Origin of the sequence: Paenibacillus algorifonticola (genome assembly GCF_000971975.1) — a bacterium.
GTDB lineage: Bacteria > Bacillota > Bacilli > Paenibacillales > Paenibacillaceae > Pristimantibacillus > Pristimantibacillus algorifonticola.
The window spans coordinates 1-57671 of sequence record NZ_LAQO01000006.1 but is presented as its reverse complement, the minus strand read 5'-3'; the positions used below and the strand labels follow the sequence as shown (position 1 = coordinate 57671).

The following is a 57671-nucleotide window of genomic DNA, read 5'->3' as shown; positions in this document are numbered from 1 at the left end:
ATTTTCATCAGGACTTTGAGCTGATGTACAGCCTCATTCGCTCCGCGCTCGCCGGAGCTGGCGTGCCGGTCGATAAAGGCGAAATCGCCGGGGCGTATTGTCCCGGCGATTTCGACCTCAGCATCGACGGCTTTAAGTTTTGCGGCATTGCGCAGCGCCGCCAGGCACACGCCTACATCGTGCAGGCGTTCGTCGTCGCCGAAGGCGCAGGCCAGGAGCGGGCGGCGCTGGTCCGCTCCTTCTATGAGCGGGCAGCGGGCGGTGCCGAGCCCGGCGCGCATCCGCTCGTAGAGAGCAGCAGCACGGCCAGCCTCGAAGAGTTGGTCGGCTTGGCGCAAGGCGGCGGCGCGGAACGATTCGCGGACGCCGTCAAGCAGATCATCCGCAGCGGACAGACGGCGGATGGTCTTGCCGAAGCAGCGGCGCGGCTCCAGATGCCGTCGCTTGCGCAGATTGAAGCCATGGCACAGTCGCTGCGCGGACGCTATGCGACTACGCAGGCGTAGGGCCTTTTGCTAGGCGTGGCCAAAGCGTGGACAAATACACAAAATGCCTCCTGCCCTGCTGCGAAGCAGCATAAGCAAGAGGCATTATTTTTGTCATGACGATCGCGGCGATCTGCGAAATATAATATAAATGACCTCGGAGAATACTAGCCCGATGGCGATGGAGCCAGAAATCATGAAAGCCTGCACGGCAAGCTCGACAGCTATGACGTATTCCTCCTGCACAATATGGCGCATCGCATCATAGGCGATTTTACCCGGCACAAGGGGAATAATGCCCGCCGCACTGAATACAATGATTGGCGTACGGTAATGCTTCGCCATCATTTGGCTGATGATCGTCACTACGCAGACGGCCAGCAGAGTCGCCGGAATCGTCCTCATTTCAAGCGCGCTGCATACGGTATAAGCAAGCCATCCCGCCCCGCCAACCAGGCCACACTGTACCAAGCGATGCTTCTGCACGCCGAAGATCAGGCTGAACGCAGCGCAGGCCACGAAGCTGACGGCAAGCTGTTCAAGCAGCTGTACAACCATCGTTTCTCCCTCCTTTTAAAGCTACGGATATACGGACAGCACGAAAGCAATTCCCGCGCCGATAGCAAAAGCGATCAAAAACGCCTCCGCGCCCTTGGACAACCCGGAAACCAAATGCCCCGCCATTAAGTCCCTAACCGCATTCGTAATATGCAGGCCAGGTACGAGCGGCATAATCGAGCCAATAATAATTTTGTCCAAATTATGCCCGATACCGAGCCATACCATCAGCACAGCCAGCGAGCCGCTAATGACAGCTGACAGAAAGCTTGCAAAAAACGTAATCGGCATAATGCGGTGCAGCGTCAGCAAGCACAAGAAGCCGATGCCGCTCGCAAGCGCCACCGGAAGGAAATCGTTCCAGCTGCCGCGGAACATAATCAGGAAGCAGCCGCTTGCGACTGCAGCGACCAGCACCTTGAGCCAGGCCGGATAATCATCCTTCGCCTGTTCAATATCCTGCAATTGCTTATAAGCTTCATGACGCTGCAAGCTTCCTTGGCATATGCGCCTGGAAATATCATTGACGAGCGTCACCTTTTTCAAATTCGTCGAGCGTTCCGAAATCCGGACGAGCCGCGTCGACTGCGCAGCGCCATCCAGCGCAAAAATAATGCCCGTCGGCGTCACATAGCTATAAGCATTAGCAACGCCGTAAGCCTCGGCGATCCGGACCATCGTATCCTCAACCCGGTACGTTTCCCCGCCATTTTGCAAAATAATTTTACCCGCCAGCAAGCAAATGCTCGCAATATCCTGACCATCATTGTTAGCGTAATCCATACGTAGCCAGCCTCCCTAGCTTCGCAGCCTCAACATTTCATCGCAGGATGAACGACAAGCTATTGTCCGCTTGTTGAGCTCACCCTTCTCTAATGAGAAGCCGAATGCTCTACAAAGTCCGGTTTCACCAGCGCATGCCGTTCCCACTTCCGGCTCTTCCACCGGAAATACATAATGACCGCGCGCAACCACTCATCCGTCGCAATAGCCAGCCATATGCCCGCCAGTCCCATGTCCAGATGAAAAACAAGATAATAACCGAGCGGCACGCTTATGCCGACCATCGTAAACATCCCGATCCATAGCGGAAACTTCGCATCACCTGAGGCACGCAGCGAATTGACCAATATAATATTGATCGTTCGCCCCGTCTCCAGCACAATGCTGTACAGCAGGACGTTCGCCCCCAGCCGAATAATATCGGCATCATCCGTAAACAGGCCCATTAGCCGCTCACGGAACAAAAGCACGAACACGAGCATCACCATCGTTGCTCCGCTGGCCCACAGCACGCTTGCCAATACCTGCTTGTACGCAGCATCGCTGCGCCCGCCGCCGACGTACCGGCCCACCATAATCGCCGTACCCATGCCGACCGCCATCGCGAATAAATAGATCAGCACCGATATATTCGAGGCGTACTGCCGGGCCGACAAGGACGCTTCACCGAGAAATGTTACATAATACAGAAAGACCATCTGGCAGCTCTGGTACATCACCTGTTCAAAAGCTGACGGAACGCCGATCTTTAATATTTTGCGAATAAACTCCTTCGACATCTTGAAAAAATACTGCAGCTTCACCTTAAATACCATAACCCGATTCATCAGCCAGAAAAACACCAGCATCGCCAGCAGGCGGCTGACAACTGTCGAAATGGCCGCTCCTTCAACACCAAGCTCGGGAAAGCCGAACTTGCCAAAGATCAGTACATAATTGCCGACCAAATGTATAATGTTCATTCCCAATGATACAAGCATGGCTTCCTTCGTGAAGCCGTATACCCGAATAATTGCAGAAAGTGAATTAATAATCGCCTGTAAAAAAATAAAGCCGCCTACAATTCGCAAATAGCTTTGCGCATAGGCCAAAACTTCCCCTTGCAGATGCAAGCCTTGCAGGATTACATTGCCGAACAACAAACAAGATAAGCTCATTAACAAGCCCGCCAAAAGATTAAGCGAAATCGCCAGCGCTGACAGCTGCGCAGCCTCGACCAGCTTCCGCGAGCCAATATATTGCGCGACAACAATCGATGCGCCGTTGCCAATGACCTCCATAATAAGCAGCATAATGTGCAAATATTGATTGGACGCACCAACGCCGGATACCGCATTGTCGGACAGCTTGCTGAGCATGAACGTATCTGCCGTTCCCATCATCATAAACAAAAATAATTCCAAAAATATCGGCCAAGTCAAGAAAAAGAGACTATTGTCCCGATCCCGCTTAACCCCAAGCCTAAATCCCAAGATGTCACCTTCTCCAGCTCATAATCCCAAGGTGAAACGGCTGTCGCCGTCTTTGGCGGCGCGGCGCGTTTCATTCCGAGAAATATAGAGAAAGGCTGAAAAAATCATTTACTTTCCTATATTTCTAAGAAACTCAAGGTATCTTAGCATACTTGACTGGCAAATGCACGAACTAAAGCGGGTTTTATTTGCCTTTTGCTGCCGAAGAAGGATGAAAGCGGTTTATGCTTAAGATTACCATTCAAATCGCGTATCCTTAAAGGCAAAAAATGTGATACCATTCTATGTAGATCGTTTAGCATCCTGAGAGCGCTTCATTGCTGAAATACCTAATTACTAACCAACTGGAGCCATACAACTGATGAATATGACTATCTCCAATTATATTGTTATTGTAACGATTTCCAGCGTACTCAGCGCCTTGCTTGCCATTTACGGATATGTAATAAAATCAAGCTTTGCCGGAATGAGAGCCTATATCTGGACCTCGATTTGCTCAACTATCTACACCTTCGGCTTTGCCTTTGAATTGGCAAGCGATTCACTAGCCGAAATTCGCTTCTGGATTGGCATTGAATATTTGGGACTGCCTTTCATCTCCCCCGCTACGCTAGTGCTCATTCTGTACTTTACTGGAATGGATCGCTTCGTTACCCGTAAAAACCTGATCTGGCTCTTTACGATTCCCTTTATTACTTTATTGCTGGTCGTAACGAATGAATGGCATCATCTGTTTTACCGTTCGATTTTCCTGCGTCCCAATGAATCGGTCATTGTAGCCGATATCGTCTTTGGGGAATGGTATATTATTAATGGCAGCTTCACGTTCGGCTGTCTGGTCGTAAGTGCTTACCTGCTGCTGCGCCAATGGAATCACGCCAAGATGATTTACCGCAAGCAGCTTTTAATGATGGCAGCCGGAATTTTCATTCCCATGACCGCCTCCTTTATGTATTTGCTGGACCTTTCGCCTTACGGCATGGACATCGTGCCACCGCTCATGTTTATTACTTCCATCTTGAACATTTGGGCGATATTGACGTCAAATATTTTGAAGGCCGCGCCAATTGCCAGAGAACGTATTTTCGAAAGCATGCGCGACGGCGTTATTGTGCTGGATATGAACGGGCGGATTGTCGATTATAACCGATCTGCGGCGCAGATGATAGCTTCGCTGAAGCCTACAGTAATTGGGACGCCTTTCGAGGATATATGGCTGTTCCATACGGGACAAGCTGCTGATTTTATTCCTTATGATGAGGAATTCAGACATCATGAGCGGGAGGTGCGGTGGATTCAGCCGCATACGAGCCTGCCGTCGTTCTATCTTGTGCGCTCATCCCCTGTCCACAGCCGCAAAGGCGAGCTGATTGGGAGAACGATTGTACTGATGGATATTACAGAGAAGGCGATTCTCCAGGAGAAGCTTAAGCATATGGCTACTATAGATGGACTGACCGGCATATACAATCGGACTTATTTTTTAGAGCAAGCACGATTGCTTCTTAACCAAGCGCTGCAAAATCAACAGCCGTTTGCACTCATCTTGTTTGATATTGACCATTTTAAAACGATAAATGACCGCTTCGGCCATGACATTGGCGATTTAGCCCTCTGTCATGTCGTAGCGGTCTGTCAAGAACAGCTTAGCGATAGCGATCTATTTGGACGCTACGGCGGTGAAGAATTTATTATTTGCCTTCCAGCTGCTACGCCCAACGAGGCAGGGGAGCTTGCTGAGAAGCTGCGCCGGGCAATTGCAGGCAGCCCGCTGCTAACACAAGCTGGCACGGTTCCTTTGTCAGCAAGCTTCGGCGCAACTGGCATAACAGCAGCGGAGCTTGCTGAACTGGACGAGATGATCCGCGAGGCCGATAAGGCGTTGTACCAATCCAAGCATATGGGACGCAATGCCGTTCATATTTTTAGCAAATGAGGGAAATCACATGCAAATAACGATATTAGGCGCCACTGGCCGCGTCGGGCGCGAAGTCGTGCTGCGCGCCCTTGCGGATGGACATCGCGTCCATGCCTTGGTGCGCTCGGCAGACAAGCTTGGGCTTTCACATCCGCAATTGACGGCAATCGTCGGCGATGCCCGCGAAGAAGCTGTGCTCGAGCGGGCTGTTTCAGGCAGCAGCGTAGTCATTAGCGCACTTGGCACGGACGGCGGGGATACGCTCTCCGCCTGCTTTCCGGGCCTTCTTGCCGTCATGGAGCAGCAAGGAATCCAGCGTCTGGTGACGGTCGGAACGGCTGGCATCTTGGAGAGCCGTACCGAGCCTGGGCTGCTTCGCTATCAATCCAGCGAAACAAAACGCCGGTCCACGCGGGCTGCAGAGGAGCATCATGCTGTACTGCGTCTGCTCCAAGCGTCTGTAGAGTCTTTAAATTGGACGCTCGTATGCCCAACTTACTTGCCGGATGGGCCATATACGGGCGTTTATCGTACCGAGCAAGACTATTTGCCTGAAGGCGGGCTGCAAATTACCGTAGGCGATACTGCCGACTTCACCTACCTTGAAGCGGTCAGAGGCACCTTCATCCGCTGCAGGGTTGGCTTAGCCGAGTAGCTTTCTAATATCTTCTACAAGATCCTCAGGCTTATCATTCGGCCCAAACCGTTTGACCACCTTGCCATCCCGATCCACCAAAAACTTCGTAAAATTCCACTTGATCGCCTTCGAGCCCAGCACCCCGCGAGCCTCATTCGTCAGGTGCTGGAACAACGGGTGCGCGCCGTTGCCGTTTACATCGATTTTTCCAAACAGCGGAAAAGATACCCCATGGTTAAGCTCGCAAGCCTGCGCAATTTCCGCATCGCCCTCCAGCTCCTGATTCATGAACTGTCCGCTTGGAAAGCCAAGAACCGCAAGCCCTTGCTCGCCATACGTATCCTGCAATTGCTGCAAGCCTTTGAATTGCGGTGCAAAACCGCATTTGGTAGCTGTATTTACGATCAGCATCACTTTGCCTTTATAAGGAGCCAGCGTCTCCTGCGCACCTGTAATCTTCTTCACTTCGATGTCATAAATGGACATAGTAATAACCTCCTTTAAATTTTAAAAAAATCAACGGTTAAGCTGAAAATGATTCGATTGGTTTTGATAAATTTAATTTTATACAATTTAATTTCGATTGTCAAATCGGATTGCTGAAATATGCTGCTATGCATACCGCATCTCCTTTTGACAGGTTCCGCATGCAATGCTACAATAACTTAATTAATTGCACACAACTGATTGCTTCGCATAACCTTGGTCCGAAGGGAGAGACGACTAGCATGAATGAAGATGAATGGATGAAGCTCGATAATCAAGTTTGCTTTTCCTTATATGCCTGCTCGCGGGAAATTACAAAGCTTTACCGTCCTGTACTTTCTGAGCTTGGCTTAACGTATACGCAATATGTCACCCTGCTGTCCTTATGGGAGCAGGACAAGGTAACGATGAAAGAGCTTGGCGCAAGGCTGCTGCTCGACTCTGGCACGCTCACCCCGCTGCTTAAGAAGCTGGAAGGCATGAACCTTATTACCCGCATTCGCGATAAAGCCGACGAGCGCAATCTCGTTATTCAGTTGACGGACGATGGCCGCGAGCTCAAAAAACGGGTGGCAGACGTTCCAAAACGCGTCTATGGCAGCCTTGACATTGCACCGGAGGAATTTCATGCCGTTCATAAGCAGGTACGAGACCTGCTCGGCAAAATAGAAGCCTCACAGCAGCCGACCTAACAAACTTTAGTCGGCCCGCTACACCCCCATTCAAAAGGATAGAAGAGCAGATTCAACGCTGCCTCTTCTATCCTTTTTTTATATTTTCATAACTGCCGCCTATTGACGCTTTGGTTGATCGCATGTATAGTTGGTTACACGAGTAACTAACCAGTTTGGTGGTGGACAATATGAGCATAAGCATCGATGATAGCAGACCGATTTTTATGCAAATTGCCGAGCGCATCAAGGACGATATCATTCAAGGGCTGCTGCCTGAAGAGTCGCAGGTGCCTTCGAAAAATCAATTTGCAGCCTTTTACCAGATCAACCCCGCCACAGCAGCGAAAGGCGTCAATCAATTAGTAGATCAAGGCATTCTTTATAAGAAACGAGGGATTGGCATGTTTGTCGCAACAGGTTCTAGAACCTTATTGATGGAGAAGCGGCGTGAGCAGTTTTTCGAGCAGTATGTCGTGACGATGATGCATGAGGCAGAGAAGCTGGGCATTACGGCGGAGCAGCTGTCAGATATGATCAGAAGAGGAGGAGCCAAGCCATGAACCCTATTGCGGAGCTAAAGCAGGTGACGAAAGCTTATGGAAATTTCAAAGCTGTAAACGAAGTCAGCTTCGTGCTGGAGCCTGATAAAATATACGGTTTGCTCGGACGCAACGGCGCCGGGAAAACGACGATTATGCACATGCTGACGGCCCAGTTGTTCGCGACCAGCGGCGAGCTGACCGTCTTTGGTGAAGCCCCTTATGAAAATAACCGTGTGCTGAGCCAAATTTGTTTTATTAAAGAGAGCCAGAAATACCCTGATAATTACAGCCTGCTTGATGTACTGGAGCTGTCCGCCTCTCTGTTTCCGAACTGGGACCGCACCTACGCTAATACGTTGGTTCAGGATTTTCAACTGCCATTGAAGCGTAAAATTAAAAAAATGTCGCGCGGCATGCATTCCTCCGTCGGCATTATTGTTGGGCTTGCGAGCCGCGCCCCGCTGACGATTTTCGATGAGCCTTATTTGGGGCTGGACGCTGTGGCCAGAAATTTATTTTATGGCCATTTGCTGGAGGATTATGCCGAGCACCCTCGTACGGTCGTACTGTCCTCCCATCTTATTGATGAGGTTAGCCAACTGCTGGAGCATGTGATCGTCATCGACAAGGGGACGATATTGATCAATGAGGATGCAGAGCTGCTGCGGGGTCGCGCCTTCACTGTAGCAGGCTCCGCTGCCGAGGTTGAGTCGTTTCTCATCGGCAAAACCGTTATTTCCCGCGACCCCTTTGGCGCCTTGCTGTCCGCCACAGTAGATGGCACGCTGCGTGCGGAGGATCGCAAGCAGGCAATGGCGAAAGGGCTGGAGTTTGGCTCCGTATCTCTACAGCAGTTGATTATTCATCTGACGAATGGCAAAACCGAACGAAAGGCGGCTGATTTGTAATGAACCGCACTTTAAGCGTAATCAAGCTCCATCAACGCGATCGATTTAGCTGGATTTTCATTCCCCTCATCATTCTCGGCTCCAGTTTTATTGTTAATTGGCTCACGAGTATGATGATTTCTGAGGACAGCATGTATACAGGCGGAATCGCTTCCCTATTGGTCTATATATTCGGGCTGGGCATTATCGTTGTCGCACAGACCTTTCCATTTGCGATTAGCTTCAGCATTAGCCGCATCAATTATTTTACAGGGACCATCGTGATGGCTCTTCTGGTCAGTTTCGGCTCGGCGCTGCTGCTGCTGCTTATGTCTATTATTGAAAATCAGCTTACGAACCACTGGTGGTCGGGCTTATATTTTTTCCACCTGCCCTATTTGAATGACGGAAATTTACTCGTACAGCTGCTTACCCTCTTCCTGTTCACTGTGCATTTGTTTTTGTGGGGATTTGTTTTCGGCAGCTTCTACCGCAAGTTCAAGAAAAGCGGCATGCTGATTCTGTTTCTCGCCTCCGGTCTTGGACTCACCCTTGGCTCCTATATCATCACTCAAAATCAGTGGTGGCTCGATATTTGGAAATGGATCACCCAGCATACCGCATTTGGCCTCTCCCTCTGGCTCATTCCGTTCATCCTCCTGAACGCTCTGCTATCCTTTCTTATGCTTAGAAGATCAACCATTTAGCAGTATGCTCGGCAAGGCCGCTTCTTCAGCTTGAACAACTGGCAGGAGCGGCTTTTTTACCTTTTCATGCTGCTGCTCCCCTCCAATTGATGCATAAGCAGTATCAAGCTTCGCCGCTGTTGAATACATCAATAGTAAGCGAGCGTAAACGGCTTTGCGCTACAGCATAAAGGGGGCTGCTATCTATGGACGGGCATAGCGTTAACGCAAGCTTCGAGGGGTTCGAACGGCTGGATGTTATGGAGGATGCGGCAAGCGGGCTCAAAGCTATTATTGCTATTGATCAAACCAAGCTCGGCCCTGCGCTTGGCGGCTGCCGAATGTGGATGTACGCATCAGAAGAGGCGGCCATTAGCGATGCGCTGCGACTTGCACGAGGCATGACGTATAAATCGGCGCTTGCCGATATTCCCTATGGCGGAGGCAAAGCCGTCATTATCGGCAATCCTGCAACAGACAAGAGCAGCAAGCTGTTCCGCTCACTCGGGCGTATTATTGAACGGCTGAACGGACGCTATATTACCGGCATGGATTTGGGTACAACCTCGGCGGACATGGATGAGATTTTGCGTGAAACGCGCCATGTGACCGATGTTACTGGCTCGCTGGGAGCAACGGGAAATTTCACGGCGGAGATGACCGCCTATGGCGTATATATCGCAATCCGTACGTCGCTTAAGCAAAAATATGGCTCCGAGCAGCTGCAGCAGCGAACCGTTGCCGTTCAAGGGCTCGGCAAGGTCGGCTTCGCCTTATGCCGTTATCTGCATCAATCAGGCGCACAGCTCATTGTTGCAGATTTGGATAATAGGCTGGTGCAGTTGGCGGCCTCGCAGTTCGGGGCTGCACCCGTTGCTGTTGATGCCGTCCATAAGCAGCGCTGCGATGTTTTTGCCCCTTGTGCACTTGGGGACATTTTGAACGATTTGACCATTCCCGAGCTCCAGTGCCAGATCATCGCGGGGGCAGCCAATAACCAGCTGGCGGACCCCCGTCATGATGTGCTGCTGGAGCAGGCCGATATTCTATATGCACCGGATTACGCTATTAATGCTGGAGGCATTATCGTAACCGCAGCCGAGCTGAATGGCAGCTCCGCCTCCTATGCCCGAAGCCAGGTGGAGCGCATCAGCCATACATTGGCCCAAATATATGCACGGTCCGCAGGCAGTACTCCTGGCACACTGCCACCGGCTGCGGCTGCAGATGCGATTACGCGAAAACGGCTCGGTATATAACCCCTTACGTTCACGAAATCATTGATTCCGGCCAGCAGCAGCGGGCTGCTGGCTAAAACATCGCGAACATTCCGATACATGCAGCTCCTTTTTTTGCACCATAATTAGGAAACCAATTGTACACCTATTTCGTAATAGACAAAGACGCGGTTACCGCATCACACTTACATATTTGGACACAGCTTCATCGCCTGCTGATTTTTCTATGACCTTATATTCCTTGCCCCGCAACAGAACAAGCCCAATCTGAAGGAGGACTGAATTTATTTTGAAAAAGCATTTGGCATCCACGATCGTATTTTCCTTGCTGCTCATGGCCGCTTTTCCCGCTATGACAGCCGCCGCAGAAAGCATGAAGCTGTTTATTAATGGCAGCGCCGTTTCCGCTTCCGACGCCCAGCCTTACAAAAACCAGAACACGGTCATGATACCGCTCCGCAGCACAGCCGAGCAGCTTGGCCTTAAAGTGACTTATCAGAAAGCGGGCTCCGAAATCGTGCTTAAAGGACAAGACCTTGCCGTCACTTTCCATACCGGCAGCAATACCGCCGTTGTGAATGGCGAAAAACGCTCATTCGATGCCGCATCTGTCCAAAAGCAGGGACGCACTTATGTACCGCTCGCTTTTTTCGATAAAGCACTGGGACATCAGGCCAGCTATGACAGCAGCACACAGCAAATATCCATTACGACTGCGCAGTTTGAGGCTGAAAGCTGGATCAAGCGCGTGACTGAGCTGCTAAGCAAAGCGGACTACCAGAAGCTGTCGGATGATTATTTTTCAAGTGATCTCAAGGCACAGGTTTCTGTAGACGCGCTCGGCCAAGGATGGGAAAGCACCACGGCACAAGCGGGCAGCTTCGTTCGCTCAGAAGACATTGCCATATCCGGCGTATCTGGTGAGATGACCATTATTACGGCTACCGCCGTGTTTGAGAAAACCAGCTTTAACCTGACGATTTACGTCAACACGCAGAGCAAGCTGCTCGAAGGCATGTTAATCACGCCAAAACCGGTTGAAAAGGAAGCGCCAGCTACGATTGTTGAAGAAGAAGTTACCGTAGGCGAAGGTACTCCTTATGCACTCGGCGGAACCTTGACTCTGCCGAAAAATGCCACTGGCCCGCTGACAGCGGTCGTATTGGTTCAAGGCTCGGGTGCATCCGATCGCGATGAAACGGTAAGCGGCTATACACCATTCCGCGATATCGCTTGGGGACTTGCTGAGCAAGGGATTGCCGTACTGCGCTACGATAAACGCACATTCGCTTACGGTAACAGCATGACAAAAGAAGCTTTTATGAAGATGACCGTGAAGGAAGAAACCATTGACGACGCCATTGTCGCAGCCAAGCTGCTCAAGGCGGATAAACGGATTGATGCCTCAAAGGTGTATGTAGTTGGGCATAGCCTTGGCGGCATGCTCGCACCACGCATTGATGCGGAAGGCGGCGACTTTGCCGGACTCGTGCTGCTTGCTGGCTCGCCACGCTCGCTATGGGAAATCGTCTACGATCAGAATCAAGCTTTTATCGCCGCCATGGATGATAAAGATCCAGCCAAGCAAACGAATGCCCAGTTCATAGAAGCCGAATACAAGAGGGCACAAGCACTGGATACGTTGACCGATGCGCAGGCGCAGGCGACGACGATTTTCTCTCTGCCCGCCTATTACTTTAAGGAAATGGATAATCACCCCACGAGCGAATACGCCGCCAAACTAACAAAACCGGTGCTTGTCCTGCAGGGCAAGGACGATTTCCAAGTGTATGCGGATAAAGATTATGTGCTGTGGGAGGAGCTGTTCAAAGGGAAAACGAATGCCTCCTTCAAGCTGTACCCAGACCTTAACCACTTTTTCGTAGATTACAGCGGCGAAGGAGAAGGCACGATAGCGGAATACAACCAACCAGGCAGCTTCGCTGAGGAAGTCATTGGCGATATCGCCAAATGGTTAAAACAGCAACCTTAGCCCTTATCATTCATCCCATACAACGAACCGCCAGTCTGGAGAGGGGAGCTTTACGTTCCCCTGCTGCCAGGCTGGCGGTTTCTTTTAGGCCATTCTATTTATTTACTTTTCACTTTCAGGCTTATTCGCCCTTTCTATTGAAATCATGCCCCGGGCGAGCTGCCCGGCCAGCATGTTGTAATCAATCACAATTGCCGCTCCTCCATGCTCGCAGCGAGGCTAAGCAGCTTGTTCATCGTCTGCCAGTTGCGCGAAGTGGCGGCCACGCCCAGCTTTTTTTCCAGTAAATTATTCGAAAACATCGACTTGCGCACGCTTTGGCGGCAATAAATATACACTTCGCTATCGTGCAGGCGATAGTCGTCCACGTCACTGCTGCACGCGAGCAGCCGCTGCTTTCCTTCTTCGGTAGGCGTGTCTGCGAGCAGCGCAACATAAATATTTTCACCCTCCTGGAGCTGATCTCCGGCAAAAGGGCTGCTTGCGACAATCGCCGCCAGCTCCGTATTGGTGCGTATGACGACCGGAACGTCGAATCCGAATACCGCCATAATTTCCTGCCGGATTTGCTGGCGCAGCTGATCTGCTGGCGCATCCGCTTCGAACAGCACATTGCCGCTTTGAATATACGTTTTGACACGCTGCACGCCAAGCTGCTCAAACATCCGCTGCAAATCCTGCATTTTGATGATTTTATGCCCGCCGACATTAATGCCACGAAGCAATGCGATATAAATGGTCATCCAACAGCACCTGCCCTCTACTCAATAATCCTAAGTATAGCATGTACAGCCACACGCGCGAACGCTGCTGTACTTGTGATAAAATAGAAATAAACCTAGAGATACATACTGATTAAATAGAGGAAAAAGGAGCATGGAAGCATGAAACAGGAACTGATGGAACGATTTATTTCTTATGTGAAAGTGAACACGCAATCCGATGACCGCAGCGAGACCTGTCCGACGACCCCAGGGCAGCTGACGCTTGCCGACCAGTTGGCCCAAGAGCTCATGAAGATCGGCATGGAGGAGGTAGGCGTGGATGAGAACGGCTATGTGATGGCTACCCTGCCTGCCAATACGGACAAAACCGTACCGACAATTGGCTTTCTAGCCCATATCGATACCGCGCTGGATTTCACAGGTGAAAATGTAAAGCCGCAAGTGGTCGATAATTACGACGGCGGCGACATTGTACTGAACGAAGCGCAGTCTATCGTATTGTCTCCATCTGCTTCGCCTGAGCTGAGCCGATATGTGGGGCATACACTGATTACGACCGATGGCACGACGCTGCTAGGCGCTGACAACAAAGCCGGCATTGCCGAAATCATGACAGCGATGGTGTATTTGATTCAGCATCCTGAAGTGAAGCATGGAAAAATCCGCGTCGCCTTTACACCGGATGAGGAAATCGGCCGCGGGCCGCATCGTTTCGACGTTGCCGCATTCGGTGCAGATTATGCCTATACGATGGATGGCGGGCCGCTTGGCGAGCTGCAATATGAGAGCTTTAATGCCGCCGCCGCTCACATTATTTGCAAAGGCACGAACGTGCATCCCGGCACGGCCAAAGGTAAAATGGTTCATTCGGCGAAAATCGCCATGGAATTGCACAGTCAGCTTCCTGCTGGAGAAGCGCCGGAATTCACTGAAGGCTACGAAGGCTTTTATCATTTGATTCAAATGAGCGGCGATGTGGAGAAGTCCGAGCTTCGTTATATTATTCGCGATTTTGATCAGGAAGGCTTTGCGGGCCGCAAGCAGAAGCTGGAGGACATCGTGAGCGGGCTTAAGCGCAAATATGGCGAATCCAGCGTAGAACTGAACATTCGGGATCAATATTTTAATATGCGGGATAAAATCGAGCCGGTTATCGGCATCGTAAATCAAGCGAAGCTGGCGATGGAAAACCTCGGCATTAAGCCGGATATTAAGCCGATTCGCGGCGGTACCGATGGCTCGCAGCTTTCCTACATGGGGCTTCCTACGCCTAATGTGTTCACTGGCGGTGAAAATTATCATGGCCGTTACGAATACGCTTCGGTCGACGATATGCTGAAAGCCGTTCAGGTCATCGTGGAAATTGCTAGGCTTGCAGAAGCTGAAGCTTAATACAGCGCACGCAACGTGCGTTTAGACTTATAAAAGCAAAAGAACCTTCGCTCTACGCCAATACGGCGGAGTCGAAGGTTCTTTTCGTTTCCAGCTTGCAGCTAACAGCCGCTGTCATTTTTGTTCAAACGGATACCTGCGTATCCTATTACGAGGTCGGACGATCAATGGAGAAACGTTCGCCGAGGCCCGCATAATCACTGCCCGCAAGCCTGGCGATAGGCGCAAGCTGGTCGGCATCGATATAACCGCGATCATCGTAAACCGTCTCGTCCAGATGGTAGAACACGACCTTGCCGATCAGCAAATCACAGGCGGGCGAATCGTCCGTTCCGCCGAGCGGGATTGCCTTCTCCAGCACGCATTCCATCCGAATTTTCGCTTCAGCTACACCAGGCACGGCAATCCGAACGCTCGGAACAGGCGTAAGCCCTGCTGCCTCGACCTCGCTTTCCTCCGGCGGAAGATTTGCCGCCGTTACGTTCAGCTGCTCAATATACGATTGGTCGGCAATATGCACGACGAATGCACCTGACTCGATCGCGTTGCGTGCGGTGTCCTTCTGCTGCCCGTCTGACTTCCGCTGTACCGAAACCGATAGCAGCGGCGGATTGGACGATACAATATTGAAGTAACTATATGGCGCAGCATTGAGTACGCCGCCTGACGACAGCGTCGTCACGAATGCAATCGGCCGTGGTATAATGCTGCCCGAAAGCAGCTTATAATTGTCGCGAGCCGAGCGCTCAGACGGATCAATGGTTACCATCATGGGCAAATGACCTCGGCATACCAAGCTGCGGCTGCGTCGACTTCACTGCCCGTCAGCTGATGGCCATAGTTTTCCCAATGTACGCTAACCGCTGCTCCCGCGCCAGACAGCATCGCTTGCAGCTCTTCCGTCTCCTGCGGCGGGCACATCTGGTCATTGCGGCCTGCTCCGATGAAGCAGGAAATCCCCGTCATATCGGGAAGCTCTACACTGCGAAGCGGAACCATCGGGTGATGCAAAATCGCTCCACGGAAAGCATCCTTGTAATGAAACATCAGGCTGCCCGCGATATTGGCTCCATTGGAGTAGCCAATGGCGACGAGATTTTCACGATCGAAGCCATAATCAACGGCCGCCTGATCCAGAAAATCATGCAGCTCCTTCGTACGAAACACCAAATCCTCCTCATCAAAAACACCCTCGGCTAGTCTGCGGAAATAGCGGGACAAACCGTTTTCAAGTACATTGCCTCTTATGCTTAGCACCGATGCTGTAGGATCAATCCGGCCAGCGAGCGGCAGCAAATCCCGCTCCGTTCCTCCGGTACCGTGCAGCAGCACCAGAACTGGCGCCGCTGCATTCGTACCTTGCTGATAAATATGTTTCATTGTCCATTCTCCTCTCATTGCGGTACTTGGATAGGCGGCAGCAGCCGCACAATATCCTCGCGATGCTGTTCAAACCATTCTGGCAGCATCAATTTTTCACCGAGATGTTCCGGCTCCTCGTCACGTGCAAAGCCTGGAGGATCTGTTGCAATCTCGAATAATATGCCGCCTTCTTCGCGGAAATAAATCGCATGGAAATATTGTCTGTCAATTATTGGTGTAGGGTGGTAGCCATTTGTCTCCACATGGCTTCTCCACAGTGCATGCTCCACATCATCTTTCGCACGCCATGCAATATGATGCACCGTACCGGAACCGCCATGGCCAGGCTCAACACGCTCAATCGGAAGATCAATGATATTGCCGATTTCTGCCGATGATCTGAATCGCGCATAACCAGCATCCTCACCGATTTTGCTCAGTCCCATTACCTCTTCCAGCAAACGGAAGGTTTGCTGCGGAGCAGAGCTGTACAAAATCGCGCCTCCAAAGCCTTTAATGGCTTTATCTGTCGGCACTCCCGCATACGACCAATCGCTCAGCGGGCCTTCCTCCCGGGCTACAAGCTCAAGCTGCAAGCCATCAGGGTCAACGAACTGAACATACGTCTCGCCGAACCGCTCCGTTTCGGTGAACGGAACCTCATATTTTGCCAAACGCTCTTTCCAAAAATCCAGCGCTCCCGCAGGAACAACATAAGTGGTTACCCCAACCTGTCCTCCGCCAATCACACCTTTACGACCGTGTGCAAAAGGGAAAAAGGTCATGATCGTGCCTGGGCTGCCGGCTTGGTCTCCGAAATACAGATGATACACTTCTGGAGCATCGAAGTTGATTGTTTTTTTCACGAGCCGCTGGGCAAGTACGCCTGCATAGAAAGTAACCGTTGCTTGTGCGTTGGATACGAAAGCTGTAATGTGGTGAATGCCTGCTGTTTGTTGTGTCATTATGAACACTCCTCTATTATATCATGGATTTGAGAATCTTTAAATTAAGATATTAGGGTTGAGCGATAATATTTAATGACGGTACAGGATACTAAGCTTCTTCTACTTAAAAGCATCCTGCGCGTGTCTGCCGAGCTTCTTGAGCAGCTTGCTTGCCTGCTTCTGTTCTTCTGTCGTCAAGCCGCTAACCGCTTCTTTAATAATATCTGTATGTGCCGGGAATACTTCCTCAATAAACTGCGTGCCCTGGCTCGTTATTTCTGCGAAGATGAGCCGGCGATCATCAGCTGAAGCTCTGCGCTGCACGAGCTGCTTCTTCTCAAGCTTATCTATTACATAGGTAATGTTGCCGCTGCTCATCAGCACCTTGCCGCCGATTTGCTGCAGAGGCTGTGCGCCCTTGTGATACAGCATTTCCAGTACGCCGAATTCGGTGCGATTCAAGCCATGCTTGCGAATGTCCCGGTCGCCATGGGCGTTAATCCATTGGCTGGCCCGGTTGAGCGCAATGTAGAGCTTCAAGGCGCTGTCTTCGGCTTCCTGCGGTGGCATTGGCGTCTTGCTATCCGCCTCTTTCATTGCCCTCACCTCCTTGCATTTATTATCTTAAATTTAAGATACTATAATTAAAGATAAATTGCAAGCATTTGCTTCAACTTTTTTTAATCCATTTTCACTCCAGCCTGTCCACTCTATCCTTGGCGTTCATTATGATATAATGGAGAGTATGACTTACAAGTCAATTTACTGTATAGGAGGTTATTGTTATTATGGCCCATTCACATACCGTTCCTCTTTCCATTCTTGATCTGGCTCCCGTTGTTGAAGGCGGCAATGCAACCGACGCTTTCAAAAATACACGCGATCTCGCCCAGCATGCTGAGCGTTGGGGCTATCAGCGCTATTGGCTCGCTGAGCATCACAACATGCAAGGCATTGCCAGCGCCGCTACCTCTGTTCTCATCGGCTATGTTGCCGAAGGCACCAATACGATCCGCGTCGGTTCTGGTGGTATTATGCTGCCCAACCACGCGCCGCTTATGATAGCCGAGCAATTCGGCACACTCGCCTCGATGTATCCGGGACGCATTGATCTCGGACTCGGGCGTGCCCCAGGCTCAGACCAGTCAACTGCCCGCGCGCTGCGCCGTGGACTTAACAGCAATAACGGCCAAGACTTTCCCGAACTGCTTGGCGAACTCCGCAGCTTTCTAAACCCTTCTATAGAAGAAGGAGTTCCTGCCGTTCGCGCTTTTCCCGGTGAAGGACTCGATATTCCGATCTGGCTGCTGGGCTCCAGCGGCTTTAGCGCTCAGTTGGCGGGACAGCTGGGACTGCCCTTTGCTTTCGCCAGCCATTTTGCGCCGGACTACTTAATGCAGGCTTTGCAATTGTATCGCAGCAGCTTCCGCCCTTCGGCAGCGCTGGAGCAGCCTCATGTCATGATTGGCGTAAACATTCTCGCCGCAGATACAGATGAAGAAGCGCGCTTCCTCGCTACATCGCAGGAGCAGCAGTTCCTTAACCTCATCCGCGGACAGACGAGCAAGCTGAAACCGCCCGTTGCCAATATGGATGAACTGTGGAATGAACAAGAGAAGGTTGTCGTCCGCAGCAAATTCAGCTTCGGCGCTGCCGGAAGCAAGGAAACGGTGCGCAGCAGAATTGCCGACATTATTGAAAAAACAGGCGCTGACGAGCTGATGATTACCGGCTCCGCTTATGATCATCAGGCACGTCTTCGCTCTTTTGAATTGATTGCTGAGATTATGAAAGAGGGCTAAGGCGGATTCATCTCTATAGCCTGCACTACGTCAAATCAAACAATCCCCCTGGACGCTTTCGCGTAATCAGGGGGATTTCTTCTATATATAGGCCAATTCGAAACCATGCATCAGCAAAAAAACGTTAGTGTGGGAAAATATCCTATTCCACCCATACGATTGACTGCTTATCATGAGATTGTATGCTGCTCAGCGGGCTGCTAAAATACGACCCGGAATGTCGTCCCCTCTTCGCTTGATTCAATCTCGATATCGGCGCCATGATGCTCCGCAATGCTGCGGCACACCGCAAGACCAAGCCCGGTTCCCGTTTCTTTCGTCGTATAAAAAGGTGTGAAAATCGCCTCAATATGCTCCTTCGGGATGCCATGGCCTTGATCGGCGACTTCCAGTATGACGTTGCCCTGATTCATTCTTGTCCGAATGGTGAGCTCGCCGCCGCTCTCCATCGCCTCGATTGCATTGCGCGTCAAATTCAGGAGCAGCTGGCGGATCTCCTTCTCCTCCACGGTAACGGGCTCCGTGGCATGCAAATCAAGCACAATTAAAATGTTGGAGTAGGCCGCATCCGCTTCCAGCAGCGGCAATATATTCGAGACGAGAACATCCAGCTGTTTCCGTTCTTTTTGCACAAAACGGGTATTCGCCAGCGATAAATATTCTGAAATAATGCCGTTAGCGCGATCGAGCTCGCTAATCATCAAATTTAACGTATCCCGGTAAGAGGCGAGCGTCGTATTTTTCTGCATCAGCTGCAAAAAGCCTTTGATCGTCGTCATCGGATTGCGTACCTCGTGGGCGATGCTTGCTGCCATGGAACTGAGCAAATTCAGCTTGTCCATAAGGAGGAGATGCTTTTTGGCTTTGCGCAGCTCCGTAATATCGATGGCAAAGGCGAGAAAATAACGCTTGTCCTTCATCTCCAGCACTTCGCCTGAGATTACACCATAGCCCGTATCGCCGGACTGCCGCAGAAAGGGCAGCTCAATATTCTCTAATAAACCCTGAGCTGGAATCGCTTGCATAATACTGTTTACAAAATGGGAATAATGTCCCCGCCGGATCGTCTGCGAAAACTTCTGATTCATCTCTATAATCGTCGCTGTTTCCAAATCTATTAAAAAGTTCATTGTCGCATTCGTATGAAAAGCGCTCGTAAATTTCAGATTAGAAAGCTCCAAATGCTCCTGAGCCCGGCGGTATTCGGTTACATTACGCCAGCTGCAAGCGAAGCCATCGCCCATTTTATAATAGAGCACATCATAGCTTTCCTCATCCGTCAGCCACTTATTGTATACCCGCTCCTGCCGCAAAACGGGTTTGCCGCTGCTCGTCACCTGTTTCAGAACCGCCCTGATCTCTTCTGTAAAATCAGGAAAAAGCTGCGACCACAGCCGGCCAACAGCTTCATCTTTCGAATAATTCATCATTCGGCAAAAGGTATCATTCATGTACTCCGATCGATAATCAATAATATCTCCGCCTTCGTCCCTGACTGTCTTGTAATAGCTGAAGCCATCCAGCAAATTGTCGAGGCAGGAACGATACCATAGCTCCTGTGCCGCCAGATGCTGCTCGAAGCTTTTCTGATGATTCACATCGCGCCCTATGACATAAAAGTACATATTGATTTGATCCAGCGAGACATTCCACTGCAGCCATTTATAAGAGCCGTCTACGCAACGGAATCGATTCAAGTATCCGCTCAGCTCCCTGCCCTGTATTAATTGTGGAACCAAAGCATCCATTGAAGCTATATCGTCGGGATGCATATACGTATAAAAATCTTTCATACTATTCAATAAGACAGGATAGCCCAGCATCTTCTGCAAGCCACTGTTATAGTGCACAACGCGGCCGTTGCAGTCCATGACCACAAGCATGTCAAAAGATAGCTCAAATAAATTTTTGAAGTGATCCACCGCCGCAATCTCCTTTTCGCAACAAACTGTTTTCCTGCCTGGCAGGCAACTAGCGCACACGCTTCAACCCGATATTTATCGATTATTGTTATATTATAGCTTATTTTCACACTCTATGAGTTCCTTTATTTAGGCGAACCAAACACCCCTGTTCTACTAATAGAACAGGGGTGTTTACGAGCTGTATCGTTACTCTACTTTAAATTCGCCAGCTGCTTGTGCCAGCTCATTGCTCAAGCTTTCGATCGTTTCAACCATCTCCGCAAGGTTCTGTACCATTGCCGATTGCTCCTGTACCGTTGCTGTTACTTCCTCCACGGAAGCGGATACCTGCTCGCCGGAAGCCGACAAGCTTTGCGCTGCTCCAAGCACGCCGTCTTTATCCTGCTCAATCGCTTTCAGCTGGACAGCAATCGTCTTGACCTGCTCAATAATTTCGTGAATATTATCGGTAATGTAGCTGAAGGTTTGCTGCGTCTGCTGCACACTGCTATTGTGCTGCTCCGAAATGGACTCTATCGCCTTCACGCTGTGATCGCTTTGCTCTACGTATTCAATCGTCTGGGCGACGATTTTATTAATATCTTGGGATTGCAGCGAGGTCTGCTCCGCCAGCTTGCGAATTTCCGAGGCGACGACCGCAAAGCCGCGGCCCTGCTCTCCTGCTCTTGCCGCTTCAATGGAAGCATTCAGTGCAAGCAGCTGCGTCTGACCCGCAATGTCGGAAATCGCTCCTGTAATTTGGCGAATGCCAGAAGAGCTTTCCGCCAGCTGCGCGGTTACCTCGGAAATTTTGCGCACCTCCGACTCGCTGCGATGGTTGATTTCCACCAAAGCCTCAATAACCTCATAGTTGGCTTTGAATATTTGCGCAACGGAGTCTGCCTTCGTTCTAATTTCCTGCGACTTGCCGCTTACGTCAGCAATTTTGTCGCCGACCTCCATAAACTTGTCGACGATCGATTCCGTATCATTGGCTTGCGATTCCATCGCCTTGGCAATTTCCTGCGTCGTTGTCGACGTCTCGGCGATCGAAAGATTGGTTCTTTTCGACGTCTCATCCAGCTCTGACATGCTCTTTTTCAGCACCGCAATCGAGCCGTTCATGCTCGTAACCAGCTGCTTGTTGCGCAGGGCCATCACGTCGAAGCTGTCTGCCAGCACCTTGAACTCTCCGCTGTATTTCCCAGTAGCCACTACCGTCAAATCGCCTGAAGCCATAGTCTTGAACAGCCTTGTCAGATGGCCGATTGGCCGCGTAACGAGCAGGGAAATCAGAATGCCTGCCGCTATTGAGGCCAGAATAGAAATAATCATCACTACAATCATCTGCTGCATCATGTTTTTCAGCGGCTTTTCTACATCGCTTAAACTATCTTCAATAATAACCGACCAATCGGAAATCGGCGTCTTCGAATAGAAGGCAACCCGGCTTGGCAAGTTCAGCTCATCTCGCACTATTTCACTGCTGGCTGGCAGCGCGAGCACCGCATGATAGTCTTCCGTTTCAAGCACAGTACCGATTAACGACGCATCTGCTGAATGATAGAGAACCGTGCCTGCACGGTCCAAGATCATGACCTTGCCTTCATCATTAATTCGCACATCCTTAAGCTTGTTTACGAAAAAGTCCGTAACAAGTGTAACGGCAACCACGCCTTGAATAGAACCTTGCTTATCAAAAACGGGCGAAGCCAGTACAGTGACCAGATTGCCTGATGATTTGGATACCAGCGCATCGCTGACAACTGATTTCCCCGCAATAGCCTGCTTGAAATAGTCCCGGTCTGAGCGGCTGTTATTCAATATGCTATCATTGTTGCTGGCGATAATGATTCCGCTTTTGTCCATGACGAGTATCGTTTCCGTGCCCTGCATCCCGTTGATGCTCGTTGCTAATTGCTCATTTACGCTATTCATCAACTCATTGTCAGCTGAAAAAAACTGTTCTTAACCCTTATAACTTGTTATATCGGTTAACGGCATCCGGTTAATAAGTAGCAGTTATATAACTTTCTCAATTTTTTTGTAGAATAGTTTTGGAAAATCCACCCTTTATTGTTAGCGTAGAACATAAAAAACAAGGCACAGGGACTTTTCTCGTCCCCATGCCTTGTTTATCAGCCGCTGCTTAGCGGCATCTTTACAGCCTTCTCTTCCTACATCGAGGAGCCGAATTGAATCCATGCTTGCTGGATTTCGTTAATCGCCTGCTCCTTCGTTTTCCCGCCGCTAATGTAACTCTGCATCAGCTCGCCAAATTTTTGATGGAATGTGTCGAGGGAATAGTTGACCGACAAATCGCCGGATTTTTCCGTCTTTAAAATCTCTTCCATCTGCTTCGGCATATCCAGATCCGGCAGCGCCGCATCTTTAATCGGCGGAATGACCTTCGCGACTTCCGAGAACCACTTTTTACCGTAATCCGAGGTGTACAGCCAGTTGAAAAATTCAATCGTTTCCGCCGCAACAGCGGAATCCTTGTTAATGCGCAGCGCCTGATCCGCCCCCGTAACAAGCAGCGCTTGCTCCGGCTTATCGCTTACTGGATAGCCTGCGATGCCGATTTCGATGTCAGGCGTAATTTTCTTGATCGCTTCCTCGTCCCATGCGCCCTTGCCCGTCATGAAGGCCGCTTTGCCTGATGCAAAGTCACTTACTTCGGCGTTGCTGTCACGCTCAAGCGGCTTGTCTGTCCCGTGCTTCACGGTCAGATCGATGAAATTAAAGAAATTGTCGCTGAGCACGGGATGGTCTTTAAATGTCGTTTCACCCGCGATGAACTGGTCGACCAGCTCTTTCGGCGTAGTACCCGCATCTGCCGCAGCAGCGTTGACGAAGTTTTGGAAAATATGCTTCCATACCCACCACTCTTTGTAGGCGTTGGCAAATGGTGTGATGCCCTTCGCTTCCAGCTTGGCAATTGCGTCCTCAAGCTCCGCTGTCGTCTTCGGAGCAGCAGCAATGCCAGCGTCCGCCAAAAGCTTTTTATTATAAATCATCATCATCAAATTGCCCTTGACCGGAAGTCCCAGCACCTTGCCGTCGCTCGACGTCATATTAATACGGACTGCATCCGTCATTGCTGCCGCAAGCGGCTCATTAGTCAAATCAGCACTGTATTCGGCGAAGGTGTCAATATCGCCACCTGCCGTCGTCTGGAATACATCCGGCGTGCTTCCGGCAGCGATTTTCGACTTCAGTACCGTATTGTAATCGGCTTGCATAATTTCCAGGTTGATCGTGACGTTCGGCTTCACTTTTTTGTATTCGGCAATGTAGGCATTGAACGCATCGGTATATTCGGGAGAAGCGGTGAACATGTTGATCGTAACCGGCTTCGCCTCATTCGCGGCGCCGCCAGCATCGGCTGTGCTGCTTGCTTCTGGCGTATTGCCATTAGTGCTGGTAGTGTTGCCATTGCCGCTGCCGCAAGCAGCCAGCATGACCGAAGCCAGGACGATACTGGTGGACATGGACATGATTTTTTTGAACATGGTAGGGCCCCCATTTCTTTTCGCTTGGAATACAAGTCTTCGCTGCTTATTCTAAAGAAAAGGATAGGAGATAAAAATGCAGATAAGTGGTGTATTAAGGGTAAAAAAGTGGTGTATGACTGTGAAGCTCCCCTAACTATTCCCCTTGCTGCTCCGGTATTCCGTTGGCGACAGGCTGTAATAATTGCGGAACGCCTTGCTGAAATAGTTTTTGTCCTTGTAGCCGAGCAGCTCGGAAATATCCTGAATTTTGAGCGCCGAATCGTCCAGCAGCTCCCTCGCTTTATCCATCCGCACCTTCTGTACATATTCATGAATGCCGCAGCCAAACTGCTGCTTGAACAGCTTCATCAAATACTCGCGGCTGAGAAAATATTTATCGGTATACAGCGAGATTTTGATATCCTCAAAATAATAACGGTCGATATGAGCTTTAATATCGGCAATATCGAACGGCTTCTGCACAGCCTGCGCCGCCCGCAGCTGCTCATGGTAAAAGCTTAGCAGCCGCTGGAGCAGCGCGGCGAACTGCTCGAAGGTGGCAAAATCGAGCGAAAGCCCCCGGCTGCGCAAGCTTTCCTCACTGCCTGCCGGCAGCCGCTCCTGCGGAACGCCAAGCGCAAGCGACAGGTCGCCAAACAGCACGATGCCCTCGCGAATGATGCGATCGGCTTCGCCCAGACTCAGCCTGTCCGCATCCTGCCAGCTGCGGGCCAGCTCACTGATGATGCTGCTCGCCTGCTGGAGGTTGTCGCCCGCTAGCGCCTGGCGAATGACCGCCATTCGCCCAGGCAGCGACAGCCCCTCCTTCGGCTGCCGCTTCTCAGCGCTGGCGGCAGCGCCTGGCGTACGGCCTTCGCCTTCGCCCGTATGACTTCGGGCGGCTGCTTTGCTGCTTGACCGCTCGCCGCTGACGCCGACTTCGCTGCGGCTGCTGCTGCCGCGATGATCAGCAGCTGCGGCTCTAACGGCTGCTGCTCCATTCATGCGCAGCAGATCCATCTCACCCAGCGCTGAGCGCGCTTCTTCGAAGGAGGCGGCCATGTCCAGCGCCTCCGCCACCGGGCCGCCGATGCCTGCGGCGACCCTAATGCCGAATAGCCGCTGAAGCGTAGCGGCTATTGCATTCACCTGATGCAGCGCCCGATAGGCTGCATCGGCAGCACCGCCGCCATTCATCGTCAGAATGGCGACCAGCTCGCGCTCCTGCTTCGGATTCGCGAAGCTGAACGCTTGAAAGTGCGCGCCCGCCACCTCGTTGACGACGTTGCTGACGGCGAAATGCAGCAGCTCAGTGTCGCCGTGGAAGCGGCTGCGCCTGATCTGGTCCAGATTCAAAATGCGCAGCAGCACAACGACGAAGCGATTGGCCTTGTCGTCCGCGCCAATAAGCGGCAGAAACGCTTCATTCGCCTGCTGCTTAAAGCTGCGTTCGAGGATCGACAAATACATTTTCTCCTTGAGCCCTGGCAGCGAAAGGTTGAGGGTAATATTTTGCGCAATAAAATCGCTCTCCTGCCTGCGCTTCGCCTCCAGCACATCCATCGCCTTGCGCAGCGCTTGATTCAGCTCAGTCCGGTTTACAGGCTTAAGCAAATAATCGACGACCTTGGAGCGAATCGCCTGCCGCGTATATTCAAAGTCATTATAGCCGCTGACGACAATGGTCAGCAGCCCAGGATACTGCTGCTGGGCGGTTTGCAGCAGCTCTGCCCCGTTCAGGCCAGGCATCTTCATATCGACGATAGCGAGGTCTACCCTCTGCTCCGCAAGCATGCGCAGTCCGCTTAATCCATCTGCTGCCTCCAGCAGCTGCCCTACGCCAAGTCCCTCCCAGTCGCCAAGCAGCCGAATGGCCTCGCGCAGCGGCTCTTCATCGTCAATGATCAGCACCGTATACTTCATAAACCGTTCCCTCCTCGCCGGGGCAGCCGCATCGCCAGCTCCGTCCCCGCTTGATCGCTCTTAATGAGCAGCTCTGCCTCTTCCCCGTACAAAAGCTTCAGCCTCGTGTACAGGTTGACGAGCCCAATGTTGTCGCTCTCCCGCTGGCCCCATTCGCGCCGCAGCGAAGCCTCCACCTGCCCCAGCCTGTCTGCTGTAAAGCCTGGCCCATCATCCTGCACCGCGATCAGCGCTGTTCCGTCCTCCTGAAGGCTTGCCCTAATGCCAATGGTGACGGTGCTCGTCACCTTCTCCAGCCCATGCTTGATCGCATTCTCGACCAGCGTCTGCACCGAAAGCTTCGGAATCTCAAGCTCCATCAGCGCTTCCTCCCACTCATAGACGACCTGCAGTCTGGCGCCGAACCGCGCCGTTTGCAGCGCCATATAACGCTCGATATGCTTCAGCTCCTCGCGCGCAAACACAATATCCTTCCCGCTGATGCAATAGCGGAACGTCAGCGCCAGCGCATCGATCATATCCGCGACGTCATAGGTTTGATGCTTGAGCGCTTTCGTGGAAATGGCTTGCAGCGCGTTGTACAGAAAATGCGGATTGATTTCCGCCTCCAGCGCCTTTAAAATCGCATGATTTTCCGCCAGCTTCATTTTGTAGCGCTCATTAATCAGCTCATTCGTCCGCCTGACCATCAGATTGAAATGGCGTGACAAATATGCAATTTCGTCGCGTCCCTTCACCTCGGCCTCCGCGTCAAAGCTGCCTGCGCTGAACCGGCTCATTTGGCGGGACAGCTTCTTGAGCGGCTTCGTGATGGCACTCGACATCAAGCTGACGAGAATGACTGCGAGCAGCAAAAACAGCACGCCAATAGCATAGTTCAGGTTGCGCGTCTTCGTCGCGGCCTCGTAAATTTGCGAATAAGGAATCGGCTTAATCAGCTTCCAGCCGCTCTTCTGCGCCACATTGTAAATAATTAAATATTTCTGCTCCCCCTGCACCCAAGTAAACGGCCCGCTGGAGGCCCCCGCCTGCTCGATCTGTTCGGTCTGTTCGTTCTGCTTGTTCTGTCCAGCCTGTCCAGCCATCCCCTCTCCTCCACCTAGCTTTTGCAGCACACCTGCATCCCGCAGCTCCGTGTAGAACGCTTCATCATCCAGCTCGAAAGGCTCATTATCCGGGCTAAGATACAGCAAATGCTGGCCTTCGCTAAACGGAATATCCTTCATAATTTCGTCCTTGACTGAAGCGTTGTAATAAAAAGAGAGCACCGCCTGCGGCTTTCGCGTCTTAATCGAACGCAGCACCCGGTGGTACGCCATAAAGCTCGCTCGCTGAATTTCAGCGGCATAACCGGAATCAGCCTCCGCCTCCGGTCCAGATAGCGATTGATACGCTTGATTGCTCGGGTCTGCCATCGCCTTGGCATACCATGGCTGCTCTGCAATGACGGTGTTCGTTCCCGTCCGCACCGTAATATTGTAATTTTCTCTCGTTATCGCATAATACTTCTGCTTCTCTACGACATACAAGTAGATTGCCTCCAAGTCGCTGCGGGAATAAAACATATTGCGCAAATAGTTTTCAACATACATCTTGGAAGAATAGTCCTCGGACTCGTGCATAATGGCATAGGTGATTTCATCGTAGCCGATTTGCGGCAAGGACATCTGCTCAATGCCCTTCAAATAATCCTCCAAATTACGGCCAACGAGCAGCAGGTTGTTCGTCGTACTATCGATGCTGTTGCCAACCGACTCCTTCTCAAGCATCTGGTAGGAAATGAAGTTCAGCGAAGCCACAACGAGCACAATAACGCCTGTAAACAGCAAAATCAGCTTATTGACCAGCCTCCGGGCGACCAGCTCCCGCCAAAAAGAAAACAGCTCCCGCGCCTTGCCCGCAATCGCTTTCATAAACGTTTCACGCTCCGCATACAGTTCACCTTTTTACCCCTAACTGTTTTCTATAATCCATTTTGACGGGAATCCGTCTGCTCTATAATACACATTAAAGCTAGATTGGAAAATGCTTTTTCCAGCGTATGCGACTGGCGCCATCCTCTGGCTGCGAAGGTCGCTGGCGTGGATGAAATAGACGAATTGGGGTGCATCATATGTTCAAAGCATTAGGTAAAAAATGGGGCGGAAAGCTGGAATTCACCTTGTTCAGCCTGCCTGTTCTGATTTGTATCGCCGTTGCCTTTTATATTCCTTTTGCCATGACAATCCGTTATTCCTTGACCAAATGGAACGGCATTTCCAAGCATCCGAAATTTATCGGGCTTGATAATTTCAAGCAAATTTTTATGAATGATGCGAACTTCACCAGCTCGGCGTGGTTTACGATCAAATACGCGGTGCTCTACATCGTGCTTGTCAATGTGCTGGCGATTGGGCTTGCGGTTCTGCTCGATATGAAGCTGCGCACGACGAATTGGCTGCGGGCCGCTTTCTTTATTCCATACATTTTGAGCCTCGTCATCGTCGGCTTTATCTGGAAGTTTATTTTCATGCAGGGCTTTGAATCGCTGGGGGAAAGTACGGGATGGGGGATTTTTGACTTAAGCTGGCTCGGCACGCCGGGACTTGCCTTTGTTTCTATTTTGCTCGTGTCAATCTGGCAATCAATTGGCTTCTACCTCGTTATCTATATCGCGGGGCTGCAATCGGTACCGGGCGACTTGAAGGAGGCGGCAACGGTAGACGGCGCAGGGCCGTTTCGCACCTTTTTCAACATTACGCTGCCACTGCTCGCACCTTCGATTACGATTGCCGTCTTTATGGCGCTGACGAATTCGATTAAAGTGTTTGATGTGATTTTGTCGCTGACGGGCGGCGGGCCGGGCGGCTCAACCTACAGCATCGCCTATGATATTTACCGCGATACGTTCCAGAACAATTTGTACGGCTACGGTACAGCGAAAGCGCTCATTCTCTTCGTTGCCGTGCTGTTCATTACGATGATTCAATTAACGCTGTTCAAGCGCCGGGAGGTGGAGGCCTAATGAGAAAAAAACGTCCGGCAGGGCGCTATGCGCTGGAAGCCGTAATGGTTCTGCTCTCGCTGCTGTTTCTATACCCGCTGTTTCTGGCCATTAACAACTCGTTCAAAAGCTTTGGAGAAGTGATGAGCGATGTCATCGCGCTGCCTGAGAAGATTATTTTTGAAAACTATGCTTATGTGTGGCAGTTTATCAATTATCCGAAGCTGTTCATGAACAATCTGGTCATTACGATCGTTGGCCTCGCGGGCATTATTCTCGTCTCGTCTATCGCTGCCTATAAGCTGGCGCGTACAAAAACGCGGATGAGCGGCCTGATCTATCTGCTCTGCATTATGCCGATGCTTATTCCGTTCCAATCGATTATGCTGACGGTGCTCCAGTTCGCCAAGCAGCTGCATTTGTCGGAGAGCACCTGGGGACTTGGCGTGCTGTATTGGGGCTTTGGCGCTCCGCTTGCCGTCTTTATTTATCACGGCTTCGTGAAAGGCATCCCGCAGGAAATCGACGAAAGCGCGACAATGGATGGAGCATCCGGCTTTCGGCTGTTTTTCCTCGTCATTTTCCCGCTGCTGCAATCGGTCACGACAACCATCATTATTATCGATGTGATGTGGATCTGGAATGACTTCCTGCTGCCGCTGCTCATGGTGAACGGCTCGCCGGATACGAAGACGCTGACGTTAGCAGCCTACACCTTCGTCGGCCAATATACATCGGACTGGCAATATGCAATGACCGCGATGGTCATGGCCGTCCTGCCTTCGATTATCGTCTTTATTTTTCTGCAAAAATACATCGTCAAAGGCGTCGTTGCCGGAGCGGTGAAAGGCTAACAACAGAGAACCCCAAACAAGGAAAAGGTCTATCCCTTCAAAAGGATAGGCTTTTTCCTTATTTTTCTGTTTAGTGATTTAGTTTTGTCTTCTGAAAGCAATCATGTTAAAATGCTTGAACACTGCACGGAATGAAAGCGCTATAATTCACGACTACTCCCTAACATTCATGAAAGGGTGGGCAAATTGGGACGCTGGAGAAACGCACGTTATCAGACAAAGCTGCTCATTTTATTTTTTCTCCTTAGCAGTATTCCTGCTTTCATTATAGGAGCTATCGGCTCAACGAAGTCATCCAATACATTGGAAGCGCAGACGACGCAGGACTTGAAGGTCATTTTGGCACAGCTCAACGCTTCAATTGAACGGCAAATTAGCGACTTTGACCGTTTCAGCATGCTGCCTTATTTTATGCCGGAAGTGTTTTCCTTTCTGAACCAGCCTGCGATCTCGCCTGAACAGTGGGGAACAGAAGAAATTAATGCCCAAAAAACGATGGCCCGGCTCATGAGCGCTTATCCGTCCATTAATTCATCCATTAACGGGTTGATGGTTTATGGCATGAACGGGTCGATTAATGGCTATCGGATAGATGGAGACAGCGCCATTAATATGGCTTATGACGCCAAAGTCGAGGCTTGGTATCAAGAGGTGATGACGGGGAAGGGCCATTTCACCGTGACAGGCATTCAGAACATTCAGCAGTTCAAAAGCAATTCTTTCGACGCCATTATTGGAGCTCGGCTGTTAATGGACGAGGACTATAAGCCGCTGGCCGTCACGGCGATGTTCATCTCCCCGCGCTTTATTTCGAATCTTGTGCGTTCGCTGGAGCTGCCCAATGCGCAAGTAACGGTCATAGACCGAGAAGGCAATTTGATTTATGCCTCGAATCGGGCGCTTGCAGCTGAGCTCCAGAAACATGCAAGCCGGAATAAGCAACATGACGAGTGGGAAGTTTCCATTGAAGAACAAGCTGGGAGCAAAACCTTTAGCGGTGTTTCCTTGAAGAGCGATTATCTGGAATGGCAAATTTACATGGGTGTGGATAAGGACGCCATGCTGCAAAGCAGCCGTTCCATTCAGAGCTTTACGATCCTGATTATTATTTGCGTTGCTGTACTGGCGGCCGTTGCCTCCCTCCTGATCGCGCGAGGGTTTTCCCAGCCCATCTCCAGACTTATACGCTCCATGCGCAAAGTAGAAAAAGGGCAGTTTTTCACTCCCGAAGCGCATGGTCGCGCCGATGAAATCGGCCAGCTGGAGAGCAGCTATGGTCGAATGGTCATTCGACTGGAAGAGCTCATTCAATCGATCGAAGAGAAGGAACGGCAAAAGCGGCATGCCGAGCTTTACGCGCTGCGAGCCCGTATTCAGCCCCATTTTTTATACAATACGCTCAATTCTATCCGCATGCTGGCTGTTCTCCAGCAATCTGGACAAATCGCCAAGCTGATTCAATCGTTGAATAAGCTGCTTCATGCAAATATGAAGCTCGACAGCGAGCTCGTTACGTTTGAGGAAGAAATTCGGCTCTTGCGCGACTATGCGACGTTAATGGACTTACGCTATACGAATGTATTTGATATGGAGTGGCGTATTCCGCCAGAGCTGAATCAGGCTTCTATACCACCCATGCTGCTGCAGCCCCTGCTGGAAAATGCGATTTTTCACGGGGCCAAGGGGCTGGAGAGGAAGCTGCATATTACGCTGGAAGCCCGGCTCGAACGGAATGACAGCCGTCTGCTGGTCATTGAGCTGCAGGATGATGGAAGCGGCTTCGACCATCAAGCCTTGGAGCTGCTGAAGCGGCCGCAAAGCGATTCCGGCACACAAAATATTGGGCTGCGCAATGTGCAGGACCGTATTCGGCTGCGGTTTGGCGAGGAATATGGCTTATCATTTGAACGTACAAAGGCGCATACGATCGTGACGGTCAGAATGCCCTATCGGATATTGGAGAAGGAGGAGAATGCGGATGTGGAACCTGCTCGTCGTTGAAGATGAATCCATTGCAAGACTGGGACTTCGCTATATGGTGGATTGGGAAAAATACGGCGTTCATTGGAAAGCCGAAGCCTCGAATGGTGAAGAAGCACTGCTGGCTATGGAGGCACAACAGCCTATCCATATTATCCTTACGGACATCCGAATGCCCGGTATGGACGGTCTCGCTTTTGCCAAGCTGGCGCTGGAGCGCTATCCGGGCGTGCAAATTATTTTTATTAGCAGCTATGATAATTTCACCTATGCCAAAGAGGCCATTCGCCTCGGCGCTGTTAACTATTTGCACAAGCCAACGATGGATGAGGAGGAAATTGGCGCTTCCCTGCTTAAAGCTTCGGCGAAGCTGGAGCATATCCCAGTACCCCAGCCGGCTTATACGGAGGAGGAGAAAAATCAATATTTGCTTTCCTTGCTCGATGAGTACACGTTCCCTGAGCGGCCGCTGCTGGCAGAGCTTGAATCAGCAGCCTATGAGACAGGCTTTCGGCTAACCGTCTTCCGTAAACGCGATGATGCCGCGACCATGCAGGACACCGGGCATTTTCGCTTTCGCTCCATCCAGCATCTCATTGCCGAATTTGTCATGAAAGAATGGGGTGGGCTCGTCTTTCATCGCAATTACCGCGAAGTGATATGGCTTTGTCCGCAAAATGCACGCTCAACCGATGCTATCCCGGCACAGTTGCAAGGCGAGCAAAGCAGTACCGACAGAACGGACACCAATAGCCCTGCCGAATTAAGCAAGCTGCTCGATATGGTGCGGCAGAAGACGCTGGAGCTGCTGAACATGGCGATGATTTCCTCGGTCAGCTCGTGCTACTGTTCTCTTGAACAGCTGCCCAAGGCTTATATGGAGGCCTTGCTTCAGCTTCCGCTAAACGAACAAAGCGATAACTTCATCGTCCGTAAATCGAAGGCTTTTATTGATAAGCATTTGCTGGAGGATTTGACGCTGACCAAGGTTGCGGAATCCATCCATGTCAGCCAAAGCTATTTAAGCCGTATTTTCCAGAAGGAAATTGGCGAGAGCTTCAGCGAGTATGTCATTCGTCATAAAATTGAGCATGCCCAGCAGCTTCTGCGTACAACAAACCGTAAAGTATATGACATATCAGCCGCTATCGGCTATATGAACCCGCATTATTTCAGCAAGCTTTTCAAAGAGCGCACCGGCGTTTCTCCGCTGGAATACCGCAATCAATAAGCTTTTCCCGGAGCCCCCTGTTCCTTCTCTCCATGAGAAGAATACAGGGGGCTCTTTCAAGCAGCACTCGGCTCGTTTTTCATCCGTACAAAAGCACATGAGCATAAAAGCATAGGAAATAGCATCATCCGTATACATACAGAGGCTTGATACCGCGCTTGCCGCAAACAAAAAGTCATATTAATGCACAAAAGGATCGATTGGACCGCTACGAATGGACAACCGCATCCTATAGAATGAAGCCATTCACCAAAAGTAATGTATTTTTATGATCAGAGAAGGAGGAACAGCATGACTCGCATATGGTCAGAACCTTTCGAGGCTGAGCAGTGGAATCGTTTTGAGCTTCGCATAGAAGGCCCACAGGACGGAAATCCCTATAAGGAAGTTGTGCTTAGTGCTGAATTTCAATTCGGGCATCGGATCATTAAAGTGGACGGCTTCTATGACGGCGAAGGGCAATATGTCATTCGCTTCATGCCGGATTACATTGGCTCATGGTCCTTCATTACGAGCAGCAGTACGGCGCAGTTGGATGGCCTGCAAGGAACACTCATCTGCACCGCTCCCACGTCGGCCGATAATCACGGGCCTGTGAAGGTTGATCAAATTTATCATTTCAGCTATGCCGACGGAACGCCCTTCTATCCGGTTGGAACAACCGCTTATGCATGGAACCATCAAGGGGAAAAGCTTGAACAGCAAACGCTGCGCTCACTGAGCAAAGCACCGTTTAACAAAATTAGAATGTGCGTATTCCCCAAGCATTATGATTATAACGCCGCCGAGCCGGAACAATTCGCTTTCGCGGGCTCCTTGCAGCAGGGCTTTAATTGGGAGGCGTTCAATCCTGATTTCTGGCGCCGCCTGGAAACGCAGCTCGATCAATTGCAGCTTCTCGGCATTGAAGCGGATTTGATTTTATTCCATCCCTATGACCGCTGGGGCTTCTCGCGCATGGCTGCTGAATCCGACGATTATTATTTACGCTATGCGCTCGCAAGGCTTGCCTCTTTCCGCAACATATGGTGGTCGCTTGCCAATGAATATGACCTGTTGTTCGAGAAGAAGATGACGGACTGGGATCGGTTTTTCCGCATCATTCAGGAGCATGATCCTTATCAGCATCTTCGCTCCATTCATAACTGGCATAATCCCGAAATCCATTATAGAAGCAATTTGCATTGGTATGATCACGGGAAGCCTTGGGTCACACATGCCAGCATCCAGCATGCCGACTTGAATTTTGTAACGGAATGGCGCGAGCTTTACCGTAAGCCGATCGTCATCGATGAATGCCGCTATGAAGGCAATCTGAATCACGGCTGGGGAAATCTTACCGCAGAGCGAATGGCCCAATGCTTCTGGGAAGGGATGGCCCAAGGCGGATATGTCACCCATGGTGAAACTTACTTACACCCTGAAGGTATCATTTGGTGGTCGCATGGAGGCGAGCTCCATGGAAGCAGCGCAGAGCCGATTGCCTTCCTGCGCAGCATTATGGAGCAAGGACCAAGACTCGATACGAGCCGCATTAACTTCAAATGGGATGCTTCTGCCGGAGGCGTGGAAGGCGAATATTATTTGATTTATTTTGGCGCCAGCCGCCCCGCGTTCCGTGACTTGACACTTCCGGAAGGTGCAAAATTCCGCATCGATTTAATCGATACTTGGGCGATGTCGATATCGCCGCTCGATGGGGAATTTGCGGGGGCATGCAAGGTACCACTTCCCGGCATTCCTTATCAAGCACTGCGCATCAGTAAAATTTAAATGAAACGACCATTTTGATTGACCACTAGAGGGGGATTCTCATGACAAAAAGATGGCAAGCATTTGTAGGCTTATTAATGATCGCACTTATTGCAGCTGGCTGCTCGTCCAGCGGCGGAACAAATTCAGAGGCTGGCAGCACAAGCGGTACAAGCGGTACAAGCAGCGCAAAGAAAATAACCGTTTCCGTTTGGGCCTTGCAGGAGCATACATGGATTGATGGAGCGGCTGCTGACTTTAATGCGGCTAACCCCGATATTCAAATCGAGGTTAGCAAATATGCCGTTGATCCGATGAAAGAAGCGTTAAAGGTAGCTGCTAATTCGGGAACGCTGCCTAATATGTGGTCTACATGGGGCGGTTCACTGGGTTCCTTTTATGCCGAAAATGGGCTTACAGCTGATCTGACCCAAATTGCCAAGGATCACAATTGGCCTTCGCTTTACAATCAAGCGGCTATTGATATGGGAACCTACAACGGTAAAGTGTCTGGCATACCCTATCACTTAAACGCCGTCGATATGTGGTACTCCAAAACAGTCTATGACAAGCTTAAGCTTACCGCTCCTTCCACCTTTGAGGAACTTGAAGCACAACTGCAAGCGATGAAGGATGGCGGCATTACACCGCTATCGCTTGGCGGCAAAAACGGCTGGCACGTCATGCGTCTGACGGAGCAGCTGCTGGAGCATTTCGCAGGACCTGAGCTGCATGATAAGCTAAACAACCTGACTGCTTCGTGGAACGATCCAGCCGTTGTTCAAACGTTCGCAAAGCTCAAGGAATATAACGATAAAGGCTATTTCCCTAAAGGATATGTCGCTCTTGATCCAACAGAGGCTGTGAATCTCTTCTATCCGGGCACTACGGGACTAGACATTGATGGAACATGGTTGGATGGCAATATTGCGGCAGCTGGATTTAATGTCAATGATTTTGGCGTGTTCAAGTTCCCGACCGGCCGTTCATCCGTATTTGCCGAAATGTTCCAAGTAAGCGCCGACCTTGATCAAGCAACGCTTGAGGCTACCATTAAAGTAGGCGAATATTTGACTAGTGCTGAAGTCGTCAATAAATATATTGATTCTTACGGCACCCCCGCTGCTCTTAATGTCACTTATTCGGAAAACACGCCCCACCTGAAGCCACTGCTTGATATGGCGACAAAGGGCAGCTTCCTCATTACCGACCAAGCACTTCCGCAAGAAGTGGTACAGAAGCTGTTTGAGGCGCAGGATAAGGTCGCTTTAAAAGAATGGACGCCTGAGCAGGCTGCTGAAGGTATGGAGAAGGCCGCTGCTGACTATAAGGCTAAAAATAAAACAAGCTAGGCCGCATCAATGAAGCGCTGCAAAAGAGAAAAAAGATGGAGCACGGCTGCTTTGCCGGCTCCATCTTGATTCGCAAGGAGGAATGAAGCTTGAAAATCGGCGTATTAAAGCCCTGGCTGTTCGTGTTTCCCGCCCTTTTCATTTATATAGCCGTTATATTTATCCCGACGCTCTACACGCTGTATCTCAGCTTCTTTAACTGGAACGGCGTAGCGCCGACAAAAACATTTGTCGGCTTAAGCAATTACACCGATTTGCTGCTGCACGATTCCGTCTTTCCAAGAGCGGTCGCCAACAATCTGTTATGGACGCTCGGCTCTTTGACGATCATTATGGGAATCGGCCTTATGCTGGCGATTTTATTGAATCAGAAGCTGAAGGGCCGCATCGTGTTTCGTGGCATTTTTTATTTCCCTTACGTATTATCCGGGGTCATCGTCGCGACGATCTGGACATGGATGTACAATCCCATGCAGGGATTATTCAATAAAGCGCTGGAGCTGATTGGGCTCGGCAGTTGGGCACAGGCTTGGCTGGCGGAACCTAAATTCGCCCTATATGCGGTGTTCGTGGCTGCCATCTGGAATGGCGTTGGGCAGCCGATGGTGCTGTTTCTCGCTGGACTACAGACGATTCCACAGGACCCTTATGAAGCGGCAACCATTGATGGTGCCAAGCCTCGGCAAATGTTCTGGTTTATTACCGTCCCGCTGCTGCGAGAAACGTTTGTTATTGTCGTCGCCATCACAATGGTATCGTCCATGAAGGTATACGATTTGATTTATGCGATGACGGGCGGAGGCCCAGCGGAAAGCACCCATGTGCTGGCTTCGTGGATGTATATTCAGACGTTCAAATTTGCCAATATTGGCACAGGCTCAGCCATTTCCATGTTTTTAGTTCTCATTACGCTGGTCATTATTATCCCTTATGTTTATTACACCACTAAAAAATCGCATTTGTAATATGGAGGAAGGATGGTGTCCATCCGATGGAACAGCGCGTTCATCCCATCAGTAAGGCACTTAAATATGTTTTAATCGTAGTATTAGCAGCCATCTTTCTGCTGCCCGTTTTATTTATAGCCTTTACAGCTTTGAAGTCGAGCAGCGACTTGCTGACACGTCCTTTTTATATGTTCCCCGAAAAGCTGCAGTGGCACAATTTTGTGCAGGCTTGGGAGCAAGGGCGCATGAGCATGTATATGAAAAATACAGCGCTTATCGCCTTAGTAAAGGTTCCCCTTGGCATTTTAATTGAAGCGCTCGCCGCCTTTGCTCTGACGCGGCTGGCTTTCAAGGGAAGCGAGTGGCTCTTCGCCTTGTTTCTCATCGGCATGATGGTTCCGATGCAGGCTACTCTCGTTCCGCTCAATATGATTCTCAACAAGCTTGGGCTTGTCGATACGTATCCCGGCATTATTCTCATTTATTTGGGCTTCGGCATCCCGTTCGGCATTTTGATCCTGCGTGGATTTTTCCGCACGATCCCCAAGGAAATTGACGAAGCTGCACTGATTGACGGCTGCGGGGTCATGGGGAAATTTTTCAAAATCATTATTCCATTATCGATGCCCGCCATTGCAACGCTGTTTATTTTTGATTTTATGGCGACCTGGAATGAATTTCTGCTGGCCCAAATTTTTATTACAAAAGATTCGATGCGCACCATTACGACAGGGCTGCTGGCGTTCCGCGGCCAATATTCGGCCAATTATCCGCTGATGAACGCGGGAGTGCTCATTTCAGTCGTACCGGTACTCATCGTCTATGTCGCGTTTCAGAAATACTTCGTATCAGGCCTCGCTGGTTCTGTGAAAGGCTAGGCTGCCTATTCACGATTGAACACGTAAACCGTAAAGAAACCGTCTCCTCGGCATATGGCAGCTTCACGCTCCCATTTTGCCGAGAAACGGTTTCTTTACGTTTGTTTCTGTATACTAAGGAAGAGATTAAGCTGGTAAAGAAAAGGAAGCGGGGAAATTCGATGAATGTACATGAAGAAATAGAACGGTTGAAATATCAAATGAAGCTCATGAGGACGATTATTGCGAAAGATGAGTTTCCATTCTACCTTTTTTTATTGGATCATCATTTTACGGAGCAGCAAACAAGAGCCCTGCATGATGTGCTTTATCTGTTAAATCATCGCATGAAGGGAGCTTCTGCCGTTAGAGATGAGCATAGCATCAGCTTTTATAATGCAAAGGTTGCCGACATTCAGCAGCGCTATACGCTATTTTCCAGTCCAAACCATCCTTTGTATGCCGATGCTCCCCCATCCTATCGTGATTTTGTTGCCTATGCTTCGGCTGTTGTGCCGAAAGATGTAAATCCTGATTATTTGCTTATGGCCCTCAGCAATCAGGAAGTGTATCCTGATCTATGCCAGCTGCTATTAAGTCAAAAATAAAGCCTTCTTCAACGGCTTATCACTGCTGTCTGAATCGGCGACAGCAGGCCGATGCTATTTTCAGCCATGCGCTCTACGGTTAGCCGAAAAAACGCACCTTGCCTTTAAAAGCGATGGCGCAGGCGGCTCTATCATCAGCGAGCGCACTGGCATTTTGCAAAGTAGCTGTGGAATTGTGCCACTGGTACGGGTCCAGCCTTTTTAGCTGCTCCAGTGTACTCAGCCTGCGGATTTCCAAGACCGGACCGGCAAGCACCCATAGCTCATCGCCTTGTTCGTGAATGGCCAGCTCGAAAGCAACGGAACGTTCAATTGTGGCCGTGTACAACTGCTGCGCTCGCTCCACATCCCAAACACTAAGCGATCCATGTTTCCAGCGGCTGTGATCCTCCGCCGAAATAAGCGTTCCTCCATCTTCGCTAAACGTTATGGCGCTTACCGTAATGCCTTCCTCCAGCACAATCGCCCGCCGCTGAATCGTATAGACGCCACCCCATTCACTCATGCTGATCAATTTAATCGTATGATCGCTTGCCGGATAAGCAAGCATCGAGCTGCCATGGGCAAAAGCAATCGTACTCGTCGACACCATGCGTCCATGATCTGACATCGTTACAAAATCATGATCAAAATATACGATGCTGCCGGTATTCAGCTCCCATACAGCAACCTCCTGGCCAATAACGCCGACAGCCAGCATCCGCTCATCCTCGCTGAAGGCAACGGCACCGATTCGCCCTTCGCGAAACGCATGCTGCAGCACACACTGTCCGCCGCTAGTCTCTATTACAAATACGGTGTGGAAACACGACATATCCACCCCATCTGCATACGGAAGCACATCGCCCTCTACTACTGGAATAACGGCGACATAACGCCCATTGCTGCTAAAGCTGATATGCGTATACAAACCCTGAGAATGTCCACCGCCAAGCCACTCTGCCTGAATGTCAGGACAGACCTCCCAGTGCTGCCCCAGCTTCCCGCCATGGACATGAAATAGCTCTACTACGCCAATCCCCGTGCCAACCGCCAGCAGGCTGGAGTCCGGACTGAAGCACAATGCCGCTCTATGTGCTGTATCTTTGCTTTCTAGGCGTTTGCCCACAGCTTCGCCATTTCCCCTCGCGATTACAGCTTGAAGCTGGCCATCCGCTGTACGCCACACGCGAACGATGCCGTCTTCATAGAGGACGGCTGCCAAGCTGCCATCGGCATTCAGCGCGAGCTCATGGATGCTGCTTGCTTGCTCTCCTGCAAGCTCCCCAATTTGCCGAAAGGTTGATGTGCTGCGGTCAAGCTGCTCCCACTCCATCCGGGCTTCGCGAATGGCAATCCACTGCTCCAACTCGTCGAACCGCTCCACAACGAAGGGCGTGGGACCTTTCTCCCGCCTTGCTAAACCCAGCTTTTCCCGCGCATCCACCACATTGTAATCCTCATAGTCCGCCAGTGAAAAATAATAATAAACCGCCGCCCGCAGCTGCGCATCAAGCTGTGCGCCATACTCCATCAGCCTGGCGAAGCCACGCACTGCTGCCAGCTTGCTCCCCAGCGCGTAGTCCAGCGCTGACCGGATGAAATTCAGCTGATAATTGGCCGTATAGCTGTGAGTATAAATCCCGTTCCACGTATACAGCAGCGATTGAAGCGCTGGGTAATGCGCCTCTGCTTCCTCCACATGCCCGCTGTAAAGCTGCGCTTCTATATATAAGTACAGCGTATCAAAGCCTTCCTGGCAGCCCGCTTCACTTCGAATATCAGCTGGAATGACGACAGCCTCCTGTAACGCTTGAATGGACCGATGAAATTCACCGGTCCGGTTCCACTTTTTTATTTGTTTCATCTTGCTTGTGTTGACCATTCGCCTTCCCCTTCCAATCTATCCGTTATCCTCTCATCCAACGCAGGAGCGCAGCAAAGCTCGCCCGAGCAAAAGGGAAAGGCCATTCATCTAACGGCGGGGCATAGGGCATCATGTGACGCATTCACGGCTAATGCTTAATGCTTAATAGAATTCAGCTTTTGATCGCGATATAAATGCGAACGACTGCTTCCCCATCCTGAAAAGCATTTTTATCATACCGCTCAAAATCACCCGAATACGCCCGCTGCTCGGCAGCCGTCTCATAATAAGCCCAAATATCCTGCCAGGCCTCGATGACAACCTGCGGCACCCGCCCTCTCCTCGTCTCGAAAACCCGGTACATGGAGCCCGGCACAACAATTTGCTGCATGTCTGCTGGGGCAGCTGTCCCTGTTGTTATGGAAAGGTCTAAATCATAGGTACGTCCAATGAAAGCCGTGTAAGCGCCGCTTGCATCCGTTTCATAATCGGTATATACCCCATAAATAAAATCGTCTTGAGCTTGAGCCTTACTGGCCTCCACACCTTCCAGCTGAAAATACCGTGTCCACAGCGCCGGAATGCGCCCACTTTGCCCCGCTTCCTCCTGATTCGTTGTCCGAACGCCAATGCCCATCAGCCTCAAGGCCGCTTGCTGCTCCAATGTCGATTTCATAACGTCATTTCCTCTTTTCCATAAGCATGGCGACCTATGCGCAACCCGCTTCGCCATGCTTACTTAGATTTACCCAAAGCTTATCGCACTATATCAGACAGCTGTCTGTCCGGATTCAATATTGGGCAAGGTGAAACGGCCGAAAGCCGTCCTCTGGCGGCGCGGCGCGTTTCATTCCGAGAAATATAGAGAAAGGATAGCGTTAGGATATCCTTTCCTATATTTCAAGCGTAAACGGCTGTCGCCGTCCTCTGGCGGCAAAGCTACCGTTTCGAGGGTGAAATATAAGCCGATTATAAGGGTGACACTTATAAATTAATATATTTCAAAAATAAGCTGTGCCCTGCGCTTCACTTCTTCAGCGGCATAAGCGGGAGCCAGCACCCTCACATGCTGGCAGAAGCTCAGCAGCAAGCCATAAAACCACTCATCCAGCGAAAAAGAACCCGCCACCTGCAAGCTGCCATCCGCAAGCTCGGTAATAAATACGCTTGGAAAAGCATCATATACGCGATGCTTGACCTGCGGCTGAAAGAGCAGAAGCATTGGCGTCTCCTGATCTACCGCCCAGTCGCTGCGCCAGATCAGCCCTTCGAGCTGCGGCGACTGCCGCGGCTCGAAGCGCTCCAGCATTAGCGACAGGCCGAGTATACGCGTCAAACGAAACATGCGAAAACCCTGCTTCCCGCGGCAATACGCCTGCACATACCAAACGGAGCCTTTCATGATGAGTGCTGCCGGCTCAACCGCCCGCTCGCTTTCATTACCCGCCGAGCTGGCGTAACGCAGGTGAATCACCCTGCTCTCTGTAATCGCTTGTTGGAGCAAGGCCAGCTTGGGCTTCAAATCCAGTCCCGATCCCCACGATTGTAAATCCAATACCAGCTCCTCGCCCTGTCTGCCATGCTCCTCATGCGCAGCTTGCGGCAGCAGTGCATTCACCTTGGTGAGCAGCTCATGATAGGCTTGATCATTTAGCGCTGAGGCAATTCCCTTCACCGCAGCAAGCAGCGCCTTCCATTCCTTCGCGCTTGCAAGCTGCCGATTCAACGTGTACTGCTCCATAATTTCGTAGCCGCCAGCTGCGCCGTGATGGGAGGCAACAGGAATTCCGGCTAAACCCAGCGTCTCCATATCGCGGTAAATCGTTTTAATCGATACTTCAAAGCGCTCGGCAAGCTCGGTCGCATTCCATCGTTTCCTGCCAAGCAGCAGGACGACGATGCCGAGCAATCGATCTATTTTCATACGGACCCACCTGACTTGTAGCATTCGCCCACTTATTGGGGCTTATTTGTATTCCGGTTATTGACAGCTTTATAATAGAGAGGAGAAACGAGAAGCAATTTCCCTAATGAATGGAGCGATTGAAGATGACACTAAGCGGAAAAACAGCGATTATTACTGGCGCGGGCAAAGGCATCGGGCTGGCTATTGCCCATGCACTTGCGAAGGAGGGCGTCAGCCTTGGACTTATTTCCCGAACGGTCTCCGATTTGGAGACGCTCGCCGAGACGCTGAAAGCCAATTATTCTATACAGGTCAGCCTAGCGGCTGCCGATGTATCGGTTAATCAAGAGGTACAGGCAGCGGTTGCCTCGATTACCGAGCAGCTTGGCCCTATTGATATTCTAATCAATAATGCAGGCATTGCCAAATTCGGCACCGTGCTGGATATGGACCCGGAAGAGTGGAAGAGCATGATGGATGTCAATTTATTCGGCACCTACAATGTGACTCGCGCCGTACTGCCAGACATGGTTGCCAGAAATAGCGGCGAAATTATTAATGTAGCTTCCACAGCCGGAGAACGCGGCTTTGCGACCGGCTCCGCTTACTGCGCATCCAAGTTCGCAGTGCTGGGCTTCACCGAATCGTTGCTGCAAGAGGTGCGCAAGCACAATATTCGCGTTACAGCGCTTACACCAAGCACGGTCAATACTGACCTGGCTACGAAAGCCGGGCTAAAAATCGGTGATGAGGACCGCATGATGCAGCCCGAGGATGTTGCAGCTCTTGCGCTTGCCGCCATTTCGCTGCCACCACGCGTCTTCATTAAGACAGCGGGTATTTGGACAACGAATCCGCAGTAGAGTTATTGCGGCGGGATTGGTTAGCGTGTATTCGCGCCTACATCCGCATCCGCAGCATGACCACAATCGCACCACCGCGTGCTACAGTCATTGTAACGCCAAAAAGACAAGGAATGAGGGATTTCCCTCCTCCTTGTCTTTTTCATAGCCATCTTAAGCTTATGCTCCCTCTAAACTTCAGGTTTCCTTGAGGCTTAAACCGCTCTTGAGCTTGAGGCTACGCCAGCCATTCAAACTCAGCTGTCAGCGTCTCTCTAGAGCTTCCGCCTACGTAAACCTTAAACTGCCCAGCTTCCACCTCGTGACGCATAGACGCTGTCGTAAATTTCAAATGTTCTTCCGAAAGGGTGAAGACCGCTTTACGGCTTTCCCCCGCTTCCAGCAGCAGCTTCTGGAACCCCTTCAGCTCCTTCACCGGACGAACGACACTGCCGTGAACGTCCTGAATGTACAGCTGCACGATTTCTTCTCCTGCTCTGCTGCCTGTATTCGTCACCGTGATGGCGACCTCCAGCGTATCGCCTGTGCGCAGCTCAGCGCGGCTAAGCGCAAGCTCTGAATAAGCAAATGTCGTATAGCTGAGGCCGTAGCCAAATGGATACAAGGGCTCATTCGGGCCATCGATGTATTTGGAAATAAACTTCTGGCTGCTGTTGCTCTCCGTAAGCGGACGGCCTGTCCGATAATGATTGTAATACACTGGAACCTGACCAACCTTGTATGGAAAGCTCATCGTCAGCTTGCCCGATGGATTGTAATCGCCCAGAAGAACATCCGCTAGAGCATGTCCAGCCTGCGAGCCAAGGAACCAGCTCTCCACAATGGCAGACATGTGGTTTTCAAACCACTCCAGCACCAATGGACGGCCATTCGTCAAAATGAGTACGACAGGCTTGCCTGTCTGCGCAATCGCTTTAGCCAGCTCCAATTGTGCTTCCGGCAGCGTCACATCCATACGCGATGCCGCCTCGCCGGACATATCGCTGCTCTCGCCCAGCGCCAGCAGCACCATATCTGCTTGGAGCGCCTGCTCCACTGCGCGTTCGATGCCTCCGGCCAGCGGCTCATGCACGCCGCAGCCTTCCGCATACAGCAACTGCTTAGGCGTGAAGCCCTTCGCTGCCAAACCTTGCAGCAGCGTTGCCGTCTCGCTCGCGTAATTGGAAAACTGCCACGGGCCGAGCAAATCACGGCTTGCGGCAAACGGCCCAATAACCGCCAGCTTACGGCTTGGCGCAAGCGGCAGCACGCCGTTATTTTTCAGCAGCACAATGGATTTGCGGGCTACGACACGGCTTGCCTCCAGATGCTCGGGCGACAAATAATGCTCGTAAGCTTCTTCCGGCCTCACGTAACGGTAAGGGGCATCCATAATGCCGATTTTAAATTTATAGGTCAAAATTCGGCGCACTGCCGCATTCAGCTGCTCTTCGGCCACTTTTCCTTCTGCGAGAAGCGCCGGAAGATGCCCCTCATACAGCCTAGTCACCATTTCAATATCCATCGTCGCATGCAGCGCTTGCGCGGCAGCCTCCTTGCCGCCCTCGGCAGCGCCATGAATGACCAGCTCATCAATGGCAGCATAATCGGAAATCAGCATGCCCTCAAACCCAAGCTCCTCGCGCAGCAGATCACGCAAAATGCGGGTATTCCCAGCAATCGGAATGCCATCGTACAAATTAAAAGCATTCATAACCGAACCGGCTCCCGCCTCGATCCCCGCCCGGAATGGCGGCAGAAATACATCACGCAGCGTGCGCTCGGATATGTCGACCGTGTTGTAATCCCTGCCGGCTTCCGCCGCGCCATAAGCGATAAAATGCTTCAAGCAGGCGATCAGCGTATCCGGGTCGAGCAAGCTTTCGCCCTGAAAACCCTCTACCTGCGCCTTGGCAATGGCTGCGCCAAGATACGGGTCTTCTCCCGCCCCTTCGACTACCCTTCCCCACCTTGCATCGCGTGTAACGTCTACCATTGGCGCATGATTATACGTAATGCCGGAAGCAGCAGCTTCCTTGGCTGCGATTGCGCAAGCTTTGCGAATCGCCTCCATATCCCAACTGCATGACCAGGCCAACGGAACTGGAAAAATCGTCTGAAAGCCATGAATAACATCGGCGTTGAACAGCAGCGGAATGCGGAGCGGCGACTGCTCGACCGCAATCCTTTGCAGCTCCAGCACCTGATTCATATCGAAGGCGCCTAATATCGAGCCAATCTTCCCTTTTGCAATCAGCACCTCAACTGGCTCGCTCTCCACATCGCCGCCGAACGAGAAGTTTGACGCGCCGACCTGACTCATCTGTCCGATTTTCTCCTCCACGCTCATCCGCCCCAGCAGCTGCTCTACCTGCTCGCGAATTTCCGCATCCGTTCGCTCTACGACTGCCGCACCCTGTACCTCAGCGGCTTTCGATACAAGGGACTCATTGCGGAAGGATGGCTGTCCTTTCTTGCCTTCAAGCGGAAATGGACCGCCAAACGGCAAAGTCACTGTGCCGGTGAGAAACGTTTCTCCAAATATAAGCTGAGCCGTCATATCCGCGCCAAACATCGCCAGATACCCGGTCGCCTTAAGCTCATTGCCCTTGCTTCCCTCGGCTTTCAGGCCGCCTGCCTCAAAGCTGTATATACCCGGTACCGAATGCACCGCAAGACGGTAATCGCCATCCCATTCCTCTACGGTAAAAATAAACAGCGTGGAGGCTGCCCCCATTTTCACATGCCCATGCCATACGCCCTTCATTGCTATCATCCTCTCTTCATTAAAAGTGCTGCATCAGATTAGTTTGACTATAACCCGTATGCCTGCACCCTCACTACCGATAAGACGACTATTTGTTAGCACAATTGCGACCAGTATGGCGGCTTAGGAAGCTTCGGTAAAGGACTAATATTTATCTTAAAATGGAATTTTGTTGCTTTAGAATGAAAAAAAAGCTTCCGAGGTCGCCCAAATGGCGCTCCGAAAGCTTCTTCCCTTATTTTACCTTAATCGATATAACCGGCTACGCCTTGATCCATCAAATATTCCATTTCCAGATCAAGAATCGTCTCAACCGTCAGCTCGTCCAGCTTCACATCACGCTGCTTGAGGATGTAATCGACCAGCTCATCGCTGTCAACTTCGACTTCGCCAGCAGCATTCTCCTGCGCATTGTTAATGAAGGTCATCTCATGTTTAAGGACAAGCTTTACATCCGCTTCAGATGCCTTCGTTTTACTCGTTATGTAGGCGATCAGCTGCTGCTCGTCGATTTGGTCATTTCCTTGCTCGCTCATCTGTCATCATCTCCTCATGGGCTGTCTACTGCCATTGTATCACAATGGCCCCTTCGTATCTAAGCCTGCTCTTTCTCAAAAGTAAACTTCTGAATCTCGCCCCGCAGCGCATTCGCCATTTACCTATTAAACCAACCTAATTATGACTAAATACCTTATTCAAATAAATTTCGACTTTTGGACACGAATTATACCCTTTCTTCTTGTTTCGAATTCAGTTAGAATATTTCAATGTGCGTTAGAAGTCGGCGAATACGCATGAAACAAAGGAAATCGCAGGATTATTGGAGGCTTATATGCAAAAGGAATCATCATCGAACGTCAAAATTATTAATGCTGATCCGAGCGCCCTCGGCCTATTCGGACTAGCCATCGTCACCCTGGTCGCATCATCGCAAAAGCTTGGAATAACGACGGGCTACAGCTTCGTCATCCCATGGGCCATCTTCCTGGGCGCTTTCGCCCAGTTATTCGCTTGCATTCAAGATTCCAAGCGGAACAATACATTCGGTACGACAGCTTTCGGCGCATATGCGTTTTTCTGGTTTGCAGTCGCAACAAGCTGGATGTTTAAAATGGGTGTCTTCGGCACCGCACTCGCAAGCGATGTTGATGGCAAGCAGCTCGGCTTCGCCTTCGCTGGCTATCTCGTATTTACATTGTTTATGACGATTGGCGCGGTTGAAACGAACCGCGTACTGCTGATCATTTTCTGCTTGATTGATCTATTGTTCCTAGGACTTACGCTTGATGCTTTCAGCGTTGCCCCTGAAATTTTCCATACGCTGGCTGCCTACTCCGAGCTCGCCATCGGCATCGTCTCGCTTTACGGCTGCGGCGCTTCCGTGCTGAATGCTCATTTCGGCCGGAGCTTCCTGCCTATTGGCAAACCGTTCGGCATCTTCAAACCGCGCGCATAGCTGCGCTTCACTAACCGCCTCTCGCGCCGATTCGCGGGGGCGGTTTTTTGGTTTATTTTCAAAACGAATCAAACTTGGGTATAACTACGTATAAGCATTACAACCTGCATTTGTAGGTTTGAGGTTTGAAGGACTAGAGTTTGAAGGATTAAAGTCAGGATGGTTGAGGCTATGAAGCTGTTAGGCAATAGATGGATTATATGAATGAAAGGGGCAAATGATAATGGATAACTTGATTACTGGCCAACCGTACCGCTTTAAGGATGAACAGGAGCAGCAGACGGCACCCGAGGATACGCCGAATGTGAATGAGTGGACGACCAAAATTGGCGATTCCGCCAAACAGGAAAAGTATGTGAAGCAAGGCTTTCTGCGGAAAATCAAAAAACACGCTAAAAAAATTCCTTTTGCGAAGCACGCCGTCGCCATGTACTACTGCGCGATTGACGCCAATACGCCGACTTCGGCTAAAGTTATTGCCATTGGCGCGCTCGCTTATATTTTGCTGCCGATTGATTTGATCCCGGACTTCGTGCTTGGCATTGGCTATACCGATGATGCAGCCGCATTCTGGGCGGCGTATCGCAGCATCAGCATCCATGTGACGGACGCGCATACGGAGATGGCGGAGCAATGGTTTGCGAAATAATCGTTTGCCAGGCAACAGCGGCTTAACCCGAACGCTTGCCCTCGCTGCTGCGGTTGGTTCGGGGGCTGGCGTGCTGCTCGGACTGTATATGAAGTCGGTTCAGCAGTTGACCGGACAACCCGTCTACACGCTGCTGCTAAATGTCGATTATATTCCGCTGCTGAGCGAGCTCGTGCTATCCGAGCTAGGCGAGTTCGTCCTGCACTTGGTCGTATCCGCCCTCGTCAGCATCGGACTAGCCCTCGCCTTCAGGCGCCTTCGCTGGTCTGCGGTGAAGCAAACCTATTCCGCTATTGCGGTCAGCCTGCTGATTGGATTGGTGCTGTTTCCGACTACGCTTCTGTCTGATCGTACGCCCTCCATTGGAAGCGGCGCCGCGTGGACCTGGTGGCTCGTTGGCCATGCCGTATATGGCTGGGTGCTGGGGGATCTGCTGGCGATAGGCAGACGAAGGTAATATAGCGCAAGCAGTCGTCGCGCTATTTCCCCATACACACCAAAAATGCGGCCGCATGGGCCGCATTTCGTTATTTTATAGCGATCCTAACTAGAAAGCCGCTACATTTACAGCAACCTGCTACATTTATTGCAGCGTCTGCTCTTCCTTCAGAAAGATTGAGCGATCAAAATCCACATCCTCAATGAACTCGATAACCTCGCCATTCGGGCTATAGACGAGCGCATTTCTTACGAGCAGCGGCGGTTCCCCAAGGGAAAGCTCGCTAGGCTCTATATACGCCTTGGCTCCATGGGCAAGCGACTTCTGATAGATCACATCCACTTGATTGACATAAAAGGCCAGATGCAGCAGCGCCCCATGAGCTATTTCCTCGTCAGAAGCAGCTTTTTTCCCTTGTGCCGGAATGACGGCCTCATTATCGAAAATTTCCAGACAAGTTCGTCCATCAGGCGAAATCAGCATCGAAGCTTCCTCAATCTGAAAGGACGGCAAACTCCAATGATGCCCTACCTTGAATCCTAAAGCCCGCGTGTAAAAAGCAATCGTTTCTTGATAATTTTTAGCTTGAATCGCTACATGGGCAAGCCCTTTTATACTCATCTACCATCGCTCCCGTTTCGAATATGCCGTTTATTTTACGGGGAATATAGCGATAAATACATAGGATAGATGAGGATATTCGGGTAAAATAGTTAATGTTTGAACCTCTCATGACTAAAGTCACGAGATTCTTGGGTCGTCCCTTCTAATGAAGAGAAATGTACCAAGCTAACCCTGTCGTTCCGACAGTTCGTGTAAGGGTTACACAGCAAGAAGTCTTTTGCCTTCGGCAAGAATGTTCAGGCTTGCGTTAAAGTCTCGATCGTGGTGCGCTCCACATGCGGGGCAGTCCCATTCTCGCAACTTTAAGTCTTTTACCTCTTTGTGCTTATAGCCGCAGCAGGAGCATAGCTGCGAAGATGCGAATGTTTTACCCACAGCCACTACGATGCGACCATACCACTTCGCTTTGTACGCTAGCATGGAGCGAAACATCGACCAGGAAACCTCGCTAATGGCCTTGGCTAACTTATGATTCTTGACCATATGGGCTACCTGTAAATCTTCAATCGCAATGATGTCGTGGTTTTTGACAACATGCGTTGAAATCTTGTGCAAGTAGTCTGTACGGGCATTCGTGATTTTCTCGTGAATACGCGCTACTTTGATGCGATGCTTGTTCCAATTGCTGCTGCCTTTCCGCATACGCGAAAGTTTTCGCTGTGCCCTTGCCAGCTTTTCTTCCAGTCTGCGAAAGAATTTAGGGTTGCCAACGACTACGCCATTGGATAGAATGGCAAAATCTTTCAAGCCAACATCGATCCCCACTTCTTTGCCTGTTTTGGGCCACTCATGGATGCCCACTTCCGCAAGCACAGATACAAAGTATTTGCCGCTTGGATTGCGTCTAATCGTAGCGTTCAGGATGCGTCCTTCAACTTCACGACTTTTAGCCAATTTCACAAGTCCAAGTTTAGGTAACTTGATCTGATTATCGACCATTTCTATATTTCCATTCGTGTAGTTGGTTTGGTAAGACTGTACAGGATTCTTTTTACTCTTATACTTAGGCGCATCGTTTTGTTTTTTGAAAAAGCGATGGTAGGCGTCATTCAAATTCCTCAGTGCATTTTGTAAAGAAAATTTGTCCGGTTCTTTCAACCAGTCTATTTCTTGTTTTAGTTTGGTGAGTGCAGCAGAACATGCACCATAGGATAAACCTTTTCCTGTCTCTTTGTAGGTGTCGCTCCATAGGGCTAGAAAACGATTAAACACAAATCGAGCGCATCCAATCGTCTTGTTAATGAGGGTTGCTTGTTCTGGCGTGGGGTAAAGGCGGAATTTGTAAGCTTTATTTACGATCATTGCTTTTCACCTCACTTTCTGATTTTGAATATACGTTCTGATCTGTGCTTCTGTATGTTCGCTTACGGTTGCAACAAAATAAGAAGGATTCCAAAGATTCCCTCCCCACAATTTCGGTTTAATCGTTGGAAACTCTTTACACAAAAGTCTCGCGGAAACACCTATTAATGCTTTCATCATACTAGGTATCGAATGCTGTGGTGTACAGTCCACTAAAAGATGAATGTGGTCGGAGTCACTTTCCATTTCAGATATCGTGAAGTGGTTACCCTATGCAATCTGAACAAGAATTTCTTTTAGTCTTACGTCTATTTCTTCGACAAGAATCTTGTGTCGGTACTTTACACACCATACGATGTGGTACTGAATGGCGTAGACGTAACCACGACCATGCTTTATTTCTGACATCTAGTCACCTCTGACTACAGAATAACAGATGTCAGTGTTATTTTCCTATAGAAACCTTGATACTAAAGGGATTTTTGCAATAGTCACTTAAACATGTGTCGGATAGTTAACGTGGCATTTACCACACCCTATCCGAAGTTTTCTAACTCACGACTGAAGTCACGAGTTTGCGAAAACTATTCATCAAAGTTAATTCAGCTAAACGAACTTATTTTTTAAAGTAAAGCCTAGGAGGTGCTTATAATGGATCATCTCATTGATGACATTGATAAAAAAATTATGCAGCTGCTTCAGCAAAATGCAAGAATGCCCATCTCACAGATCAGCAAACAAAACGCCATGTCCCCTCCTTCGGTTAAAGAAAGAATAATGAAACTGGAAGAGAAAAACATTATAGCTTCGTATACAACCGTATTCCGCTTGCAGGAGCTAAATCGAGGAATGACCACCTTTATTCTCGTGAAAACAGAGCAATGCCAAGAGCTGGTCGATTTCTGCCACAACGCTGACGAAGTAACGGACTTATTTCGAATTAGCGGGGAATATAATTATTTAATTAAAATACAAACCGGCTCTGTCGGAGAGGCCGCCGCATTTCAAGATACTTTGGTCACGCTTGGAGCATCCAAATCGCATATTAGTATGAAAAATATAATCGAGAACAGGGTTTTACTCTAATGTTTTCGGTTGGCTGAGCATCCTGCATGCCCGCTTACGAAAAAAAGCCATCCCGCCAAGGATGGCTTTATCTGCGATTAAACGATGTTCAGTTCCACTTTAATGTTGCCTCTTGTTGCTCTTGAGTAAGGGCAAACCTGATGCGCCGCTTCAACAAGCTCCTTCGCTACATCCGCATCCACGCCGACTACGGAGATGTCCAGCTTCGCTTCCAGACCGTAGCCGCCATCGTCTTCCTTGCCGATCGTGACATGCGCCGTAACCTGCGTTTTCTCAACCTTGATCTTTTTCATTCTTGCGACAACGTTCAGGGCACTTTCAAAGCAGGCCGCATAACCGCCAGCAAAAAGCTGCTCCGGATTTGTTGCGCCGCCTGGGCCGCCAAGCTCCTTAGGTGCGCGAATCGCTAATTCCAAAATGCCGTCCTCGGATTTAAGCTGACCGTCTCTTCCGCCTACTGCTGTTACTGTTGCTGTGTATAAATTTTGCATATCAATCGCCTCCGTTATGGTTTTGGTGTAGAAAGTTTAAGTTCTGGCGGTGCGGCCAATACGCCGCGGGCATATCCAGCAAATGCCGTATAGTGCTCCGATCCGTTATGCTCGTCAATCGCCTGCTGATCCTGCCATTCTTCCAGCATCACAAAATGGCTTGGCTGCTCCGCGTCCTCATACAGCTTGTAGCTTATATTGCCCGGCTCCTGCCGCGTCGCGGCGATCAGCATTTTCGTCTGCTCGATAAAAGCCTCACGTGCCTCTGCTTGTACCTTTAGAAAAGCTTGCACAATAATCATCTGCGCCTACCTCCATGCTGTGTGCTGCAATGCCCTACCTTCTTATTACCCAATTTCCCGGATGATATCCCTATAAATAGGAAACGATGGCTTAATGCCAGTTGGGCTCGCAAGTAAATTGTATAAAATTTAATTTGATAAAACCAATATTAGCGCATCACTGCGCCGCTGTCAACTGTCTTTAACAAAAAAATTCTGCAACGCTGTATCCATAACTAATCGCTTTAGATTTGGAAGGCGTATTGAGCCAATACGTTCGGCACCAACCGAACGATATATCTTTTTTGACTAGGCTGTGTATGCAAACCAGTGCCGGCCGGCCTGCCGCTGCTTGCTTAGTGCTTATTCGAGGCCAATCTCATCTGATGATTCAAGGCTGGTGAGCCGCAGCCTGCGCTCGTTTCCGAATCCCCACAGCTCGGAATGCTCACTCTTTTTTTGAAGGACAGAGGTTCCGCTATTCTGGCTTTTGAGCCGATTTCAGACCGTAAGCGGACAGGAAATCCGTTATCGCCCATTTCATCCCAGCAAAGTGGTCATTTGCAGCGCATTAGCGGCTTCTGTGTCCGCCAAGTCTATCTTTGTGCAGGTAGTAATTGCATACACGCCCTAGCAACAAAATCCTAAAACAAACGTTATACATATATAGGAAAACAAACAAGGAGGGTTCACACTGAATTTTTGGGAAAATAAGCAGCTGCGCAGCAAAGCTATTATTATTGCCTTCTTATTGGCGGCTACTATAGCAAGCCTCACTTTGGCAGATCACTTAAGAGCGGTAACGGGCCGCGAAATTTATTTATTTTTGGATTGGGATGTGTTTCTGGCGTGGGTTCCACTGGGACTTTCCTTAATCATTGAGCTGGCAGCTTTTTATTTAAAGAAGATGCAGACAGCGGTGAAGATGCTAATTTTGCTACCTCTCGGACTGGTATGGCTGCTCTTCTATCCAAATGCCGCTTATTTGATCACGGACATGCTGCATCCCTTTATGCGGGTTCAGGCCGATGGAGGCGGGCATTTTGTCCAGACGATGGAATTTTGGCAGCATCTATTTATTTTTCTAACGGCGGCTTCGGTTGGCGTGCTGCTAAGCGTCGTCTCACTGTATTCCCTGCATCAGCTTGTCCGCCAAGCCTTTGGCATTGTTACCGGCTGGCTGTTCGCTGTTGTTATTTTGCTGCTCAGCAGCTTCGGAATCTATATCGGCAGGTTTGTACGCTGGAATACTTGGGATGTATGGGCTAGACCGCATGTCGTATTCGGCCAGCTCTATGAGATTGTAACGAATGCGAAGGCAGAATTGCTGCTTATCCCCTTCACGTTGTCGATCTTTGCCTTCACTTTGTTTTTTTATGTGGTGTTTTATGCGTTTACTTGGATGAGGCGGTAGAGATCGAGTGCACAAGTTCCTAAATGTATATAACCCCCTATCCGATTTGAGCTAGGGGGTTGCTTGTCCTTCCTTGAAAAAAGCAAGCAGCTCAGCAGTCATGCTCTGCACGGCATCCTCTTGCGGCATACGGATAAAACGGCTGATCCGCTTCATCTCCGGCTCAAAAAATCGGATCAGCGCAAGCGTCGCCTGCTCGTCATTTTGCTGAACCAAATCGAGCAGCCTCAGGAACTCATCATCTGACATAGCTGCTTCAACGTTTTTTGCTTCCATTTATTCACCGCCTGCTGGCTCATGTTCAGCGCCTTGGCTACCTGCGCTTCCGTCTTGTCCTGCAAATACAGCTCATGAATGACTGTTCGGCCCGTCTGAGAAGGGAGCGCAGCAAGCAGCTGCTGCACAAGTATTTTCTGTTCCATCTGCGCAGAACCGGTATCTAGGCGGATGGGATCATAAGTGAGCGAGCATTCATGCTTGCGCTGCTTTTTCGCCTGATACTGAATGCGCCAGCCGATGCGGTAGAGTTCTTTTTTATAAAAATCAATAACGGTCTTCTCTTCATCCATCTGCTTAAGCCTCCTCTATGTCATAATCATCTCATTCGTTAGGATAATTATAACAATTTTAGGATGTTATTAGAGGACATCTAACGGACACAAAGCGGACTGAAAACGGACGGGCAAAAAACACATGGATACAGGTACTATTAAAGTTAGAACTGTGGAAATGTTTAAATAAAGGTTACATTAAAGATAAGGAAGCCATTTATTGATTACATTAATTTTTTTGTTGAATTTAACGCGACCCGTATACACGGTTTCTCCAACAGGCCGCGGATCATACTCATGAATTGAAACAGGAGCGACTCGCCATGAAAAAAGTATTCGGCTTATTTTTCCTAGTATTGGGCCTCTGGGTCGCTATTGCCTCGCTGAATCCGATTTATATGCTGAATAGAGAAGACAGAATTGCCAAGTCGCTATCCAAACACTATGCAATCGATAAGCTCGATATGATAGAAAACCGTGGTCAGTTGAATGGTAACGAGGTTGAGATTGTAACGAAGCCAAGTGGAGATCGGTATGAGCTGCAGGTGCTGCTGAACGATACTCCCCTTGTTGAGCGAATGAACGTTCCTGCCCATGAGGATGGAAATTTTTATGACGGGGTTTGGATTGATGTGTTTCGCCTTCATAACAACGATGAGCGTGGACATAAGCAGGATCAAATAGCCATCGTACAAACCATGCCTGGGGAGAAAACCTTTCATCTTTTCTATATCTCCCCCGACCAACAAGTAACCGCCACTTCTGTTGATATCGACAATCACTCAGATAATTATCTGGATATCAGCCTGGTCAAACGAAGCGGTTATTATGAAATGGGTTATAAATTAGCCGTCGTTCCCGTCACCGCTAACTATCTCGGCTATGTGTTTCCTTGGATTTTCGTCCTTATTGGCTGTATTCAAACGTTAATAGGCGTGATTTTATTGATTAAAGCTCGTGCAGCCACAAAACGCCAGCTTGCTACTGGAACTTCTGCGTCTCCTTGTAATACGCTAAATTGTTCACGATAAACAAAACTAACAGGAGGAGGAACGGAAACAATTGAAAGCTGCTTAACGCAGAGTAGGCAAAGGTGACAAATACGAGCGCATACAGCGTGTTATTGATCATGTTGAAGGCGCGATACGACGCTTTATACACAATGAATTTCTCCGCCTCATCCAGCTTGTCCATATAGGCCTGTTTTGCTCCAAAAGGGCGTCCGGTGTCAAAAACCCGCTTCGGAAAATTGCGGTTAAACACTTTAAACAACAGCGATTGCAGCCGAATGTGTGCCAGCACCAGTAAAATCGAAATAATCAAAAGAGCGAGCACAGGCTTGCCATGCAAGTCCTCAATAATCATTTGTGAAAGCAGCGTCATGCTGCCAACGATTGCTGTATACGTGCCGAAGGTGTTCAGCATCATGCTGGAGCTGAGCAGCTTCTCTCCTTTTTCCTTATCCTCCTCTTGGTTAAATTTCAGGCAGTACCTTACGCTCGCTGCCCAAGTTCCCACAGAAGCTAGCAGAAACAGCATATGGATCACATCAAGACGAAACAGGCCCACCGAAATCCCTTCGAAATTCAGCTTCCCTGAATTGGACATGCCAAAATAACTTACTCCAAAGCCTAAAAGCGCACCTATAACAATAATAAGCACCCATTGCAGCTTTTGCGATTTCCCCTTGCTCATTGAAATTCCTCCCCATCATTCAATATAAAAATAAATTCCACTGGCTCCTTAAACAGCTTTGCCATCTTGAGCGCCAAAACCACTGACGGCGAATAGTCGCCCCGTTCAATTAAGCTGATCGTTTGCCGGGAGACATCGATGGCTTCAGCCAGCTCCGTCTGGCTCATTCGAAAACGAGCCCGTAATTCTCGAACCCGATTATCAAGCTTCATACCGCCACCTCCATGTGACTAATATACAGGATACATGACATAATGTAAATTAAAGTTGTCAAAATAATAAATAAAACTTACAAACTCTATGCCTCGCAAACATGCGATCCTGCTTTTTCACAAAAAAAGGATTGACGAATTTCCAAAACCAGGTATACTCATATATATCAAATAGATATATCGAGTAGATACATTATAAACAAATTCATACACCTGAATGGAAGTGAATCACGATGCTCGAATACATTATACTGGGCCTTTTGATGGAGCAGCCGATGAGCGGCTATGACATGAAGAAGACGATTGACCATTCCGTTGGCATTTTCTATCGGGCGAGCTTCGGCAGCTTGTATCCCGCCTTAAAGCGTCTGGAGACCAAGCGCTGGGTAAGCGTTTCGGCAGAGCTGGATCATAGCAAAAATAAAAAGCTCTACACGCTGCTGCCAGAAGGCAAAGCCACCTTTCTCGCCTGGCTGGCTGAACCGATTCAGCTGTCGCGAAGCGAGCTGCTGCTGAAGGTTTTCTTTTTCGACTATTTAGATGAAGACACCCGCCAGCAGCGCCTTAGTGAATACCAGATGCGGCTGGGTCAGGAAATTGGCAGGCTGAAGGCCGTTGAAGGCATTGTTGCTGGAGAGCTGAAAGAAGTGCCGAATCCGGAAAACTACTACTATCGCGTGTCTGTGCTGTCCTACGGGCTCGACTATTTTCTAATGGAACAGAAGTGGATTCAAGCGATTAAAGAGAGGAAAAATTTAAACGATGACCGAAATCCTAACGAAAACTAAACCTAAACCTGCTTTTTCTGAAAATAGACCTGTGCTCGCCATCATTATCATCCAGCTGCTGCTGCTGTTCGCCGTATCCGCTGCCGGGGCTTACGCCACCATTAAAGAACTGGATTATACAGCACCTGTCCTGCTATCTTTCATCCCCATTGCGCTTGCCTTGATCGTCTATTTAACTTTGCGGAAAAAATGGGGCTTTGCCGGCTTTCGCCCGCTGTCTGCCATTCCGCATGGCGGCTGGAAGTATTACCTTCCGCTCGTTGCTGTGCTGATCGTTATTGGCACGAATGGGCTCAAGGCGCTTACGCCGGGCCAAATTTATTTTTTCATCTTTTTCACCTTGCTTGTCGGCTTTGTAGAGGAGACGGTTTACCGCGGCCTTATTCTGAACATCCTGCTGCGCAAATCGGCTTCAACCGCGGTCATTGTGTCCAGCCTTTTGTTTGGCGTCACTCATATTTTGAACGCTTTATCGGGGCAAAATGCGGTAGATACGACGATTCAAATCGTCTATTCCTTGGTGGTTGGCCTTTCCCTTGCGTTATTAATGGTGAAAAATCGCAACATTGTACCGCTGATTTTGTTCCATTTTGTACATAACCTGATTCAGTTTCTTGGCAATGAACGTACCTCTATCGGCCCCGATTTGCTTATTATCGCTATCCTTGCGGCGCATTGCGTATGGGTAGGCATCAGCTTGAAAAAGGGGAAAGCATCGGCGTAACGCCTGTCGTAAAGCTGTCTATAAGCTTCAAAACGCAAAGAGACCCCCGCCAGCTTGAACTGCACCCCGTCAAGTAGACAGTATAAAAAATAAAGATTAGTTAAGCGGCCTTGGTCCTGAATT

General features: G+C 50.0%; 56 protein-coding genes and 1 pseudogene (1 of these 57 running past the window's edge). 29 read left to right on the top strand and 28 right to left on the bottom strand.

What is annotated here, in order from left to right; translation table 11 throughout:
* Positions 1-506 carry the 3' portion of a lipoate--protein ligase family protein gene (locus WH37_RS13915; protein WP_046231205.1) on the top strand. The gene continues 352 nt to the left of window position 1, outside the view, so the window shows 506 of its 858 coding nt (coding positions 353-858); the start codon falls outside the window, past its left edge; the stop codon is at positions 504-506.
* Between the two features lie 93 nt (positions 507-599).
* Here WH37_RS13915 and WH37_RS13910 read toward each other — a convergent pair whose 3' ends face one another.
* The 3 genes from WH37_RS13910 to WH37_RS13900 form a co-directional block, all read right to left on the bottom strand.
* Positions 600-1043, bottom strand: a complete 444-nt coding sequence (locus WH37_RS13910; protein ID WP_046231204.1) for a threonine/serine exporter family protein — start codon at positions 1041-1043, stop codon at positions 600-602.
* 21 nt (positions 1044-1064) lie between these two features.
* The gene (locus WH37_RS13905; RefSeq protein ID WP_046231203.1) at positions 1065-1826 is read right to left on the bottom strand and encodes a threonine/serine exporter family protein; all 762 of its coding nucleotides are present in this window, start codon (positions 1824-1826) and stop codon (positions 1065-1067) included.
* Between the two features lie 89 nt (positions 1827-1915).
* Positions 1916-3298, bottom strand: a complete 1383-nt coding sequence (locus WH37_RS13900) for an MATE family efflux transporter (RefSeq protein WP_414811836.1) — start codon at positions 3296-3298, stop codon at positions 1916-1918.
* 361 nt (positions 3299-3659) lie between these two features.
* Between WH37_RS13900 and WH37_RS13895 the strand changes: the two genes are divergently transcribed.
* Positions 3660-5234 carry a histidine kinase N-terminal 7TM domain-containing diguanylate cyclase gene (locus WH37_RS13895; RefSeq protein WP_046231201.1) on the top strand — a complete coding sequence of 525 codons (1575 nt, stop codon included), beginning with the start codon at positions 3660-3662 and terminating at the stop codon, positions 5232-5234.
* Positions 5235-5244: 10 nt separating this feature from the next.
* A complete protein-coding gene (locus WH37_RS13890; RefSeq protein WP_046231200.1) occupies positions 5245-5871 on the top strand; it encodes an NAD(P)-dependent oxidoreductase in 627 nt (208 codons plus the stop codon).
* On the opposite strand, the gene WH37_RS13885 is transcribed toward WH37_RS13890, so the two are convergent.
* On the bottom strand, positions 5860-6339 hold the full coding sequence (locus WH37_RS13885; protein ID WP_046231199.1) for a glutathione peroxidase: 480 nt from the start codon (positions 6337-6339) through the stop codon (positions 5860-5862). The genes WH37_RS13890 and WH37_RS13885 overlap by 12 nt on opposite strands.
* 242 nt (positions 6340-6581) lie before the next feature.
* On the opposite strand from WH37_RS13885, the gene WH37_RS13880 reads away from it, so the two are divergent.
* From WH37_RS13880 to WH37_RS34650, 6 genes are all read left to right on the top strand, one after another.
* Positions 6582-7031 carry a MarR family winged helix-turn-helix transcriptional regulator gene (locus WH37_RS13880; protein ID WP_046231198.1) on the top strand — a complete coding sequence of 150 codons (450 nt, stop codon included), beginning with the start codon at positions 6582-6584 and terminating at the stop codon, positions 7029-7031.
* A gap of 170 nt (positions 7032-7201) precedes the next feature.
* Positions 7202-7573 carry a GntR family transcriptional regulator gene (locus WH37_RS13875; protein WP_046231197.1) on the top strand — a complete coding sequence of 124 codons (372 nt, stop codon included), beginning with the start codon at positions 7202-7204 and terminating at the stop codon, positions 7571-7573.
* Positions 7570-8463 carry an ABC transporter ATP-binding protein gene (locus tag WH37_RS13870; protein ID WP_046231196.1) on the top strand — a complete coding sequence of 298 codons (894 nt, stop codon included), beginning with the start codon at positions 7570-7572 and terminating at the stop codon, positions 8461-8463. Before WH37_RS13875 ends, WH37_RS13870 begins: the two co-directional genes overlap by 4 nt.
* Positions 8463-9149, top strand: a complete 687-nt coding sequence (locus WH37_RS13865; RefSeq protein ID WP_046231195.1) for a hypothetical protein — start codon at positions 8463-8465, stop codon at positions 9147-9149. Before WH37_RS13870 ends, WH37_RS13865 begins: the two co-directional genes overlap by 1 nt.
* Positions 9150-9334: 185 nt before the next feature.
* Positions 9335-10387 (top strand): Glu/Leu/Phe/Val family dehydrogenase, encoded by a 1053-nt coding sequence (locus tag WH37_RS13860; protein ID WP_046231194.1) that lies wholly within the window; start codon positions 9335-9337, stop codon positions 10385-10387.
* 268 nt (positions 10388-10655) lie between these two features.
* The gene (locus WH37_RS34650; RefSeq protein ID WP_052736974.1) at positions 10656-12359 is read left to right on the top strand and encodes an alpha/beta fold hydrolase; all 1704 of its coding nucleotides are present in this window, start codon (positions 10656-10658) and stop codon (positions 12357-12359) included.
* A gap of 185 nt (positions 12360-12544) precedes the next feature.
* Here WH37_RS34650 and WH37_RS13850 read toward each other — a convergent pair whose 3' ends face one another.
* Positions 12545-13102, bottom strand: a complete 558-nt coding sequence (locus WH37_RS13850) for a DUF1697 domain-containing protein (protein WP_046231193.1) — start codon at positions 13100-13102, stop codon at positions 12545-12547.
* 141 nt (positions 13103-13243) lie between these two features.
* On the opposite strand from WH37_RS13850, the gene pepT reads away from it, so the two are divergent.
* A complete protein-coding gene (gene pepT / locus WH37_RS13845; protein WP_046231192.1) occupies positions 13244-14476 on the top strand; it encodes a peptidase T in 1233 nt (410 codons plus the stop codon).
* Between the two features lie 148 nt (positions 14477-14624).
* On the opposite strand, the gene WH37_RS13840 is transcribed toward pepT, so the two are convergent.
* The 4 genes from WH37_RS13840 to WH37_RS13825 form a co-directional block, all read right to left on the bottom strand.
* Positions 14625-15245, bottom strand: coding sequence for a flavin reductase family protein (locus WH37_RS13840; RefSeq protein WP_046231386.1), 621 nt, complete (start codon positions 15243-15245; stop codon positions 14625-14627).
* Complete coding sequence (locus WH37_RS13835) at positions 15245-15856, bottom strand: alpha/beta hydrolase (protein WP_046231191.1); 612 nt, start codon at positions 15854-15856, stop codon at positions 15245-15247. The genes WH37_RS13840 and WH37_RS13835 overlap by 1 nt, the downstream gene beginning before the upstream one ends.
* 14 nt (positions 15857-15870) lie before the next feature.
* On the bottom strand, positions 15871-16803 hold the full coding sequence (locus tag WH37_RS13830; protein WP_046231190.1) for a ring-cleaving dioxygenase: 933 nt from the start codon (positions 16801-16803) through the stop codon (positions 15871-15873).
* Between the two features lie 102 nt (positions 16804-16905).
* The gene (locus WH37_RS13825) at positions 16906-17382 is read right to left on the bottom strand and encodes a MarR family winged helix-turn-helix transcriptional regulator (protein ID WP_269431307.1); all 477 of its coding nucleotides are present in this window, start codon (positions 17380-17382) and stop codon (positions 16906-16908) included.
* Positions 17383-17573: 191 nt separating this feature from the next.
* On the opposite strand from WH37_RS13825, the gene WH37_RS13820 reads away from it, so the two are divergent.
* A complete protein-coding gene (locus tag WH37_RS13820; RefSeq protein WP_046231189.1) occupies positions 17574-18587 on the top strand; it encodes an LLM class flavin-dependent oxidoreductase in 1014 nt (337 codons plus the stop codon).
* A 200-nt stretch (positions 18588-18787) separates the two neighbouring features.
* Here WH37_RS13820 and WH37_RS33575 read toward each other — a convergent pair whose 3' ends face one another.
* The 5 genes from WH37_RS33575 to WH37_RS13795 form a co-directional block, all read right to left on the bottom strand.
* Complete coding sequence (locus WH37_RS33575; RefSeq protein WP_052736973.1) at positions 18788-20509, bottom strand: ATP-binding protein; 1722 nt, start codon at positions 20507-20509, stop codon at positions 18788-18790.
* A 189-nt stretch (positions 20510-20698) separates the two neighbouring features.
* Positions 20699-22429, bottom strand: a complete 1731-nt coding sequence (locus tag WH37_RS13810; RefSeq protein WP_052736972.1) for a methyl-accepting chemotaxis protein — start codon at positions 22427-22429, stop codon at positions 20699-20701.
* A gap of 239 nt (positions 22430-22668) precedes the next feature.
* Entirely contained in the window at positions 22669-24006 is a 1338-nt protein-coding gene (locus WH37_RS13805) for an ABC transporter substrate-binding protein (RefSeq protein WP_046231188.1), read from the bottom strand.
* 132 nt (positions 24007-24138) lie between these two features.
* Positions 24139-25911: a response regulator gene (locus tag WH37_RS13800; RefSeq protein ID WP_046231187.1), complete on the bottom strand. Its 1773-nt coding sequence runs from the start codon at positions 25909-25911 to the stop codon at positions 24139-24141.
* Positions 25908-27824 (bottom strand): sensor histidine kinase, encoded by a 1917-nt coding sequence (locus WH37_RS13795; RefSeq protein ID WP_046231186.1) that lies wholly within the window; start codon positions 27822-27824, stop codon positions 25908-25910. Before WH37_RS13795 ends, WH37_RS13800 begins: the two co-directional genes overlap by 4 nt.
* Before the next feature lie 200 nt (positions 27825-28024).
* Between WH37_RS13795 and WH37_RS13790 the strand changes: the two genes are divergently transcribed.
* From WH37_RS13790 to WH37_RS13750, 9 genes are all read left to right on the top strand, one after another.
* Positions 28025-28915: a carbohydrate ABC transporter permease gene (locus WH37_RS13790; RefSeq protein ID WP_046231185.1), complete on the top strand. Its 891-nt coding sequence runs from the start codon at positions 28025-28027 to the stop codon at positions 28913-28915.
* Complete coding sequence (locus WH37_RS13785) at positions 28915-29748, top strand: carbohydrate ABC transporter permease (RefSeq protein WP_046231184.1); 834 nt, start codon at positions 28915-28917, stop codon at positions 29746-29748. The genes WH37_RS13790 and WH37_RS13785 overlap by 1 nt, the downstream gene beginning before the upstream one ends.
* Before the next feature lie 177 nt (positions 29749-29925).
* Positions 29926-31749, top strand: a complete 1824-nt coding sequence (locus tag WH37_RS13780) for a cache domain-containing sensor histidine kinase (protein WP_414811835.1) — start codon at positions 29926-29928, stop codon at positions 31747-31749.
* Positions 31727-32959, top strand: a complete 1233-nt coding sequence (locus tag WH37_RS13775) for a response regulator transcription factor (RefSeq protein ID WP_046231182.1) — start codon at positions 31727-31729, stop codon at positions 32957-32959. Before WH37_RS13780 ends, WH37_RS13775 begins: the two co-directional genes overlap by 23 nt.
* Positions 32960-33250: 291 nt before the next feature.
* Complete coding sequence (locus tag WH37_RS13770; protein WP_046231181.1) at positions 33251-34732, top strand: DUF5605 domain-containing protein; 1482 nt, start codon at positions 33251-33253, stop codon at positions 34730-34732.
* A 41-nt stretch (positions 34733-34773) separates the two neighbouring features.
* A complete protein-coding gene (locus WH37_RS13765) occupies positions 34774-36063 on the top strand; it encodes an ABC transporter substrate-binding protein (protein ID WP_046231180.1) in 1290 nt (429 codons plus the stop codon).
* A gap of 89 nt (positions 36064-36152) precedes the next feature.
* A complete protein-coding gene (locus WH37_RS13760; RefSeq protein WP_046231179.1) occupies positions 36153-37028 on the top strand; it encodes a carbohydrate ABC transporter permease in 876 nt (291 codons plus the stop codon).
* Positions 37029-37054: 26 nt separating this feature from the next.
* Entirely contained in the window at positions 37055-37888 is an 834-nt protein-coding gene (locus WH37_RS13755; RefSeq protein ID WP_046231178.1) for a carbohydrate ABC transporter permease, read from the top strand.
* A 161-nt stretch (positions 37889-38049) separates the two neighbouring features.
* Positions 38050-38475, top strand: coding sequence for a DUF1878 family protein (locus WH37_RS13750; RefSeq protein WP_046231177.1), 426 nt, complete (start codon positions 38050-38052; stop codon positions 38473-38475).
* Positions 38476-38554: 79 nt separating this feature from the next.
* On the opposite strand, the gene WH37_RS13745 is transcribed toward WH37_RS13750, so the two are convergent.
* The 3 genes from WH37_RS13745 to WH37_RS13735 form a co-directional block, all read right to left on the bottom strand.
* Positions 38555-40339: a WD40 repeat domain-containing protein gene (locus WH37_RS13745; protein ID WP_046231176.1), complete on the bottom strand. Its 1785-nt coding sequence runs from the start codon at positions 40337-40339 to the stop codon at positions 38555-38557.
* Positions 40340-40493: 154 nt separating this feature from the next.
* A complete protein-coding gene (locus tag WH37_RS13740; RefSeq protein WP_046231175.1) occupies positions 40494-40997 on the bottom strand; it encodes a GyrI-like domain-containing protein in 504 nt (167 codons plus the stop codon).
* A gap of 315 nt (positions 40998-41312) precedes the next feature.
* Entirely contained in the window at positions 41313-42245 is a 933-nt protein-coding gene (locus WH37_RS13735) for a helix-turn-helix transcriptional regulator (RefSeq protein ID WP_046231174.1), read from the bottom strand.
* Positions 42246-42370: 125 nt separating this feature from the next.
* Between WH37_RS13735 and WH37_RS13730 the strand changes: the two genes are divergently transcribed.
* Positions 42371-43090, top strand: coding sequence for a 3-ketoacyl-ACP reductase (locus tag WH37_RS13730; RefSeq protein ID WP_046231173.1), 720 nt, complete (start codon positions 42371-42373; stop codon positions 43088-43090).
* Between the two features lie 217 nt (positions 43091-43307).
* On the opposite strand, the gene WH37_RS13725 is transcribed toward WH37_RS13730, so the two are convergent.
* Positions 43308-45836, bottom strand: a complete 2529-nt coding sequence (locus tag WH37_RS13725; RefSeq protein ID WP_052736971.1) for a glycoside hydrolase family 3 N-terminal domain-containing protein — start codon at positions 45834-45836, stop codon at positions 43308-43310.
* A 245-nt stretch (positions 45837-46081) separates the two neighbouring features.
* Positions 46082-46372, bottom strand: a complete 291-nt coding sequence (locus tag WH37_RS13720; RefSeq protein ID WP_046231172.1) for a hypothetical protein — start codon at positions 46370-46372, stop codon at positions 46082-46084.
* 296 nt (positions 46373-46668) lie between these two features.
* Between WH37_RS13720 and WH37_RS13715 the strand changes: the two genes are divergently transcribed.
* From WH37_RS13715 to WH37_RS13705, 3 genes are all read left to right on the top strand, one after another.
* Positions 46669-47292 (top strand): acetate uptake transporter, encoded by a 624-nt coding sequence (locus WH37_RS13715; RefSeq protein ID WP_046231171.1) that lies wholly within the window; start codon positions 46669-46671, stop codon positions 47290-47292.
* A gap of 223 nt (positions 47293-47515) precedes the next feature.
* Positions 47516-47941 (top strand): YkvA family protein, encoded by a 426-nt coding sequence (locus tag WH37_RS13710; RefSeq protein WP_082110799.1) that lies wholly within the window; start codon positions 47516-47518, stop codon positions 47939-47941.
* A complete protein-coding gene (locus WH37_RS13705; RefSeq protein ID WP_231594238.1) occupies positions 47931-48398 on the top strand; it encodes a hypothetical protein in 468 nt (155 codons plus the stop codon). Before WH37_RS13710 ends, WH37_RS13705 begins: the two co-directional genes overlap by 11 nt.
* Positions 48399-48524: 126 nt before the next feature.
* On the opposite strand, the gene WH37_RS13700 is transcribed toward WH37_RS13705, so the two are convergent.
* From WH37_RS13700 to tnpA, 3 genes and pseudogenes are all read right to left on the bottom strand, one after another.
* The gene (locus WH37_RS13700) at positions 48525-49001 is read right to left on the bottom strand and encodes a VOC family protein (RefSeq protein ID WP_046231170.1); all 477 of its coding nucleotides are present in this window, start codon (positions 48999-49001) and stop codon (positions 48525-48527) included.
* Positions 49002-49202: 201 nt separating this feature from the next.
* Positions 49203-50306, bottom strand: a complete 1104-nt coding sequence (tnpB, locus tag WH37_RS13695) for an IS200/IS605 family element RNA-guided endonuclease TnpB (RefSeq protein WP_046231169.1) — start codon at positions 50304-50306, stop codon at positions 49203-49205.
* Between the two features lie 6 nt (positions 50307-50312).
* A pseudogene (tnpA, locus tag WH37_RS13690) lies at positions 50313-50714 on the bottom strand (IS200/IS605 family transposase).
* Positions 50715-50957: 243 nt separating this feature from the next.
* Between tnpA and WH37_RS13685 the strand changes: the two are divergent.
* A complete protein-coding gene (locus WH37_RS13685) occupies positions 50958-51392 on the top strand; it encodes an Lrp/AsnC family transcriptional regulator (RefSeq protein WP_046231168.1) in 435 nt (144 codons plus the stop codon).
* Between the two features lie 77 nt (positions 51393-51469).
* On the opposite strand, the gene WH37_RS13680 is transcribed toward WH37_RS13685, so the two are convergent.
* Positions 51470-51883, bottom strand: coding sequence for an organic hydroperoxide resistance protein (locus WH37_RS13680; protein WP_046231167.1), 414 nt, complete (start codon positions 51881-51883; stop codon positions 51470-51472).
* 14 nt (positions 51884-51897) lie between these two features.
* Complete coding sequence (locus WH37_RS13675) at positions 51898-52185, bottom strand: putative quinol monooxygenase (protein ID WP_046231166.1); 288 nt, start codon at positions 52183-52185, stop codon at positions 51898-51900.
* Positions 52186-52942: 757 nt separating this feature from the next.
* Between WH37_RS13675 and WH37_RS13670 the strand changes: the two genes are divergently transcribed.
* A complete protein-coding gene (locus WH37_RS13670) occupies positions 52943-53578 on the top strand; it encodes a DUF1361 domain-containing protein (RefSeq protein ID WP_052736970.1) in 636 nt (211 codons plus the stop codon).
* Positions 53579-53629: 51 nt separating this feature from the next.
* Here WH37_RS13670 and WH37_RS13665 read toward each other — a convergent pair whose 3' ends face one another.
* Positions 53630-53854 carry a hypothetical protein gene (locus tag WH37_RS13665; protein WP_231594237.1) on the bottom strand — a complete coding sequence of 75 codons (225 nt, stop codon included), beginning with the start codon at positions 53852-53854 and terminating at the stop codon, positions 53630-53632.
* Positions 53806-54147, bottom strand: coding sequence for a sigma-70 RNA polymerase sigma factor region 4 domain-containing protein (locus tag WH37_RS13660; protein ID WP_046231163.1), 342 nt, complete (start codon positions 54145-54147; stop codon positions 53806-53808). The genes WH37_RS13665 and WH37_RS13660 overlap by 49 nt, the downstream gene beginning before the upstream one ends.
* A 305-nt stretch (positions 54148-54452) precedes the next feature.
* Here WH37_RS13660 and WH37_RS13655 point away from each other — a divergent pair, with 305 nt between their 5' ends.
* Positions 54453-55160: a hypothetical protein gene (locus tag WH37_RS13655; protein ID WP_046231162.1), complete on the top strand. Its 708-nt coding sequence runs from the start codon at positions 54453-54455 to the stop codon at positions 55158-55160.
* Here WH37_RS13655 and WH37_RS13650 read toward each other — a convergent pair.
* Complete coding sequence (locus WH37_RS13650; RefSeq protein WP_046231161.1) at positions 55111-55824, bottom strand: DUF3169 family protein; 714 nt, start codon at positions 55822-55824, stop codon at positions 55111-55113. The genes WH37_RS13655 and WH37_RS13650 overlap by 50 nt on opposite strands.
* The gene (locus WH37_RS13645; RefSeq protein WP_046231160.1) at positions 55821-56036 is read right to left on the bottom strand and encodes a helix-turn-helix transcriptional regulator; all 216 of its coding nucleotides are present in this window, start codon (positions 56034-56036) and stop codon (positions 55821-55823) included. Before WH37_RS13645 ends, WH37_RS13650 begins: the two co-directional genes overlap by 4 nt.
* A 233-nt stretch (positions 56037-56269) precedes the next feature.
* Here WH37_RS13645 and WH37_RS13640 point away from each other — a divergent pair, with 233 nt between their 5' ends.
* The gene (locus tag WH37_RS13640) at positions 56270-56824 is read left to right on the top strand and encodes a helix-turn-helix transcriptional regulator (protein ID WP_046231159.1); all 555 of its coding nucleotides are present in this window, start codon (positions 56270-56272) and stop codon (positions 56822-56824) included.
* Positions 56799-57548 carry a CPBP family intramembrane glutamic endopeptidase gene (locus WH37_RS13635; RefSeq protein WP_046231158.1) on the top strand — a complete coding sequence of 250 codons (750 nt, stop codon included), beginning with the start codon at positions 56799-56801 and terminating at the stop codon, positions 57546-57548. The genes WH37_RS13640 and WH37_RS13635 overlap by 26 nt, the downstream gene beginning before the upstream one ends.
* Positions 57549-57671: the final 123 nt, after the last annotated feature.

Excerpts from the sequence above, each read along its gene's own strand:
- WH37_RS13910 (WP_046231204.1), bottom strand. The coding sequence starts at position 1,043 with ATGGTTGTACAGCTGCTTGAACAGCTTGCCGTCAGCTTCGTGGCCTGC.
- WH37_RS13905 (WP_046231203.1), bottom strand. The coding sequence starts at position 1,826 with ATGGATTACGCTAACAATGATGGTCAGGATATTGCGAGCATTTGCTTG.
- WH37_RS13895 (WP_046231201.1), top strand. The coding sequence starts at position 3,660 with ATGAATATGACTATCTCCAATTATATTGTTATTGTAACGATTTCCAGC.
- WH37_RS13890 (WP_046231200.1), top strand. The coding sequence starts at position 5,245 with ATGCAAATAACGATATTAGGCGCCACTGGCCGCGTCGGGCGCGAAGTC.
- WH37_RS13885 (WP_046231199.1), bottom strand. The coding sequence starts at position 6,339 with ATGTCCATTTATGACATCGAAGTGAAGAAGATTACAGGTGCGCAGGAG.
- WH37_RS13880 (WP_046231198.1), top strand. The coding sequence starts at position 6,582 with ATGAATGAAGATGAATGGATGAAGCTCGATAATCAAGTTTGCTTTTCC.
- WH37_RS13875 (WP_046231197.1), top strand. The coding sequence starts at position 7,202 with ATGAGCATAAGCATCGATGATAGCAGACCGATTTTTATGCAAATTGCC.
- WH37_RS13870 (WP_046231196.1), top strand. The coding sequence starts at position 7,570 with ATGAACCCTATTGCGGAGCTAAAGCAGGTGACGAAAGCTTATGGAAAT.
- WH37_RS13865 (WP_046231195.1), top strand. The coding sequence starts at position 8,463 with ATGAACCGCACTTTAAGCGTAATCAAGCTCCATCAACGCGATCGATTT.
- WH37_RS13860 (WP_046231194.1), top strand. The coding sequence starts at position 9,335 with ATGGACGGGCATAGCGTTAACGCAAGCTTCGAGGGGTTCGAACGGCTG.
- WH37_RS13850 (WP_046231193.1), bottom strand. The coding sequence starts at position 13,102 with ATGACCATTTATATCGCATTGCTTCGTGGCATTAATGTCGGCGGGCAT.
- pepT (WP_046231192.1), top strand. The coding sequence starts at position 13,244 with ATGAAACAGGAACTGATGGAACGATTTATTTCTTATGTGAAAGTGAAC.
- WH37_RS13840 (WP_046231386.1), bottom strand. The coding sequence starts at position 15,245 with ATGGTAACCATTGATCCGTCTGAGCGCTCGGCTCGCGACAATTATAAG.
- WH37_RS13835 (WP_046231191.1), bottom strand. The coding sequence starts at position 15,856 with ATGAAACATATTTATCAGCAAGGTACGAATGCAGCGGCGCCAGTTCTG.
- WH37_RS13830 (WP_046231190.1), bottom strand. The coding sequence starts at position 16,803 with ATGACACAACAAACAGCAGGCATTCACCACATTACAGCTTTCGTATCC.
- WH37_RS13825 (WP_269431307.1), bottom strand. The coding sequence starts at position 17,382 with ATGAAAGAGGCGGATAGCAAGACGCCAATGCCACCGCAGGAAGCCGAA.
- WH37_RS13820 (WP_046231189.1), top strand. The coding sequence starts at position 17,574 with ATGGCCCATTCACATACCGTTCCTCTTTCCATTCTTGATCTGGCTCCC.
- WH37_RS13810 (WP_052736972.1), bottom strand. The coding sequence starts at position 22,429 with ATGAATAGCGTAAATGAGCAATTAGCAACGAGCATCAACGGGATGCAG.
- WH37_RS13805 (WP_046231188.1), bottom strand. The coding sequence starts at position 24,006 with ATGTTCAAAAAAATCATGTCCATGTCCACCAGTATCGTCCTGGCTTCG.
- WH37_RS13800 (WP_046231187.1), bottom strand. The coding sequence starts at position 25,911 with ATGAAGTATACGGTGCTGATCATTGACGATGAAGAGCCGCTGCGCGAG.
- WH37_RS13795 (WP_046231186.1), bottom strand. The coding sequence starts at position 27,824 with ATGAAAGCGATTGCGGGCAAGGCGCGGGAGCTGTTTTCTTTTTGGCGG.
- WH37_RS13790 (WP_046231185.1), top strand. The coding sequence starts at position 28,025 with ATGTTCAAAGCATTAGGTAAAAAATGGGGCGGAAAGCTGGAATTCACC.
- WH37_RS13785 (WP_046231184.1), top strand. The coding sequence starts at position 28,915 with ATGAGAAAAAAACGTCCGGCAGGGCGCTATGCGCTGGAAGCCGTAATG.
- WH37_RS13775 (WP_046231182.1), top strand. The coding sequence starts at position 31,727 with ATGTGGAACCTGCTCGTCGTTGAAGATGAATCCATTGCAAGACTGGGA.
- WH37_RS13770 (WP_046231181.1), top strand. The coding sequence starts at position 33,251 with ATGACTCGCATATGGTCAGAACCTTTCGAGGCTGAGCAGTGGAATCGT.
- WH37_RS13765 (WP_046231180.1), top strand. The coding sequence starts at position 34,774 with ATGACAAAAAGATGGCAAGCATTTGTAGGCTTATTAATGATCGCACTT.
- WH37_RS13755 (WP_046231178.1), top strand. The coding sequence starts at position 37,055 with ATGGAACAGCGCGTTCATCCCATCAGTAAGGCACTTAAATATGTTTTA.
- WH37_RS13750 (WP_046231177.1), top strand. The coding sequence starts at position 38,050 with ATGAATGTACATGAAGAAATAGAACGGTTGAAATATCAAATGAAGCTC.
- WH37_RS13745 (WP_046231176.1), bottom strand. The coding sequence starts at position 40,339 with ATGGTCAACACAAGCAAGATGAAACAAATAAAAAAGTGGAACCGGACC.
- WH37_RS13740 (WP_046231175.1), bottom strand. The coding sequence starts at position 40,997 with ATGAAATCGACATTGGAGCAGCAAGCGGCCTTGAGGCTGATGGGCATT.
- WH37_RS13735 (WP_046231174.1), bottom strand. The coding sequence starts at position 42,245 with ATGAAAATAGATCGATTGCTCGGCATCGTCGTCCTGCTGCTTGGCAGG.
- WH37_RS13730 (WP_046231173.1), top strand. The coding sequence starts at position 42,371 with ATGACACTAAGCGGAAAAACAGCGATTATTACTGGCGCGGGCAAAGGC.
- WH37_RS13725 (WP_052736971.1), bottom strand. The coding sequence starts at position 45,836 with ATGAAGGGCGTATGGCATGGGCATGTGAAAATGGGGGCAGCCTCCACG.
- WH37_RS13720 (WP_046231172.1), bottom strand. The coding sequence starts at position 46,372 with ATGAGCGAGCAAGGAAATGACCAAATCGACGAGCAGCAGCTGATCGCC.
- WH37_RS13715 (WP_046231171.1), top strand. The coding sequence starts at position 46,669 with ATGCAAAAGGAATCATCATCGAACGTCAAAATTATTAATGCTGATCCG.
- WH37_RS13710 (WP_082110799.1), top strand. The coding sequence starts at position 47,516 with ATGGATAACTTGATTACTGGCCAACCGTACCGCTTTAAGGATGAACAG.
- WH37_RS13700 (WP_046231170.1), bottom strand. The coding sequence starts at position 49,001 with ATGAGTATAAAAGGGCTTGCCCATGTAGCGATTCAAGCTAAAAATTAT.
- tnpB (WP_046231169.1), bottom strand. The coding sequence starts at position 50,306 with ATGATCGTAAATAAAGCTTACAAATTCCGCCTTTACCCCACGCCAGAA.
- WH37_RS13685 (WP_046231168.1), top strand. The coding sequence starts at position 50,958 with ATGGATCATCTCATTGATGACATTGATAAAAAAATTATGCAGCTGCTT.
- WH37_RS13680 (WP_046231167.1), bottom strand. The coding sequence starts at position 51,883 with ATGCAAAATTTATACACAGCAACAGTAACAGCAGTAGGCGGAAGAGAC.
- WH37_RS13675 (WP_046231166.1), bottom strand. The coding sequence starts at position 52,185 with ATGATTATTGTGCAAGCTTTTCTAAAGGTACAAGCAGAGGCACGTGAG.
- WH37_RS13665 (WP_231594237.1), bottom strand. The coding sequence starts at position 53,854 with ATGGAAGCAAAAAACGTTGAAGCAGCTATGTCAGATGATGAGTTCCTG.
- WH37_RS13660 (WP_046231163.1), bottom strand. The coding sequence starts at position 54,147 with ATGGATGAAGAGAAGACCGTTATTGATTTTTATAAAAAAGAACTCTAC.
- WH37_RS13655 (WP_046231162.1), top strand. The coding sequence starts at position 54,453 with ATGAAAAAAGTATTCGGCTTATTTTTCCTAGTATTGGGCCTCTGGGTC.
- WH37_RS13650 (WP_046231161.1), bottom strand. The coding sequence starts at position 55,824 with ATGAGCAAGGGGAAATCGCAAAAGCTGCAATGGGTGCTTATTATTGTT.
- WH37_RS13645 (WP_046231160.1), bottom strand. The coding sequence starts at position 56,036 with ATGAAGCTTGATAATCGGGTTCGAGAATTACGGGCTCGTTTTCGAATG.
- WH37_RS13640 (WP_046231159.1), top strand. The coding sequence starts at position 56,270 with ATGCTCGAATACATTATACTGGGCCTTTTGATGGAGCAGCCGATGAGC.
- WH37_RS13635 (WP_046231158.1), top strand. The coding sequence starts at position 56,799 with ATGACCGAAATCCTAACGAAAACTAAACCTAAACCTGCTTTTTCTGAA.